Below are 52,962 nucleotides of genomic sequence, written 5' to 3' on the forward strand. Positions count from 1 at the left end.
CTCGGCTACGAGGTGCGCCCGATCGAGGCGTGGGTGCGCTACGAGAACGGCCGTTACCTGGACGGCTGGTACAACCGGCTCCGTGACGCCTACCTCGCCACGATGGCCGACCTCGGCGTCGACGCCGGCCTCGCCCCGGCCGACTTCCTCGCCGCGATGGACGGCTACAAGGAGCGTGACCGGGAGCTGGCGGTCGTGGTCTCGGCCATCAAGGCCACGGTCAAGGGCGGCCTGGGCAAGCTGCGCGAACGCCCGCGCGGCGAGGGCTGGCGGCCGGGCGAGCCGTGGCGCGCCCTGTCCCGGCCCACCTGGCGGCCGGACATCCGCGCGGCCGTCATCTCCCGCACCCGGATCAACCTGCATCGCAAGATCATCAAGCACGCGGCGTTCACCGGGCAGTACCCGGTCGCGATCCTGTCCGACTGCGTCGTCTACGCGGTCAACGGCGAGAGCCCGCTGGACTTCCTGCCCTACCGGGAGGGCAAGCCGCTGCCCGGCGGCTTCAAGCTCGGCATCAACCCCGGCCTGGTCAAGCACGAGGGCACCCAGTCCGTCCTGTGGGGCGAGGAGGTCCGGGACCGGTTCAACGCGCCGGAGCTCAACCTGGCCCGGTACATCAAGGACGGCACCGTCACCGATGTCGACAACGGAGAGTAGGAGAGGGCCACGATGAGCCTGATCGGGGACGGCCTGGAGAAGGCGGTGCAGAAGGCGTTCACCCGCCCGGCGCCCAAGAGCGCGGGCGCGCAGATGCGATACCTGGTCAAGCAGCTCAAGGGCACGAAGGCGGTCGCCCAACTGCTGCGGGTCTCCCAGCGCACCGTCGAACGGTACGTGAAGGACCAGATCAAAAAGCCCCGCCCGGACCTCGCCGCGCGCCTGGAGCGCGAGGTGAAGAAGCGGTGGCAGCCGCAGATCCGGGCGAGGGCCAAGGCGCAGGCGGCGAGCACGGGCGGCATCGTCATCGACGCCCGCGCCCGCATGGGCTACACCGCGCCGATCGGATCGACCGACCAGGACCGCATCCGGCACCTGACCGTCGCCCTGCCGCCCGTCTACGCCGCCCGCCTCTTCGAGGCCCAGGAGGCCGGGGCCGGTGACGCCCGTCTCCAGGAGATCGCGGCCGAAGCGCTCAAGGAGGTGTACTTCCAGGACGGCGGCCGCCGCGCCGGAAGCCTGGAAGAAGTCCGGTTCACGGACATCGAGCACCTGGAGTTCGACCTGTAGCAGCCGCGCCCCGAACAGCCTGCGAGCCCCGTGACTGGGCGCGCGAGTTGGCGAGTGAGCGCGCGAGTTGGCGACTGGAGCGGGCGGCGCCGACGGCTGGGGGTGAGCTGGGTGGCGTAGTCGTCCTTCTCCGTGAGCTGGGCGAGGTTGGCCTCGTCGGCCAGGGCTCGGGCGACCTCGTCGGGAAAGGGGTGCCGGGCGCGCAGCGGCGAGAAGGCTGTGGCCGCGGCCGTCCAGGCTTTGTGCGCGCTGTGGTGGTCCAGCGGCCCGCCGCGACCGTGCCGGGTGCCCGGCCAGGCCGGTGTGAAGGTGCGGGCCTATGTGGACACCCGCCGGGAGCTGGACGGGACAGCCTGCGTCTGACGCCGCGCGCGGTCTACGTCCCGCTGGGTGGGTTGATGCGCAGCGAGGGCGGACAGCGCTCGCTCTGTCCGTCCTCGGTGCCGGGGCCCGGGCACTCTCTGTCGGGCCCCGGGGCATGGTCACATCACCGCGTCGGTCTGCAGCGGGCCCGCGGTGATGCGGAGTGCGCGGACGCGGACCGGCGCTTCCTGGTCGAGATAGAAGATGTGCATGAACGGGGCGCGCACCACCTGGTCCGGCGCGCTCTTCTTGGCCATGGTGGCTTCGCCGCGCAGCAGGCGGACGCCGTTGCCCGCGGCCCAGTACTCCAGGACCTCGTGGTTGATGTGCAGTGGCTCGTCGAGCTTGACGAAGAACGCCTTGATGGCCTCGACGCCGTGGATGTGCTCGGTGCCGAAGAACATGTCGGTGTCCTCGGTCAGCGGCGCGAAACCCTCACCGAACTCCAGGGTGTCGATGGCGTCCATGAACTTCAGGACCCAGTCGGGTACGGCCGTCGCGGTTGTGGTGTCTGCCATGTGGCTGGTCTCCTGATCAGGCTGCTGCGGGCAGGGAAGCGAGGAAGGCGGCGACCTCGGCGTTGACACCTTCGGGGTTCTCGCGAGCGGCGAGGTGGCCGGTGTGCTGGAGCACACGGAAGGTGCTGCCCTCGATGGCGTCCGCCATCTTCCGCACCACGTGGACCGGGAACTGGCTGTCCTCCTCACCGGCGATGATCAGGACGGGCACGTTCCTGATGGTGTTCAGGCGGCGATGCTCGTCCTTGCGTCCTATGAGGATGCTGCGCAGCGCCCATGCGACCGACTTCGGGTCGTTGCGCAGAACGAACTCGGTGAACTCCATGAACTCCGGGTTGGTGGCCTCGGCGGTGGGGCCGGCGAAGGCTGCTTTGGCCGCCTTGGCGGCCAGCGGCGGCATTTTCGCGTGCAGCGCGAGGAAGGTGGACAGCGCGCTGGCCCAGAGGCTCTCGACCGTCGTGGGCAGGGAGGCGGTGCAGTTGATACCGACCGCCGCCGCAGCCCGCTGCGGGTGGTGGGCCGGAAAGACGCCGGCGAGCATGCCGCCCCAACTGTTGCCCACCAGGAGGCACTTGTCGACGCCGAGCGCGTCGAGGATCTCGACGAGCGCGTCGGAGCAGTCCTTGAGGTCGATGATCTTGCGCAGTGCGTCGGACCTGCCGTGTCCAGGGCTGTCGATGAGTATGACGCGGTGGGTCGGGGCGAAGTGCTCGTACTGGTACTGCCACATGGTGCCGTCCATCATCAGGCTCGGCCAGCACACCATGGCGGGGCCGTCCCGACGGCCGCCGACGCGCACGTTGATCAGGCCCAGCGAGGTGGGGATCAGCCGCTCGGTAACTCCTTCAAGCCAATTCGTGGTCATGATCGGTCCTCTCCGTGACCGGGAGACGTTCAGCAACTAGTACCGTAACGCTACTAGTTGCAAAACGCTACTACGAGGTCCCGGGGTGAGGTTCTCAGTCGCTCGGCGCAGTGGGAGCCGGCCCTCCCCGCCGGCCGGCACTGTCCTCCTCGGCGGCCGTCGGGCGCAGGGTCGAGGCCTCGACCGGCTGGTGACAGCTGCTGCACGCTAGGTACGGATTGGTCGGGTTGCCGCACGTCGTGTGCATGAGCGGGTAGTCCGTGGTGTCGGTGTCGGTCGCGTGGGTCTCAGCCCAGCGTGTGACGGCCGCGATGGCGGGGACGACGAGCTCGCGGGCGCTGTCGGTGAGCGCGTACTCGTACCACGGCTTGTCGGGGCGGTAGGTGCGCTTGGTGAGCAGGCCCAGCTCGGTGAGGCTGTTGAGTCGTGCGGTGAGGATGTTTGCCGAGATTCCCAGAGCTCGCTTGAGTTCACCGAAGCGGCCAACGCCGAAGAACACCTCCCTGAGGATCTGATAGTTCCAGCGCTCGGAGATGGCGGCCAGGAACTCCTGCCCGTGCTGGAAGTTGACGCGGCTCCCGTGGTCGGGCACGGCTTCTCCTCTTCGGTGATCCGGTGTGGTTTCAAATCAGAAGTAGTTCCACGATGTTACTACCTGTAGCGTCGGCTCGTCGTTGTCGCCTCCTCCTCCGCCATCGCGCCCGGTGCGCTGCCTGGCGGCGCCATGCACCACCTCTTCACCGGCAGGCAGGTCGCCGACAGGCTGAGCGCGGCCGCGTCCGCGCTGATAGCCGCCGCCGTCGCCGTGGGCGTGCGGGCCGCTGCGGACGCGTCGGCCGCCTATGCCTCCGCCCGACAGGCCCGGAGGTCGGGTTGAGGCAGGAGTTGTGCCGGTAGGGGTGGACGGGTAGCGGCAGGACCACTGTGGGCCCGGTGTCGGCGGAGGCGGTGGCGTCCTGCTCGGTGGCAGTCCGGCCACGCCGGCGGCGACGATGAGCTGGGCGAGCGCGGACAGGAGGGGCCTGGGCCGGCGCAGATGCAGATTCTCGGTCGCCTCCGCCCCTTGCCCCGGCCTGGAGCCGATCGGTGTACGCGGGGCCGGTCGACGCCCCCAGCTCCACCTGAGACGTCGCGGCCAGGAACTGGAGGTCCGCTTCGGTGGAGATTGACAAGCCGCTCAAGGTCGGCGAAACCGTCCGCCTCTGGGACCATCAGCCAGAGGACCACTCACGGCCACCGTGCACCGTGGTCAGAGACAGGGCGCCGGAGCCAAGACACACTTCACGGGAACCGGCCGCGGGTAGTCATGGAGGCGGTGCTGATGGCCGGTCATGCGCCGTACAACATCGGGGTGGCCCTGACCGGGGGCCTGGCACCGGCGCCGTACAACCGCCGTGCGCTGCGGGTGAAGTGGCGGCAGGTCCGGAGGCCGCCCGCCACCTCGCAGGATCTCAACCCCGGCGGAGCGGAAGCACTGCCGCCCAGCCGGGCTGGCCGCTGGACCGCGTGTGCGGCGTTGAGGACGACTGCCCCGTCAACCAGGGCGGCATTGGCCACCACCTCGCACAGTGTCCGGCCTGTGGCAGGGTCGTGCACCGCGAGAGTGGCCTCTACCGTTGCGGGCCGCCACCGGCCGGCGAGGAGCAGCCCCTTCTCCACACGGCCGATGACGTCGTGCGGCGGGACTGTCTCCACGGAACTCACCCACCTGCGGGGCGCTGTGTGGCTCGTTCACCGGAAGCGCACGAAGAGCGGGCCCTCGCACCGAAGGGGAGGGCCCACCCTGCGTGCGTCCGTACGCCGCTGCCGACGGGCCGTGGACAGATGCGCAGGTGTGTCAGCGCAGCGCGGCGATCATGTCTTCGGCCAGCCTGGCACTGGAGGCGGGGTTCTGGCCGGTGAAGAGGTTGCCGTCGGTGATGTTGTGCTGCTGGTATGCCGCCCCTTCGACGTGGTCCGCGCCCAGCTCCCGCAGACGGGAGGCCAGCAGCCACGGAGCCCCCTCGGCGGTGCCGAACAACTGCTCCTCCTCGTCGGTGAACGCCGTCATCCTGCGGCCGGCGAAGAGCCAGTTGCCGTCCTCGTCCTTGGCGCTGAGCAGCGCGGCCGGACCGTGGCAGACCGCACCGATGAGCTTTCCGTCCTTGTCCGCATCGGCCAGCAGACGGCCCAGGTCGGCGTCCTGGAAGAGGTCGACGACCGGGCCGTGGCCGCCGGGCAGCACCACCGCGACGTAGTCGTCCATGCCGACCTCGCCGAGCTTCAGCAGCGGGCCGAACTCCTCCAGCGCCTTCTGGGCGTGCGCCACGTGGCGGCCGCATTCCTTCCCCGCGACCGCCGGGTCGGCGCTGTGCTCGTCCAGTGGCTGCAGCACCCCACCCGGAGAAGCGAAGTCGACCGTGTAACCGGCCTCCACGAACTTCTCGTGCGGAGCAGCCAGCTCCTCCGCCCAGTAACCCGTCGGGTACTGCGATCCGTCGGTGCGTTCCCAGACGCTGGCGGCCGACATGACGATGAGAACCTTGCCCTTGCTCATGAACGAGTTCCTTTTCCGTGAAGAGACATCCGGAGCAGGCGGCAACCTGCTCCGGGAAAATCAGTGGCCAGGCATGACGCAATGGCGACAGGTGCAAAGCAGCGCCGACCGTGATCCCGCTCATCGGCCGCCCGTCCGGGGAACGCCATGACCGCCCCTTGGTGCCGTGCGCGTGCCGCACTCCGTCCTCCGCCACCCACCCGCAGGACGTACCTCCAGCATGGCCTGCCGCCGGCTTCCGCAGACGCCCCTGGCAGGCCCTGCGCAACAGCGGACCCGGCAGACTAGGACTCACAGGCCCACGCGGGAAACACCCACACTTGCGATACTGCGTGGCATGGCCAACAACAACCGTGAGCTGGGGAGCTTTCTGCGGAAGGCGCGCAGTCAAGTGGACCCCGAGCAGGCTGGTCTACCGCCGGACAGTCGTACGCGGCGTGTTCCGGGCCTGCGCCGTGAAGAGGTCGCCCGCCTGGCGGGTGTGTCGACCGATTACTACGCCCGGCTCGAACAAGGACGCCCGATCGCCCCGTCGCCCGGCGTCGTGGACGCGCTCTGCCGCGCCCTGGGCCTCGACGAGGCGGGACGCACCTACCTTCACACCCTCGTCGGAGTGACGACCGCGCCGTCACGGCGTCAAAACCCGAGCGTGCAAAGGCTCCGCCCCGGCCTGCACCAACTCGTCGACGCATTCGACGGCGAACCGGTCCTGGTCCTCGGCCGCCGCAGCGACGTCCTGGCGGCCACCCGGATGGCCAAGGCCCTGTTCACCGACTTCGACCAGATGCCCGTCCGACACCGCAACTACGCACGCTGGATGTTCCTCAGCGAGGAACCCCGGTCCTTGTTCGTCGACTGGGAGGACCAGGCACGGGCCGCCGTGGAAAGCCTGCGCCTGGAGGCGGGACGAGACACGGAGGACCAGGCCACGAGCGACCTCATCGCAGAACTGCGCGGAAAAAGCACGGAATTCGACCACTGGTGGGAAAAGCACCGGGTCCACCAGCGCACCCACGGTTCCAAACGCCTCCGCCATGCCCTGGTCGGTGAACTGACCGTGGAGTACGAGACGCTGACCCTGCCGGGAGACCCCGACACCACCTTCTTCGTCTACACCGCGGAACCCGGCTCGTCGTCCAGACAAGCACTCGACCTCCTGGCCATGTGGTCCCTCACCGGCACTGGTACACCCCGGGCCGGCACAGCCCAAGAGCGCGATTGACACGGGTTTTCGTCCCGTACCCGGCGGCCTCGTCCCAAGTGAGTCCGGTGCCGACGGAAGTGATGCACAGCCTCGTTGGTCCGCGCCCCCGGTCGGCCAGGCAGCCGGTTCGCCGTGGTGGCGGCCTGCTCGTCGCGTCCACGGAGCACCCGTAGGGCAACACCTCCAGTTCCCTCAACCGGGGCATCAGGCGTGGCCTGCCCGGCCTTCACACACGGATCATTGGACAGGGTGCTTCCCCAACCGCCCTGCCCCGCCGGGACCCCGCGCACGAGGCCCGAAATGGTGTGAGGCCGCTTCTCATAGGGTGAGTTGAACAGACAGGCTCGGGAAGCCTGTCGCCGAGGAAAGGACCCTGGAGCCGATGGAGCCGAGCGATCTCGTATGGCATGACGCGGTCGGCCTCGCGAGCCTGATCTCAGCGGGCACGGTGAGCGCCGTCGAGGTGGTGGCCGCCCATCTCGACCGGATCGAGGCGGTGGCAGACCGAGTGAACGCCTTCGTGACCGTGCTCGGTGAGCAGGCTCTGCACGCCGCAGAGCGACCGGCCGGCGGCCCGCTCAGCGGAGTCCCCTTCACGGTCAAGGACTCCTTCGACACCGCAGGGGCCCCCACCACCTGGGGGTCGAGGCTCTTCGCCGACCGGGTGCCCGATACCGATGCCACCCTGGTGGCCCGCCTTCGGCAAGCCGGCGGCGTCCTGCTGGCCAAGACCAACCTGCCGGAGATGTCCTACTGGACCGAGACGGACAACCGCCTGACCGGCAGGACCCTGAATCCCTACGATCCGCAGCGCACTCCCGGCGGCTCCAGCGGCGGAGAGTCGGCAGCCATCGCGAGCGGGCTCTCACCGCTCGGTATCGGGAGCGACGTCGCCATCTCCGTGCGCGGGCCCGCCGCCGACACCGGGATCGCCTCGCTCAAACCCACCCACGGCAGGCTGCCGATGACCAGGCACTTTCCCGCCGTGCCGCGCCGCTGGTGGCACGCCGGCCCCCTGGCCCGCAGCGTGCGCGACCTGCGCCTGGCACTCTCCCTCATGGAAGGGCCCGACGGCAGCGACCCCTACGCCGTGGCGCTGCCCGCCGCGGGCCGTACCCGCGGCCGGGGCCGGCTGCGCATCGGCTGGACCGCCGCGGCGTTCGGCGCGGTCGACCAGCAGGTCGCCGCTACGGTCGCCGCGGCGGCCACGGCGCTGACCGAGTTCGGGCACGACGTCCGGGAGAGCGAGCTTTCATGGCTCGCCGAGCGGGACTGCACCCTGCTGTCGGCGACGCTGTTCCCCGCGGAGATACGGCCCGCCCTGCGCGCCGTCACCGTTGGCCGTGAGACGGAGGTGCACCCGGTCATCGCGGCCACGCTGGAATCCGCCGAGGTTCCCCTGGCCGATTACATCGCCGCCGAACACGAGGTGGAGCAACTGCGCACACGATTCGCCGCATGGTTCGCCGACCACGACGTCCTGCTGTGTCCCGTAACGCCTTTTCCCGCGCCGCCTCATGGCCGCAGCCGCCTCGACGTGGACGGTGTCTCCCTGCCGGCACGCGCGGTGATGCGCGCGACCGTACCGTTCAATCTGACTGGCCTGCCGGCCGTCGTGCTCCCCTTCGGGGCCACGGATGACGGCCTGCCTCTCGGCGTCCAGCTCGTCAGCCGATGGTGGGCCGAGGACCTCCTCCTCGACCTCGCGGAGCGCCTGGAGGAGGTCAGCCCCGTCCGAGGCCGCCGCCCCGCCTTCTGAGAGGTCGTTTCGTCTCAGCGTTTCATCCCGATATCCCGGGATCGCTGCGGTTTGCCGGACCTCGCCAGGAGACGCTGGTCGGCGACTGGCGGTGCAGGCCGGCGGGCGGTTGTGCAGGCGGCCCCAGAGGATGACGAAGACGTAGTCGGAGCCGAGGTCGCCGTACTCGCCGTTCAGGTGGTCGGCAGACGGACGCACCCACTTCGCACCAACGCCGCACCGACTCCGCACCGACTCCGCGCTGAACGGGCCCTGGGCCCCTGGGCCTTTCTTGTGGATCATCCATCCGTGACCCGGCCGCACGCTTATCGCGCTGCGCCGGAGCGAGACGAGCCCGCAGGGCGACGCGCGACACCAGGGCAAGGGCGCAGTCATCGTCCGTCAGAACCGGGGGAGTGCCCTCGGATTCCTTCCAGGAGGTACATGGTGCGGCGGTCGTAGTCGTCCCGGGGAGGCCGCTTGCCGTGCTTGAGGGCGAGGGCGTTGTCGACGACGAGTGCGTGGAGGTCGCCCGCCGTGAACTCCGGCCGCAGCGCACCGGAGGCTCGTGCCGCCACGATGAGCTCTTCGTTGGCCTCGCTTCCGACCCGGCAGATCTTCATGAGCTGCTGCGACTGCGGATAGGTCCGCAGCAGGACGTCGTTGAAGGCAGGCTGGCGGTACTGGAGATCGCGGATCGCGGTGAGGTAGTACGTGATCCGCTCGCCGACGTCGTCGATGCTCCGAGTGCGCTCGATGACGGCGGACAACTCACTCGCCACGACCTCTTCGATGACGGCTTCGATAAGGCCGATCCGCCCGCCGAACCGGTTGAAGATCGTGGCCTTGCTCACCCCCGCGGCCTTGGCGACCTTCTCCAGCGGCACCGTCAGACCCTGCCCCTGGAAGGCGCCGATCGCGGCAGAGCGGATCTGTGCGGAATTGCGCCGCGCGTCGGCGCGCAGCCGGGATTGCGGAGGCGTCGCGCCGACCATGGCCCTCGCGGTCGCTTCCTGTCACTCGCCGTCGTAAATTGACTCGCATGGTCAACTTATGATTCCGCCCACCGCCACGACGGACACCGTGGACGCTCAGGAAGGTCAAGAACATGATCGTTGTCACCGGCGCTACCGGTGGGCTGGGCGGCGCCACCGTCGAGCACCTCCTCAAGCGCATACCCGCCGACCGGATCGCTGTCAGCGTCCGCGACGCCGCCAAGGCGCAGCACTTGGCCGACCGCGGCGTGCGCGTGCGGCAGGGCTCCTACGAGGACCCGGCCGCGCTGCGTGACTCATTCGCCGATGCCGAGCAGGTCCTCCTGGTGTCCGGCAACGACCCGGCCGCCGACATGGTCAGCCTGCACCGCAATGCCGTCGAAGCCGCGGTCGTGGCCGGCGTCCGGCGGATCCTCTACACGAGCCAGCAGGGCGCCCTCCCCGGCAACCCGTACCGGCCGTCGGACATCCACCTCGCCACCGAGGCGATCCTCGGCGACTCCGGAGTGGCCTGGACCGCACTGCGCAATGGCGCCTACGGCCCGCTCGATCAGGTTCTCGGCCTGTGGCAGCGGACCGGCGTGATCGCCCAGCCGGAAGACGGGCCCGTCCCGTACACCGACCGTGCCGACATAGCTGAGGCCACCGCGGTCATCCTCGCCGGTGACCGTTTCTTCGACGGCCCGGTCACCCTCACCGCCCCGACCGCCGTCACCTTTGACGATTTCACCGAGATCGCCTCCGACCTCACCGGTCGCACTGTCAAGCGCATCGTCCTGGACGACGAGCAGTGGGTCGCCGACCAGATCGCGGTCGGTGTGCCGGAGCAGACGGCCCGACTCATCCTCACCTGATACCAGGCGGCCCGCGCGGGCTACTTCGCCGAAGCCGATCCTCTGATGGCCGAACTCCTCGGCCGCGAGCCCCGGACAGCCGCCGAGCGGCTCGCAGCCCACATCGCCGCCTGAAGCTTTTCTCCGGCCACCTGATCGGTGCTCTGGTCTGCCCATGACCGATGTGCAGCGGGGGCGCGGATCGGACCACTGCTCCCGAGCCGAACACCAAAACGTGGCGGCCGGAGGAGAGATCACCGTCAGGTGATCGACTCCAGCGGCCCTGCGCCCGCCCCGGCCACCGCGGCCCAAGCTGCGCGCGCTGGCCCTCCGGGCCCCGGACGCCGGGGGAGCTGTCGCCCGGCGGACATCACCCTATACGTCACGCCTTCGGCCGGAAAGGCGATGCCGCCGTACGGGCACGGACTTCCCCAGCCTATTCGAATCTCCTCGAATTTCCTGTACCAGCCGCTTGCCGCGCACTTGAATTCTGCTTGTCGCAGATCACGCTGCTGCCACCGGACCCGGCCCCTGGGCTGGGTCTGAGTGTCGGCACAGGAATTCGGAGATGGCACAGATGAAACGCAAGCTCTTTCTCCTGCTCGGCACCGCTTCGCTCAGCGCCGTGAGTGTCCTCGGCCTCGGCACGGCACAGGCTGGAGCCGCACCTACCGCCGGTTCCGGGGAGACCGAGGTCGGTATACGGGCAGCCAAGTTCTACCTCTTCAAGGACGACAACCGCCAAAACGGGTACTACCCGTTCCGAAAGAGTGACGGGAACCTCGCGAACAACAAGTGGATCGGCGGTGCCCACGCAGGCCGGACGATCAACAACGGCGCGAGCTCGATGAACAACAACACGGACCGCTGGGTCGACGTGTACGACGGCGCTGAGGACGGGCACGGTTGCGGCGGCCAGAAGTACTCCGCCAGGCCGCACAGCGACGACGACGACTTCACGAACAACGACTTCGACAACAAGGCCAGCTGCGTCCAGTTCAGGTAACAGGGCACGGGGCGGGGCGCTGGCTGAAGCCGGTGCCCCGCTCATGTCGCACGAACGCCGGAGGAATTCCGTGTCATCCCGTTACGCCATGGCCGCTCTCGCCCTCCTGGTGCTGGCCGCCGGATGCTCGTCGGCCCCGCCGAAAGCGCCGGTGCACAAAGAGGCGGGCACCTTTTCGGCTCCTGCCGTCGGGGTAGAGGCACGGCGACTGATCTTGCCCTTCGACGCCTACGCGATGACCACTCCGGATATACATACCATCGAAGCCGCCGAAGACGTCATGATCCGCGACTGCATGGGCGAACGCGGAATGGGCTGGAACGCTCTGCCCAGACCGAGCGGCCTCGACCTGGACCCGCCGAACCGACGGCGTTACGGTCTCATCGAATCCGAAGTCGCCGACCGTTTCGGCTATCACCTTCCCCCGAGACCACCGGAGCTGGCTCGCCGTGAAGCCGCTTGGCAGGCGCGGCAAAGGCTCCCGGACCGGGAACAGTTGGCGGCCTTCGGCAAGGACGGCGCGGGCGGGTGCTGGAAGCGGGCACACGAGGCCCTGCTCCAAAACGTCCCCCAGGCTGACCAGTCCTTGTTCAACCGGCGGGCCCGTGAGGTGTTCGGCGCTTCCCGGCGCGACCGTGCGGTCCTGCGCGTATTCGGTGAGTGGAGTGTGTGCATGAAGAAGAAGGGGTTTCGCTACACCTCCCCCCTCAAGGCCATGGGCGACGCCGGGTGGGGAACCTCGACGCGGCCTTCCCCAAGGGAGATCAGCGTGGCACGGTCAGATGTCCGCTGCAAAGAGGAGACCGGACTCGTGGCCGTCTGGGCCGATGCGGAAACGCGTATGCAACGTGACGTCATCCGGCGCCACCCCGGAGAATTCCGGGCGTGGAAAGCCGAGAAGGAACAGTGGCTCAGAGCTGCCCGGCGGGCCCTGGAGCGCGGGTGACATTCTGCTCGCCGCGGCCGGCCAGCAGCCGCTCTGCCTCGCCGGTGCGGTGATAGAAGACGTTGCCGCCGTCGGGCGTGCGAACCAAGAGACCCGCCTCATACATCCGGGAGAGGTGGTACGAGACGGTCGACGGGCTGAGGCGATGCTGTTCGGCCAGCTCGGTGGTGGTGCGCGGCCGAGCCATACTCGCCAGCAGGGCCAGGCGGGTATGCCCGAGCACGTTGCCCAACGACTCCTGGCTCGGCGCGTGCGTCCGCTGAGAGCCCGTCTCACGTGCGGGATAGATGAGATAAGCCCCTCGCCCCGGGCGGTGATCGCTGCCCAGGAAGCAGCGGTTCGCGGAGACGGAGGGCACAAGGGTGAACCGCTCATACCCCTCCACCACCGTCTCAGCCGCACTGTCGATGCGTATCGCGGCATGCGCGTACGACACCGCGGGATGTAACGAGGAAAGACCGGCCCGCAGCCCTTCGCTGGCGCTGATGGCGGCACGGTGCGAGATGTCCGCCCGAGTCCGCTCCTCTATCACCGGCCAGTACGGAGCCAGGCACAGACGCCAGAACCGGGACACCTCCTCGGCGATGCGCTGCGCACAGGAACGTTCTCCGGAAACGAGGAAGTCGTCGACTGCCCGGTGCACCACTTCGTCAGCCCGAGGCCCGGGTGGCACCGTCAGCCGAAGCAGGCCGTACAACTGCTTGGTGATACGCCCGGCGGGAGCGGTGACCATATGGTGCAATTCCGCGTCGATGTCGGGGTGGGCCGTGATCGGCAGATCCATGCAGAAGAAGTCCGCCGTGCTGAAGCGGGGGGAGGTGAAAATCTGCGACAGCAGCGGAAGGCGGTCCCAGACGGCGGGGTCGCGGGCGGTTCTCGCCCACGGAGGAAGATGATGCGGTGGCTGTGGTGCGTGCCGGTGGTGCATGGTGACGGCGGCCTCCAGCAGAGGCGACAACGCGAACCGGGTGTCGGCGAGCAGGCCGGCGTTTGCGCTGACGTGAATCATCTGCACCCCCGTGAGCCCCATGTCTGCGTAGCCTAACGGCCGGCTCACTGGCTGGTCGACGTACCTGGTGACGCCTGCTGGCCCCCGGGGAACCCTGCGGCATCCGTCTGCGCGGGCTCCTGAAGTCGGCTGGCTGGCTCTGTCGCGGTCTGGTCCCCGGGCCCTGTCTCGTTGTGCGTCCGCGTGTCGTGGTCGTCGTGGTCAGGCACAGGTCCGGGAAGACCGGCCGTCGCCGGCGGGACAGCGTGCCGTGGACGGCTCTTCGCGGGGGCGGCGGTGCCGCTGGCGTGGCAGTGGGCCAGGCGGTGGCGAGCCGGCCGGCTTGTCGACCGGTGAGGCCGGCTTGTCGACCGGTGACCGGAGGAAGCGTGAGCGCACAGCCGGCAGAGCCGCCGCCGGGGCCGCAGCGGCCCCGGAGTGAGGCCGGGATTCGACGAGCCCTGCCCGCCGCGATGCGTGAGGAGTTCGACCAGACGCTCAAGGGTGTGGCGTTGCGTGAGCGGGTGCATGTGCTGGGCCTGTGGCGGGGATCGCGATCGAGGCGGCCGACACCGCGGTGATGAGCAGGTGCGGCAGGCCGCGGGCGGGACGGCGGAGGCGCACACGCTGCAGGAGTGGGAGCGGGGGCACCGCCGGGTGAGCGCGAACGGATCGCGTTCGGCGCGCAGGCCCGCGCCGGCCTCCTGGCCCTCGGCGAGCTGCTTGCGCGGGAGGTGCTGGACGGCATCACCGCGGAAATCGGCACCGGTCCGCCCGGTGGTACTTCGATCGAGCGGCCGCTGGGCGGCAGACCGTGGGACCGGGCTGTTTTCGTCGCCGGCTGGGCGACGGTGCGCTACAGGACCGTCGGCCGCCATTGATATGGACATGTTCAAAGCATGGGGCTAGCCTCGAACTTGGTCTAGACCGCATCGGATGTGCGTCCTCCGGTTGCTTCCGTACTGCCGCCTCGTCCTCACCGTTCGCCCCGGCAGGGCAGTCGGGGTACGCGCCCGTCCCATCCGCAGCCTCGGACCACGGGAGCGCCCATCATGCGCAGAAAGCTCACCTCGTTACTCCTCGGCCTCGGCCTTGCCGGGACAGCCCTGCTGGCCACCAGCGGCAGTGCTCAGGGCCACGGCTACACCGACTCGCCCGTCAGCCGCCAGCAACTGTGCGGCAACGGCACCGTCCGAGGCTGCGGGCAGATTCAGTGGGAGCCGCCGAGCGTGGAGGGGCCCAAGGGGTTCCCCGCGCGCGGACCCGCCGAAGGGCGCATCTGCGCGGGCGGCATCGGACGCTTCTCCGAACTGGACGACCCGCGAGGCGGGACCTGGCCCGCCACCAAGCTGACCGCAGGCCAGAGCCACAATTTCATCTGGCGGATCGCCGCCCGCCACGCCACCACCGACTTCCGCTACTACATCACCAAGGACGGCTGGGACCCCACCAAGCCTTTGACCAGAGCCGACCTGGACCCGCAGCCCTTCCTCACGGTGCCCTTCGGCGGCCGCCTGCCCGGCTCCACGGTCACCCACGCCGGCGTCCTGCCCCAGAAAACCGGCCGGCACCTCATCCTCGGCGTCTGGACCATCGCCGACACCGGAAACGCCTTCTACGCCTGCTCCGACGTGCGCTTCTGACCCGCCCCCGGCCGGGGCACGCACATCGCCCCCGCCTCCGCGCCCTCCCCGGACCAGGAGAAGAACAGCCACAGGCCGGTGGCCGGGCCTTCGGCGCGGGCCCGGGACGGAGCAGGCGCAATCGGGCAGCAGTGGGGCCTCTGCCGGAGTAGCCCGCCGGGAACGTGCCGGGCGTCCGCGGCGGCGAGCTCCGAGCCGTGCGCACCAGGGCGGACGGTGCCGACTTGGCGGGGCCGTTCGTGAGGCCGAAGGCCTGTGCGGCAGCCGGACAGGGCGGTGCGCCGCAGCCTTCCCGGCTGCGGCGCACCTGGAGTCCGGGCCGCTGGGGCGGCCCGGCGGGCTCAGCCGGGCGCCCCGGATGCCGGCCAACGGCGTCGCACTGTCGCTTCCTGCCGCCCGGGCCGCGTCCCCCACGGGGGGCCGAGGCGCCGCAACGGCCGGGCACGCACTCACTGCGATCGCTTTGCCTGGTGCTCACAGGCGGGCCGACTCCCGAGAGACCAGCTGATTGAAAACATCCCCGGCCAGCGCACAGTTCTGCATCGGTGCTTGAACGGCCACCAACCCTGAGCGCGGCGGGGCGGGACAGTAGGGGCGTGGCGGTGTCGCCGGAGGTATGCGGTCGGCGGTGGTACGGGGGAGTGCCGATTACCAGTGCGGCGCAGGCCTTCGGCAGAATGGTGCCATGACCGAGATCCGCACCCCCCGCCTCCTGCTTCGTCGGTGGCACGACGACGACCTCGCGCCCATGGCGGACATCAACGCGGACCCGCGGGTCATGCGCTGGATCGACGACGGTTCGGTGCGCGGCCTGGACGACACGGCTGAGGCCATCGAGCGCTGGGAGGAGGAGTGGGACGAGGAGGGTTTTGGACTCTTCGCCGTTGAGCTGCTGGCCTCGGGCGAACTGGCCGGCTTCACGGGCCTGTCCGTACCCGAGTTCCTGCCGCAGGTGCTGCCCGCCGTGGCGATCAGCTGGCGGCTCGGACCGCAGTTCTGGGGCCAGGGATACGCGTCCGAAGCCGCCCACGCCACGCTGGAGTTCGCGCTCCAGGACCGTGGCCTCGACCGTGTCATCAGCATCAGCCAAGCGGGCGACGACGCCTCCGAAAACGTCCTCCGCAAGCTCGGCATGGAGCTGGAACGCGAGACGGCACATCCGCTCCACGGCCGTCCGCTGCGCGTTCACACCATCGACCTCACCGAGTTCCAGGCATGAACCGGCTCTCGGCCAACGGCTTGGCCGACGATGCCCGGGCCCCGTCCAGGTGGCCGCGGCTCTGTTGCTGCCTGTCTAGTCGGCTCGCCGCCCTGACGGGTGGCGAGCCGTCGCGCATTTCGAGGTCACGATGTGGAGATCCGGTCGCTCAGTCTTCAAGGCTGTCGTCATCGACCGGCCGCCGGCGGCGTCGGGCCTTCTCCAGTTGCACGTCGTAGTCCGGCCCCACCCTTTTGGACAGGCGACTCGACGCTCGACGGCACGACCTACCGATCGCCGGCTCCGCGAGATCGACCCTCCTTCATCGGGACCGGACACGTGCCGTCATCTCTCGGGATGCACGAAGCCACGCCAGGGCCAGCGTCACGCCGCGTAGCAGTGCAGCGATGACGCGCGGGTGTCCGGCGAAGACATCAGCGAGCACGACGGCCGTTCCCGTACAGCCAGAAACCGGCCCCAGGGCTTCGGCGGCCTGCTGGGGGCGGCGGCCGCGCCTGTTCAGGCACTGGGGGAAGCGCCCAAGAGAGATCGGACCCGAGCGAGGCTGTTCGCCCCGTGTCGTTCCCGGTCAATGCCGGTGAAGCCGTCCAGTGGTCATGCCGGCGCGCCTGCGATGCGGGGCGGCGGACCACGGAGGTGTTCGAGGGAGCTGCTGCCCAGACGCTCGCGGAGCCGGCCCACCGGAGGACACTCGCACCGTTGACGGTTGCGGACACGACCGAGAAGAGCATCGACAAGGTCGTGGGCCAGGCCCCGAAGCCGCCGATTGACAACCCCGAACTCGCGCTGGTCTTCGCCGGCGTCCCGGGCTCCCTGGCGCAGACCGGCGGCAGCGCGGCTCCCGCATCTCCAGTCGGGTCCACACCGCACTGCCCGACGCCCACTCAGGAAGCGACGGGTGCGACGGCAGCCGCGGGCCGCCGGGCACGCCTGGCAGGCTCGGATGCGCACCATCACCGAGAGGCAGCCCGACCTCAGCAAGTATCCGACTGTGACGTGTGGGCCTGCGCCGTCAACGACGCGGGTTATGCCGTCACTCGCCGGTGACGTAGCGCGCAGGGAAGGGTGCCTCTGCCACCGGAGGACCTGCGGGCGGTCCTTCCCCGGTTGACCTGGTCTGGGCGCGGCTGAAGCGCTCGGCCGCCCGCCGGGGGAAGGCCGCTGTCCGCAGCGAGCTGGCCGCCCGGTGGTCCGGTCTGTCCGCCGGGCTGTGGCTGCCGACGGTCTGTCCCGCCCTCGTATCGTCGCCGTGCGCGACATCGGCTCCGTGCTGCACGACAGTCGGCTGTACGCCTGCCGGATGGTGCAACTGCTGTCCGGCCGGTCCCTCCGCACCGTCCTTCCTGAAGGCCGGATGTCTGCCTCTGCCGAAGACCCTGTACTCGGCGGCCCGTGTCGCGGACGCCGCGACCGCCGCCCACCGGGCAGGCCTGTCCCACCGGGACCTCAAGCCGTCCGGCATCATCGTGCGCTCCAGCGGCACAGCGACGATCACCGGCGGCTCAGCAGCCGACCGGGCCGTGACATTGCGTTGCCTGCCGTCAACCAGTGCCCTACGGTCCCGAGCATGCTGCCGCGGGTGGAGACGGACGACGAGTGGGATGCTGTCGTCCCCGACGAGAGCGTGATGCGCCCCGGCGCGGCGGACCTGTGTGCGCGCCTCGGTCTCGCCGGTGCGCCCCTGACACGTTTTCCGGACGGGTCGCAGCCGGTCTACGCGGTGGGTGACGAGCACGTGCTCAAGCTCTTTCCCGGAGCCGCAGCCCAGGACGGCATGGCCGAGGGCCGGGTCCTCACCCACCTCCGGGGGCGGCTGCCGGTACCGACGCCGCTGGTGCGCGGCTTCGGCCCGTACGAGAACGGCTGGCACTACGTCCTGATGTCCAGGCTGCGCGGCGAGAACCTCGCCCATGCCTGGCACCGCGTGCCGCGAAGCGATCGTGAACGGCTCGTCTCGGAGATCGGTGAGGCCCTGGCGGTACTGCACCGCCTCAACCCCGATCCGCTCGCGGACGTCCTCGGCCCGGGGGACTGGGGCTCCTTCCTGGACCGCCAAAGTGCCGCCGCGGTGGAGCAGCAGCGACGCCTCGGGCTGCCGGACGTCTGGCTGGAGCAGATCCCGGACTTCCTCACCTCCGTCTCCTTGCCGTGTGCTCCGCGCCGGTCCCTGCTGCACACCGAGGTCATGCGGCAGCACTTCCTGGCGATCCGGACGGGTGGCGCCTGACCGGGCTCTTCGACTTCGAGCCGGCCATGATCGGTGACCGGGCGTACGACTTCGTCGGGGTCGGCCTGTTCGTCACCCGCGGTGAGCCGGACCTGCTGGCCCGGCTCACCGCGGCGTACGGTCACACCTTCGAGCCGTGCGAACTGCTCGCGTACACCTTGCTGCACGTGTACAGCAATCTCCCCTGGTACCTGCGTGAACTGCCCGTACCCGCCGAGGGGACGCTGTGGTCGCTCGCGGAGGCGTGGTTCGGCAGGGCCGCGGCCCGTACGCACGGCGGGTAGGACACGCGCGCCGCTGACATCGGGCGGCTCGCCGGCACTCCTGGAGGTGGCGGGCCGGGGCCCTGTTGTGCACGGAGTTGGTCCACGGACAAGAATCCGTCCCAGGGCATGGAAGACCGCCGTTACCAGCGTTCAGCCACTGGCAGGCGCAGACGTGCTGGTGTTCCGGTCCGGCGCGGCCGGTGGCGGGCTGATACGCCCGCCCAGCGCGCGTCACGCCGCCCGCCGCGATGGTGTCAAGATCTGCGGCAGTGCGGTCTTTCCGCCGGAGGACGGCGGCGGTCGGCCCTGGGCCGGCGCCCAGGGGGTGATGCGCCCCGGCCCGGTGCTGCCTGCGGCTGAGGTAGCAGGTGCGATTCGCCTATATGGGCGAAGGCAGTATTTGTGGCGGTGTTCGTGGGCACTCCGCTCTGGGCGGGGCTGCCCGCGCTTCGCGTGTGGGTGAGGCGGCCTCGCGTTCATGGTGATGGGCGGCGCCGATGTGCAGCCCTGGTCGTTGAACGGCACATCCAGCTCCGGCACTGCGCAGGGGCTATGGGCCGGGGGAGGGGGACGGGCGGCTCATCACTTCTGTGGTCCGTAGCCGGGCCAGCGGCAGGGGTTCCAGAAGGCGGCGTGGCGGCGGCCGTGGCGCAGCAGTTCGTCATGGGGCCTTGTTCCACGATCCGGCCGCCGTCCAGGGGACGACGTGATCGGCGCGTCGGACGGTCCGCATCCGGTGCGTGACCATCCGGTCCACATGCGGTGCGTGACCGTCACCGCCGTCCGGCCCGCTATCAGGCGTTCGATGCTCTTGTGGGCGGCTGCCTCGTTGGCCGTGCCGAACTCCTCCTGCTCCCGCACCCGGGCTGGCGTCGTCATCAGCGGGACCAGCGCCACCGGCATCAGCGTGATCAGTGTGAGTTACCAGTCGACGGCCAGCAGGCAGGCCAGCGACACCAGCGGCGCCCCGAAAGCGGAGACCAGCTCGCCGGGAGCGTAGGCGATGAGCGGGTGCACCGCGCCGACGTCCTCGCCCACCACCGTGGCCAGCTCACCGGTCCGGCGCCGGGACAACCAGCCGACCGGCACCCGCTCCAGCTGCGCGGCCAGCTGCCGGCAACGTCAGCTGGACCCGGTCGTCGAGCAGGTGCCCGAGCGCGGACGACGCGGCTGTGAACCGCAGCCGGACGAGCACGCCGACCGCACCGACCAGCACGGCGGTCCCGACCCGCCGTGCTCGGCCGGCCCGGCGACAGCAGAGCCCGGCCCAGCCCGTCGACCGCCGGCAGCGGCGCCAGACATGCGACAGCGCCGATGGCCTGGAGAGCACCACGGCAGCGAAACGTCCCGCGTACGGGCGCAGCAGCGCCGCCGGGCGCTGTGCTGCCGGGCTTCCTCCCGCCGCCGCTGCGGGATCGGCTTCCGGCGGTGGCCCGTGCTGCTTCGCACTGGTCGGATCCGTGGCGGTCATCGTTGTCCCCTTCTTCCTCACCGCCGGTGGACGGCCGTTCGGCCTCAGGCGGCCAGTGCGCGGCGCAGCACCGCGCCGATCGCGGCGAGCTGCCGCTGTGACACCTCGGCCGTCTGGAGCGCCATCGGCCCGTGGGATGTGCCGACCCACTGGTGCAGTTCGACGGGCACGCCGGCCTGGAGCATACGCAGTGCGTAGCCGATGCCCTCGTCGCGGTCCGGGGCGAATTCCGCGGTGGCGGTGCAGGCCGGCGGGAGGCCGGCCAGGTCGGTGGCGCGCGCCGGTGCGGCGTACGGGGTGGCAGGCCGGGAGCCCAGGTAGTGGCCCAGCGCTACGGCGCGTGCGGTGCGCGTGTTCCAGGGCGTCTCGGTGGAGTTCCGCGCCGGCCGCGTCTGCTGCCGGTCGTCGAGGGTGGCCTCGTTGAGCAGCTGGAAGCGGATCGGCGGGCCCTGCTCGTCACGGGATCGCAGTGGCCGCGAGATTGGCGCCGGCGCTGTGGCCTGCGACCGCGGTCCGGTTCGATGCCGGGTTCCGCCGCGTGCTCGTATGCCCAGGTCAGTACGGTGTAGGAGTCGTCCAGGGCGGCCGGGAGCGGGTTCTCCGGGGCCAGGCGGTTGTCGACGGTGATCACGACCGCGCCGGAGGGGGTGGCTATCGGACGGCCCAGTGACGACAGGGGACCTGGGCGTGGAGGCACGCGCTGATGAGGGACTGGGCGTGTGTGGCAGGACACGCCGGCGCCGCTGTCGGCAGGCGGCCGGTGTGGGCTGGTGCGCGACGGGGACAGGGCCTGGACGGGCAGTGGCCCCGGGCCGGGTGGATGCCGGGGTCGGCCGGATGTCCGTACGGGGTACTGCTGCGGGCGGGATGCCACCGCTCACGGCCCACTGAAGAGGACGGGCGCGCGTTCCGAGGGGGCGGACCCACGGCTCGTTGCTGGATCACCCGCGCCGGCCTCAGCGGCGCAGGCATCACCGAGTACGGGCTGATGCCCCGGCACCTCGGCCGGGCTCGAGTCCTCGCAGCCGGTAGGTCCGGCACGAGGGGAAGCAGGTCATGATGTGTGATGGCACCGAGCAGGCGAGCGGCAGTACCTCCGGGCCGCCCGAGGCTGGGGCGCGCGGCGGCAAGGCCGACTCGATCGCGAAGCTGGCTGTTCTGGAAGAAGTGAGATGCCCTCGCGCCGCACGACAAGAGCGGGGACTGCCACGAGGGCCCCGAAGAGCCGGTCGGGCACGAGGGCATCGAGGGCAAGAAACAGAGGGGCACCTCTACCAGGATGCCTGGTGAGATCATCGCGTTCGACCCGGATGCACACCCTGTGGCCGGGGGAGATCGTCTCCTCGAAGGCGCTGATCGGCCGCGGCAGTCCGGAGGTGGTGGGGGCACGCGCCGAGTACCGCGCTTCCCTTTAGGTCGCCATCGACGCCCTCTCGGCCGGGGATGTCAAGACGGTGGAGGAGCCTGACGGGTGACCGTGCCCGCCGCTATCCGCACGGCCGTGAACGGCAAGCCGAACCAGTCACCCGACATCGTCTTCCGGCAGACCAGCGCCTGCTCGAGTGCGGAACTGTGTCTCGGGCTGGGGCTGTCCGCGAACTACGGAAATATCTCGGCGAACCTCGAGTCGACGTTCAGCAGCAAGGCGGGAATGGACAGCCTCGCGCGGCTGCACCTCGTCGGCGAGCAGCCCGGCAGCGCCGGCTGGAGTCTTACTGGCGCCGAAGCAAGCCGTCCTCGAACTCCGAGCGGGGTCAGCACTGGCGGCTTCGGTGCCTGCTGGGACTACCGCCTCGCCCGCGAGCACCGTACACCGCCCGTACCACCCGGCCAGGGCCCATATGCCCACAGCGCGGGCAGCACCGTCCCTCGCAAAGGGCCGCGCCCGGCAGTGTTCGAGCCCGGTGCCCGCTGGGCGCACCGCTGCTGACGGTTCGGCGGGCAGCCCGCCGGCCGTGGTCGGCGTTTCGCCTTTCGCGGGATACGAGCAGGGCGGCGACGTCGGTGACGTGCCGGAGCGGGCGTGCCGGGGCCGGTTACCGCGAGGACCAGCAGAAGGGTCCGGTGCGGCTTCGGAAGAGTTGACCGCCGGTACTCATTGATCCATATGGTGCATTTTGCGCGGCTTTTTATGTGCGTGCGTTAAGTTATGGCTCTTCACTTGACTAGTAATGACGAAGGGCGGCCGCAGCTCTTCTGGATGAGCGAGAGAAGAATGATGACCTCCCAGATCCCGAACTACGTGGTGGCTGTGGCGAGTGCCGTGACCGCGGCCCGCGCCATGGGGGTGGGTTCGCTGCTCCGCCGCTTCAAAGGGAAAGGGCCGGTACGCATAGAGCCGGTATCTACATGCCGGCAGCAGATGAACAGATGCGAGGCAACGACCGTGTCCCAGTGCCGGCCCGGGCAACTGCCCCAGGGCGCGATGGTCTCCTGTCGCGGCTCACGCGCAGCGGAGGCTGCCGTGCCGCGGACCGCCCCGGCCGAGCATGACCACCGCAACCAGCAAGATTGCAAGCTGTGGTGAACGAGAGCGCTCAGGAACCCGTACCCGGCGCGGAATTCTCCTTCACCGACGAGCGGCACTACCAGAGCACGCGGCGGAGGATCGTTGCCGCCCTGCGCTCTCGCATCCGCAACTGTGACCACTATTTCGGTGAGGCCTGTCTCTACGACTTCGCAGACGATGCGATCGAGGCGAGCGTTCGGAGAGGGCAACTGAACCCGGACAGCAGCCCCCTGGCCTACATGGCGAACCATGCCGTCTGGAAGGCGCAGCGCAGCCTCAGGTCACGGCCCCCCGTCGACCTGATGGAGCCGGCCGCCCTTGACGCGTGCACCTTCGGCCGGCAAGGCACCGGCCACCGGGACGCTGCCTCCGGAGCGTGTGCCGGCGCGCAGGCGGAAGAAGAATCCCGCAGCGTCGTCTTGCAGGTTCTGCGGAATATGCCGAATTCACAGATGCGGACCGTGATGGAACTGATGGGCACGCAGGGACTGATGTCCCAGGTCTATGACGCCCAAGCGGAATCGGGCACCTGGTGACCCCACCCACCCGCCGCACCCCACACACCGACCCGCCTACCGGCAACCGCACCACCGACGCCGGCATCCTCTGGGCCGGCAGCGCCGAGGCGGATACGGAGCAGCCGGGACGCTGTCTGCGGTCCCGTCTGCCGACATGCGTAGGGTCGGGATTTTTCGGCAGGTTCGGCCCCGCCGGCCCAGTCGTCGAGGTCGTCTAGGCTGTCGCGTGTTTTTTGCAGTCGGGTAGCCGGTGTGCTCGGGGCTGTCGGTCGACTGGGGGCGGTGAGGGGTAGGGGGGCGGGTGGGTGCGGTGCGGACCAGGAGACCCTGCGGTGCGGGGGGCGGGCTGGCGGCGGTAGGGGCACAGGACATCGTGGTCGTATGGTCCTGGACCGCGATCCGCAGGGTGGTGGGCCTGGCGGGCCGTCCGGTGCGGCTGCTGTGGCGCAGCCTTCGGGATCAGCGTGCAGCCAGCCCCGCCCCACGCCCCCACTGCCAAGGGCATCGTGTTGCGCACCTTCGGCTCGATCAACGCGCTGTTCTGCCAGCACGTCACGGCGTCGGGGCAGGGCGTGCGCGGTCCACGCGGCCGCATCCAGGCTTGGCCGTAGGCGAGACAGAAGCGCCTGTCGGTGCAGCAGCGCCCCGCCGGAGCCTTCTGGGCGTGCCGGGGCATAAGATTGGATCTCATGTCGAAGCCTGATGCGCTGATCGTCGCTATCGCTGCCCTGGTGGAGTCCGGGCAGAGCAACCAGATGTCCCTGACCGTGGTCACCGGTGGTGCCGTCATCACCGGTCGCCTGGCCCCCGAAGCCGTGTGGAGGCAGAGGGCGGCAGAGGTGCTGACGGACTCCGCCCACCTGGGCAAATTCTCCGCTGTTTTCGACGCCCCCGCCAAGATGGACGGGCCGCCCACCCATCTGCACTTCCATGTCGCCCGGATCCTGCAGGGCACGGTGGGCATCCCGGAGACGGGCGGGATGTACCGCGTGGCCATCGACGACATCAGTGCTTGGAGTGTGGGCGACTTCAGCTACTCCGACCAGTGACCCGCCGCCTCGGCTGGGGAGCAGGGGCAGGGGCCGGGTCAGGCCCCGGAGCAGCCAAAGTCGAGGTGGGTGCACGGCGCGGGCCGGGGCGCGCTGAATGTTTTCTTACCTGGAGGAGGCCGGCCGACCGGCACCCAGTGGGGAATGGGCGCTGACCCTGGCCGGGCCGGAGGGCGGGGCTCGTCTGCCCAGGTGCGCCCGGACGTGCACCGGTCAGTCGACCCGGCCCGCCTCCCGTACCGCCGCTTCCGGCGTTCGCACGGCCTCGGAGCGCTGTCGCCAAGGCCCCAGCACTCCTGTGACGACCATGGCGGAGAGGCAGAGCTGTGCCGCGAGTACGGCGAAGACGGGGAAGAACGTGGTGTCGCCCCGCAGGCCGCGCCGACACCAGCCAGGAGGGGGTGTGATGAGCGCACCGTAGCGAGCAGGTAGGAGAAGCAGCCCCCGAGCGCGGCCCAGACGGCGCCGGGCGCCGATCACGGAGAAGACGAAGCGTCCGCGGATCTCCTTGGGCATGTGCAAACGCGGGGCCCCCAGCGTTGCCGTACCGGCCGAGGAATGCGGTTCGCGCATCACCGCGAGCGGGACGAGCAGGACGAAGGCGGCGAGCGCGTCGGCGAGGCAGAGCAGAGGGGAAGCCGGTCTGGGCGAGGGGCGTGGTGCCGGGGGCGGCGACGGCGATGCCGGCGCTGAAGGCGATGGCGGGGAGGGTGGCGCTGCGCGCCGCGCGTTCCGGGTCCACGTCCAGCAGGGTGGCCCCGCCGACGATCGCGCCGGTGCTGAGCCCGTTGAGCATCCGTGCCACGACGAGGGACGCGGGGCTCGTGGCGAAGACGAAGCCCCGCGAGTGCGGCCAGGAGCAGCGCCACGGCGACGAGGAGTACGGGGCGGCGGCCGTACCGATCGGACAGGGGGCCGGAGAAGGGGGTGGCGACGAACGCCATGGCCCCGTACGCGGCGAAGATCATGGTGGTCAGGAAGGGCGGGCAGTGTCGTCCTGGTCGGCCCCTTGCGGGGCTGCCGCCTGCGGTGCGACACCCTGCGACAGGCGGCGCCGGGGCTGCTGGACGCGCTGATGGAAGCACTGGTCCGAAAAACTGGGCATCGCCGCGTCGTCTGACGATCCCGCGGTCTGTCAGCAGCCGATCTCGCCGGCAGCTTCCCGCGAGGGGGTCATGCGCCGTGCCCGGCGCGCTCCCGTTCGCGTGCGGCGGCTTGCGGAAGGGTGATTCCGGTCCGGCGGGACGGGCGTATGAACAGTGTGACCAGCAGGGCGATCCCGCATACTGCGGCGGCGATGAGCGTCGTCGTGTGCATGGCGCTGAGGAACGCCGGTGCGGCGGCCTGCGTCGCCGCGGGATCGCCCGTGCCCAGGGCCGAGGCGAGCGACTCCGCCGCGGTCCGGCGGATGTCTGCCGGGCTGTCCGCGAGCCGGTCGGTCATCATGCCCGCGTACCGGGACCACAGGGGCGAGCCGAGAACCGCCACCCCGAGCGCGCTGCCCAACTGGCGAAGGGTGTTCAGCAGTGCTGATCCCGCTTCCGCCCGGTCGGTGGGGACGGAGGGGGAGGCCAAGGTCGTGCCGGACGCCGGGACGAGTGCGAAGCCGAGTTGCAGGGCGAACGCGTCCATGACGAACCAGGCGGGGCTGGTGTGAGCGCCCAGCCCGGTCACGCCGGCGAACGCCGCACCCATGAGCGCGATGCCGGCAGCGATCGTCGTCCGGGTACTGAACCGTTGTGTGGCCCGCTGTGACAGCGGGGCTCCGGCCACCAGGCCCGCCGACAGTGAAATGAAGAGCAGTCCTGTCTGCAACGGCGTGTAGCCGCACACCAGTTGTAGGTAGAAGGTGGTGAAGTACAGGTAGCCGAAGACGACGAAGGAGCCGAGCGTCAGGGCCACTGCGGTGGTGGTGAACGAGGCGTGCTTGAAGAGGCGGACGTCCAAGAGCGGCTCCCGGTGCCGTACCTCGGCCAGGACGAGTACGGCCAGCACAGCCAGGCCGATGGCCGCAGGCAGCCAGATCCCGGGTAGCCCCAGCCGTCGTCGGTGGCGTGCACCACTCCGGACACGAGCAGGCCGATACCCGCCAGGGAAGCGGCGACGGGCACCATGCGCAGCTGTCCGGCGCCGCTCGCCGGCGTCTTCGGAACCCACGCCCAGGTCGCGGCGAGACCAAGGAGCGCGAACGGTGCGACGAGTTCGAGGACGGAGCCCCACCACATGCCCGCGCTCAGCAGCGCGCCCCCGAGGAGCGGGCCGAGGGAGATGGACAGACCTGATGCCGCCGCCCACGAGGCGATGGCCCGAGCCCGGTGCTCGGGAGGGAAGATCCGCAGGATCACCGCAAGAGTGGCGGGCATGATGGTGGCCGCGGCCACGCCCATGAGCGCGCGGAGGCCGATGACGCCCGGGGCTGAATCGAGAAATCCGGCCACTGCCGTCGTCACGGCGAAGGCGGCCGTTCCCCAGGCCCAGGAGGCGCTTCAGGGCGAACCTGTCGCCGGCGCTTCCGGCCACGGGCAGGAAGCCGGCGAAGGTGAGGGTGTAGGCGTTCAGGAGCCATTGCTGTTCGGTGTTGCCTGCACCGAGTTTGCTCTGCGTCGTGGGCAGCGCCACGTTGAGGATGGTGCTGCCGAGCAGCACCGCCGAAACCGTGAGCGCGAACGCGAACGCGAACAGCGCGCGGAAGGGACGGGCGGTGCTCTGTTCGGTGCCGGTCATCGCGCGCGTTCCCGCTCTCCGCCGGGCAGGGCGACCACGCACTCGACCTCGACCAGGAACTGCGGGGCGAACAGCTTCGCCACACCCACCAGAGTCGACGAGGGCGGCGGCGAACCGTGCAGGGCCGTCAGAATGCCGGGGGTCAGATGCGGCTCGTGGTTCACGACGTAGATCGTCTCCTTGACGATGTCCTGCCGCTGCGCACCAAGGGCGTCGAGCAGGCGGTCGATACGGCGGGCCACTTGCGTGGCCTGCGCCGCATGATCGCCTTCCCCACGACGCGGCCCTCCTCGTCCCAGGCCACCTGGCCGCTGAGGAACGCCAGTTGGCGGCCGTCCGGGACGGATATCTGGCGGAGCAGGTCCGGAAGGCCGTAGACGCCTTCCGGTTCGATGCGGTGAATCATGCGGGGTCCCCTTCGAGCTGCACAGGTGCGGGCTGCGGATCGTGGAGGGCGGCGACGGCGTTCGCGGCCCCGGCCGTCAGAGCGGCCGCGTCGGTGTCGTCCGAGGCCCACGCCACGTACCCGTCCGGCCGGATCAGGGCGGCGCTGACGCCGGCCCATACCCGACGGGACCGTTCGGCCGGCTGCGGGCACCGGTATGGGGTGCAGGGCGCGGCGGCGCGGTCGGCACAGCGGCCGTCGGCGTCGAAGCCGTCGACGCGCGCGAAATCGATGAGCAGGGGGCGCCCGTCCCGCAGGAGGCCGAACAGGTTCCGCGTGTCCGACAGCTTCAGGTTCGGCGCCCGGCAGCCCGCGAGCGGATGGCGCTGACCGGGCAGGGCGTACTCCACCGACAACCCGGACAGACGCTGCGCCAAGGCGTCGTTGAACTGCGGCTGCTCCGCGATCAGCTTGCCCAGCAGGGACCGCAGCGCGGCTCCCTGCGGCGAGAAGACAGACATGATCGCGGTCTGCGCCTGGGTGTGCTCGATCGTGTCCTCTCCCACCGGGTGCCGCTCGTGGTGCTAGGTGTCCAACAGCGCGTCCCGTCGCCCGCCCGCTCACGGTCGCCGCCAGCTTTCAGCCGAGATTCATCGCGTCCTGCACGCCCACGTTCAGCCCCACGCCGCCCATCGGCATGTGCTGGTGGGCCGTGTCGCCCGCCAGCAGGATGCGGCCCTTGCGGTAGTGGCGGGCAACGCGGCTGGTGTTGCTGTAGCGGGACAGCCAGGAGGGGCTGTGCATGCCGTAGTCCGTGCCGGCGATGCGCCGGACCCGCTCCCGCAGTTCCTCCAGGGTGAGGTCGCCCGGCCAGTCGTCACGAAGGTGCTCGGGCGAGTGCACCACGATCCGGTGCCGGCCGCCGGACAGCGGTACGAGCATGAACGTCCCCCCGCACCGTCCACCTGCTCGTGGCCGGGCCGGGCGGCGGGTCGCCGAGCACCACGTCGCCCAGCGTCCCGAGGGCCGTGAACCGGTCTTCCTCGAACCCGATCCCCGCGCAGCGGCGCGCCGTGCTGCGCGTGCCGTCGCACCCGACCGTGTACGCGGCATCGAGCGCATAGGCACCCCGGACCGTCGACCGACACGGCCACCGTGTCGCCGGTGTCCACGCAGTCCGTCACCCGGTGCCCGCGGCGGATGTCCGCGCCCAGGGAAACGGCCCGGTGCTGGAGCAGTTCCGTGGTGCGCGCCTGCGGGATCGTGAGCGTGTAGGGGAAGTCGGTGTCCAGCCCGGCGAAGTCGAGGCGGTCGTCGAGGACCGCGAAGTGTCCGCTGGGCATCCGGCCGCCCTCGGCCAACAGTTGCTGGTGCGCTCCGCGGAGCGCGAAGGTCTCGATCGTGCGGGCGTGGACCGTCAGCGCCCGGGAGTGCGGATCGATCTCCGCATCCTGTTCCAGGATCACCGTGGGGACGCCGGCCAGTCGCAGTTCGCAGGCGAGCCACAGGCCCGTCGGTCCGCCACCGGCGATGACGACGCTTCCTCCATGCGACACCTCTCTATCACTGACCAAGAGCGTGACCGGAGCCAGATACCCTCGATCAGTGACCAAGAAACAAGCTGCCGCCCCCGCCAAGGTCGGGATCACCCTCGACCACGTGGTCGGCGCGGCGTTCGACGTACTGGACCGAGGCGGTGTCACCAAGCTCTCCACCCGCGCCATCGCGGCCGAGCTCGGGGTCAGCATGAACACCGTCATGTGGCACATCCGCACCAAGGACCGGCTCCTGGACACCATGGCCGAGGCCGTCCTCGGCGAGGTCGGCCTGGAAGACCTGCCCGAGGACTGGCACAACCAGGCGGCCGAACTGCTCGGACGGCTGCGCGAGGCGATGCTCGGTCACCGCGACGGCGCCCTGCTCGTCGCAAACACCTTCCCCGCCGAACCCCGCACTCTCGCCTTCACCGACCGCCTGCTGACCGCCCTCCTGCGCGGCTGCCCCACCCGCAGGACAGCCGCGTGGACGGCCTGGACCCTCTTCTACTTCACCCTGGGCCTCGTCCAGGAGGAACAGGCGGCACCCGCCGATGACCGCGACCGCCTGCGCGCCCACGTGACCGAGCGCCGGCTCCCCGGACTCACCTCGGCGCTGGAGGACTTCATGTCTGTCGACTTCGAGGCCCGCTTCCACTTCGGCATCAGGCAGATCCTCCGCTCCGCCTCGACCGAAGCGGCACCCGAGCACTGAGCTGCGCCGAACCGAGGTCTACGGGGGCACGAGGGCGGGCGCGGACTGCGGTTCGTGGGCAGTGACGTGGCTACGGCGGCTTCCTGGGAGTGCTGTCGCAGTCAGCAGTGACGTGCCCGCCGGGGCCGGAGCGGCTGGTACGCGGGACCGCCAAAGCTGAGCGCGGTCCCTGCCGTCGCGGGTGCTGGTGAGCGTGCCGACGTCAGCACCGGCCGCGCTCGTGAGGTGGGGCGGGGCTTCATTGCTGCTGTCCGGCGACCCCGCCCTGCACCCGGGACATCCCGCTGCCAAGAGCGCTGCGGGCGGACACTGCGGGCGCCCGGCGCCGGGTGAGAAGTCCAGCCGCGAACGCGTGACGACGGTGGCCTGCGTCTTCGTCACCGCACCCGCCCCGCGCCGGCCGCACGGCCTCATCCGCCTGCCCGGCGGCCGCGGCCAGGACAGGCCGCCCAGGCCGGGCCCGGAAGCAGAGCAGAAATGGTGCACCGCCTCGCCGGTCCGCCGACCGGAGCAGCGAGGCGGTGCATTCGCCCAGGCACAGGACCGTGACCCGCAGCATCTGCAGGACATGATCATGCCCGTCGAGGCGCCCGCCGCCAACTTGACCTGAACCAGCCCGAAGCCGCCCACCGCGGCATCCGCCTGCCCATCCTGCTCGCCTTCGCGTACTGCTGGACGGCCGCGCACGCCTGCCCCCGGCCGGTAGCCGCGAGACCGGAACCTGGACCGCGGACGAGCTCACCACGATCCTCGCCGTACACGCCGACCGCGCCCCTGCCGAGATGCCGTCTCCGATGGCGAGTTGTGGATCCATGGACCGGTGGGTGCCCGGGGCGTGGGCGGCGCTGTCAGGGTGCGGGCGCCGCCTGGGCCGGGGCCTGGGCGGTGTACTGCTCGGCCTGTCGGGCCAGGCAGCGGCGGACGGTACAGAGGCTGCGCCTGCGTGCTCCCCTCCGGCGTGCCTGCCGCACCCGGGTCGGTGCGGAACCCGGCCGAGGGCTGCCCGGCTGCCCGACGAAGAGCGCCGGGTCCTCGGGGACTGGTTGCGCGAGCAGAGTGCTGTCGAGGTGGAGGACTTCGTACGGCGTCGTGTGCAGCCTTGCGCGGGGCACGTCTGGCGTCATGAGGTCCGTGCGGTTGCCTGGGAGCGAGAGGAGCGCGAGCGTCCGGGTGCAGACGCCGCCGGGGCGATCCGGCAGGTACCGGCGGGCGTGGACTGCGGGTACCGGCGGGCGGCCGGGCTGTGCGAGGCGACGGGCCAACGGTGTGTGCCTCGCCCCCGCTCTGATTCTCACGTCCGGAAGGCGTCACCGCAGGGATATCAGGACCGATGTGGAAGGCTCCTGCCCGGATGGCCTGGCCAGTGGTTTCCGTGGGGCTGGCCCCGCGGTCCCGCGCCCTGGGCGACGACCGGTGGTTCTGGCGGGCCGCGATGCCGGACATCCAGGCGGGCGTACGGCGCGGGCCTGTCAGGTCAGCCGCCCAGGGCCGCGCCGAAGGACGCCTTGATCACGGGGTCGTGGAGCGAGTCCGGGCCGAAGATGATCGAGTCTGTGCCGGTCAGGCCCGACGCGCTGCCGTAGAGCAGGCCGACTCCGCCGAGTCCGTGTCGCTTGCCCGGCGCACCCACGGCCAGGTCGCAGGTGCCGTCGCCGTTGTAGTCCCCCTGCGCCAGCGTGGAGCCGAACCGGTCGTTCGACTCGGCGTCCCCGGCGACCCCTTCGGTGTCGAGGGAGAGCGTCCGCGTCGTGGCAGGGTCCAGCCAGCGCGCGCTTCCCCGGACGGTCGTGATGGCCCCCGCGTCGTTGTGGACGTCGCTGTTCACGGCGTGGACGTCGCCGACCACCAGGTCGTCGTGGCCGTCGCCGTCGAGGTCGGCCAGCCGCGCGGTGTCGCCCGGGTGGAGCGGGCCCCGCCATGCGACGGCTCCCGCTGTGTCGAGGCCGTCCGCGCTGCCCGGGTACGTAAGCAGCACGGTCTTGTCCGGGCCGTCCTGGAAACCGGTGGCCAGGAGGACGTCGTCCTTCCCGTCGCCGTTGATGTCACCGACCACGGGCGTGTAGCCGGCGAACGGGAGCTCCACCCGATCGCCGAGCCGGGTGTCCTTCAGGCCCGCACGGGAGCCTGGCAGGACACCGAGGGCGCCCCCGTCGGCTGGGTCGTCGTCGTGGGCCACGGTGACGAGGTCGTCGTAGCCGTCCCCGTCGACATCGCCGGTCGCGATGCGGTGCGTGCCCCCGCCGCCGCCCGGTGGGGTGTGCACGGTGATGTCCTCGGCGCCGGCCGAACGCAGGTCCTTCGCCCCCCGGACCACGGCGACCTGCCTGCCGTCCACCACCGCGATGTCGTCGAGCCCGTCATGGTCGAAATCGCCGAGCGCCAGCTGGCCGCCGAAGCGGCCCCCGGGTGTCGGGGCCGGCGCGTGGAAAGCGACGGCGGTACGCGAGAGCCCGGACCGGGAGCCGAAGACCACGGTCACCGCTCCGGCCCCTTTCTCGCCCCCGGCCGTTCGGCCGCTGGCTCCGATGACCAGATCCGCGTGCCCGTCGCCGTCCAGATCGCCGAGCGCGAGCGCCGAACCGAACCGGTCGCCGGGCCGGACGGTGTCGCCGGTGACCGACCCGCTGACGGACTGGTGGCGGCTGACCGTCAGGCCTGTCCTCGAGCCGTGGATCAGGGCCACCTTGCCGGCGCCGGCCTGGTCCTGGACCGGAGCGTCGGGCATTCCGACGGCGAGGTCCTCGAAGCCGTCGCCGTCGACGTCGGCCGCCCGCCCCGAACCCACCGTGGCCACCTGCGGGCTGACGCCGCCCTGGCCCGCCGGCCGGTCGGCCACCCACCAGACGCCGAGCGCGACCGCCGCGAGCACGAGCGTCGCCACACCGGTCCGAAGCGAAGGCCTCCGCATATCCGTCTCCTCCCCGGCCTTGCGGCCACGGTCCACACCCTGCCCCGCCGAAGGCCTCCGGAACGGGGACGGTTGGTCTCGCCGAGTCTTCGGTGACTCCTGTCACTGACACGCCGTCACTGAAACTTTGGCACCAAAGCATTGTTACTGTCCGCGGGGCGCGGACATCACCTGGATCGACCGTTGTCGGCCGACCGGCATCAGTTCCCGCAAGACAGGCCGGTCAAAGAGTGGGCTCACCGCCCGGTTCGGTGTGACGGAGATTTCTCCCCTCTGAAACGGCTGTGCAGGGATACGTGGGTTCTGGCCCGCTTTCCGTGAACCGGTCACGGCAGGTCATGCGAGTTGAGTCCAAAGGCTGTGGTCCTGGTACGTTCTGCGGCGAGAAAGTCGCGCGCCGCGGAGGTGATCCGGTCCCGGATGTGCTGCTGGTCCGGATGCCGAGCGTCCGGCAGGCCGAGTGCTCTCGCCAGATCAACGATGGGTTGTAGCGCATCGGGGCAGTCGAGTTCGGCACGCCACGATCTGGCCGGCCCTCCACCGGGCCGCGGTCCATCGCGCCTTGGCAAGATCATCCGAGGCCGGCGGCCGCAGACCCAACTCTTCCAGCACACGGTCGAACAGCTCGCGGGCCTGGGGTACTCGCCGTGCGAGAGCCCAGCCAGCAGGGGAAGCGAGGGAGCCTCGATGCCAGCCATCAGGGCGTCCAGGCCCAACCGGACCAGATAAGGGTCCGGGGGCGCTGCCAGGGTTCCGTGGTCAAGTCTGCAGCGGCCAGGCGGATCAGGCTGATCGCTACTCCTGCGTCCACGCTGTCGCCCCCTCATCATGCCTCTCGTAGCGGGAAGCCCTGTCACCGGGAGCCGGGCGCTTGATCAGATGGCCGGCAATACGTGCTTGCGCAGCAGGCTGAAGCCGCTCGGCCGAACATCTGGCGCTTGAGCCTCTTGATCCGGTTGGCATGCCCTTCGACGACGCCGGAGTTCCAGGGCAGGGGGAGTCCGGCGATGACCGCGTCGCGTTCTCGGTCGATTCCTGCCGCGAGAGTATGAAGACTGGGCAAGTCGTCCCGGCGGACGGCGTCGAGCCGTTGGGGGAGCCGTTCGCCCTGGCGCTCGGTGAGCATCTGGGCGAAGGACCGGACGCGAGTCGGCCAGAGCGTCGAGTTCGGGCAGTTGGCCAGGACGGCATTGAGCCGGAGCTGTCCGGTCTCGGTCGGCGTCTCGGGGCGGCTGAGAACCCATCTCGTCACCACGCGGGGTGTCGGGCGGCTGCGCAGTGACCGGCCGCGGTGAGGTGCGCTTCTCCCGCAAGTGGGCGCTGCCCCGGCCGTAGCTGCCTCTGTAGCCCAGGGCAACGATCTCCTCCCAGAGCTTCCAGGCGTTGGTGCGGCCCTTGTCCCAGCGCTCGTCCGGGTAGGGCTGGTACTCGTCGGGAACAGAGGTCCTGCTGCGCTGCCACTGGCCGGGGAAGAGGCCTTCCGGCTTGGCCACGGTGTCCGCCTGGGAGTCGGCGAAGAAGCCGACCGAGCCGCGCGGCCCGGAACGTGAGGCGCACGCGCGGCTGCTCAAGCAGCTCGCGGAGCTCTACCCCGCACCGGAGGAACGTGCCGACTCGGTGCCCTACACGTTCGAGCCGGCGGAAGCCGGGATTCTGTCCGCGGCCCCGGCGCCCGAGGCTGCGGCCGTAACTGATCACGAGAACACCCAGGCCCCTACTCCCGTCACCTCCGCTCCGGCGGCCGCGCCGCGTCCGGCGCGCACCCCCGGGCCGGCGTCGACGTCGCGCCGTCCGGGCGCGCGGAAGGCGGCCCCGGCCGCAACCCCGGCAGGCTCCGCCGACCCGCGGTTCGAGGACGGTCCGCTGGCGGTCGTCGATGTCGAGGACGGGAAGGTGGTGGCGTACTGCACCGGCGGCCTGGTCGTGGACGTGCCCGCCAAGTCCCTGCCGTCCCTGGTGGACTGGACGCTCAAGGAGGCCACGCTCGGTCAGCCGAAGCTCTCCGGTCCCGGCAAGGACGTCGACCCGCTGCTCGTGCTCACCGAGGCCGCGCTGGAGCGTTACGGCCTTCCGGCCACGCTCACGGAGCAGGAGCGGGTCGCCGGGCGCATCCCGGAGGGCCACAAGGTCATCAAGCAGCTGTCCCGCGCGCAGTGGCAGCTGACCAAGCGCGGGTTCGGGCCGTGGGCGCGGATCTACCGCCCCGCACAGGGCTCGGAGCGGGCCTGCGTGCAGCTGTGCATCCCGTCGTGGAACGCGCTGGACACCCGGCACTGGGGCCCGGCCGGGCAGCTCCCGCCAGCCGAACTCGCCCGCGTCCTGGGCGTGTACGCCTCAAGGGTGATGACGCCGCGCGGCTCGACGGCCGTGACCGGCCTGGAGTTGATGACCGCGCTGCACCCGCCGACCCGCGCCACCGCGCCGGATGAGCATGGCAAGCGCACCTCGGAGCACAACCCCGGCTCGCTGGGCAAGGACCCGATCGACCCGATGGACTGGCCGCCGTGCGAGGTTCCCGACGGGCACCCGGTCCTCAAGGACCTGCCGCGCTTCCACGTGCGCGGCCCGGCGGAGAAGCTGTTTGAGGAGTCGTTCGACTGGGCGCGGACGATGACGGATGCCGAGTGCACCCTGCGCCATCTGGTCGGCCTGGATGTGAACCTCGCCTTCGGCGCGGGCGCGAACGGCTTGACCGTCGGTCTGGGCGCGCCCACGCACGTCAAGGCTCCGGCGTTCGACCCCAAGCTGCCCGGCTCGTGGCTGGTGGACCTTTCCCACGTGGACCTGTCCCGCGTGAAGGCCGGCAAGGAGTGGGTGGAGCTGGACGGCGGCCTGCTGCCGAGCCCGTTCACGCCGAAGGGTGGGCGGCCCGAGGGACCGGCCTGGTACGCGACGCCGACCGTGGCGTATGCGGTGGAGCTCGGCTACGAGGTACGCCCGCTGGAGGCGTGGGTGCGGTATGAGAACGGCCGCTACCTGGACGGCTGGTACACCCGCCTGCGCGACGCCTACCTCGTGACCATGGCCGACCTCGGCGTCGACGCCGACCTGTCGCCGGCCGACTCCCTCGCGGCGATGGACGGCTACAAGGACCGCGACCCGCAGCTGGCGATCCTCGTCTCCGCGATCAAGGCAACGGTCAAGGGCGGCATCGGCAAGCTCCGCCAGCGGCCCCGGGGCGAGGGCTGGCGGCCCGGCGAGCCGTGGCGCGCCCTGTCCCGCCCGACCTGGCGGCCCGATATCCGCGCGGCGGTCATCTCCCGCACCCGGATCAACCTGCACCGCAAGATCGTCAAGCACGCGGCATTCACCGGCCAGTACCCGGTCGCCGTCAACCACGACTGCGTCGTCTACGCGGTCGACGGCGAGAGCCCGCTGGACTTCCTGCCCTACCGGGAGGGCAAGCCGCTGCCCGGCGGCTTCAAGCTCGGCATCAACCCCGGCCTGGTCAAGCACGAGGGCACCCAGACCGTCCTGTGGGGCGAGGAGGTCCGGGACCGGTTCGACGCGCCGGAGCTCAACTTGGCCCGGTACATCAAGGACGGCACCGTCACCGACGTCGACCATGGAGAGTAGGAGAGGGCCACGATGAGCAGGTTCGGGGACGGCCTGGACGCCGCGGTGCACAAGGCGTTCACGCGTCCGGCGCCCAAGAGCGCGGGCGCGCAGATGCGGTACCTGGTCAAGCAGCTGAAGGGCACCAAGGCGGTCGCCCAGCTGCTGCGGATCTCCCAGCGCACCGTCGAGCGGTACGTCAAGGACCAGATCAAAAAGCCGCGAGCGGACCTGGCCGCGCGCCTGGAGCGCGAGACGAAGGCCCGGTGGCAGCCGCAGATTAGGGCCAAGGCCCGGCAGAAAGCGGCGACGACCGACGGCATCGTCGTCGACTTCCACGCCCGCCTCGGCTACACCGCGCCCATCGGAACGACGGACCAGGACCGCATCCGCCACCTGACCGTCGCCCTCCCGCCCCGGCACGCCGCGCGTCTCTTCGACGCCCAGCAGCAGGGCGCCGGCGACGACCGGCTGCGCGAGCTGACTGACTCACCACCCCCGGCCCCCAGAGCGCGGCGTCCAACAGACACCCGGCCACCCCCGCAGCCACAGCACCGCCGCCCCCGAACGCCCCGGCCCCCATGGCCGGGCCCACCGGTACCGCCAGCGCCCGGCCGGGAGCAGAAGGCCCCTCACGATGACCGCCGCTTCCGCCGCACCGCTGACGCTGCAGGCTCTGGACAACCCCGCCGTCCTGGACAACCCCGCCGTCCTGGACAACCCCTACCCCCTGTACCGGCAACTGCGCGAGACCGCCCCCGTCCTGTGGGACCCGGTACGCCACCACTGGACCGTCACCCGCCACCAGGAAGTCACCCAGGCACTGCGCTCCCCGGCCCTGCACGCCGTACCCCGCCGCCTCGGCCCCCGCACACCCCCACCCTGCGCCTGCTCAACAAGGCCATGCTCGACTCCGACCCACCCGAGCACACCCGCCGACGCCGCGCCTTCACCCAAGCCTTCACCCCGCGCCTGACCGCGGACCTCGCACCCGCCATCACCCACCGCGTCGACGCCCTCCTCGACCGCGTGCACGGAAGCGGCCACATGGACCTCATCGAAGACCTGGCCGCCCCGCTGCCCCTGCACGTCATCGGCCAGCTGCTCGGCATACCCCCGCAGCAACGTCCTCTCCTGCACGCCGGAGCCCGCGGCTACGCCCGCCTGTGGGGCGGCGACGACACCGACCAGATCACCATCGGCCAAGCCGTAACCGACATCACCGGGGCCATCGACTACTGCCGCGAGCTGATCACCCAGCGCCGCAACGCCCCCGCTCCGACCTGATCAGCCGTCTGGCCTCACCAACTGGCCGGGCGGGCTCGCTCAGCGACGGCGAACTGGCCGCCAACCTCTTCATGGTCTTCACCGCAGGCCACTACACGACCACCGACTTCCTGGGAAACTCCGTCCTCGCACTGGCACACCACCCGCACCAGTGGCAACACCTGTGCACGGACCCAGCGCTGGCCCCCGCGGCCGTCGCCGAACTGCTGCGCTACGAAGCCCCCGTCCAGTTCGTCATCCGCCTGGCTGCACAAGATCTCACCCTCGCTGGCCAGCACATCAAAGCTGGCCAGCTCGTCGTCCTTCTGCTCGCCGCAGCGAACCGCGACCCACGGGCCTTCCCCGACCCCGACCGTCTCCACCTCACACGCACTCCCAACCACCACCTCACCCTCGGCTTCGGCATCCACTCCTGCCTGGGCACCGCCCTGGCCCGGCTCCAAGGCGAAATCACCCTGAGCCGCCTGGCCGCCCGCATGCCCCACCTCCGCCCGGCCGGGGACACCATCCGCTGGAAGACCACCGCCGGACTCCGCGGACCTCTCCGTCTGCCCGTCCGCTGGGACTGATCACCCCGCCGCAGCCGAGCGCCCTGCGGAGGCAGACGGTCACTCGCCCACAGCACCAACTCACCTGCGGATGGGAGTAAAAGCGAGCCTGGCGTGCGGGTTCGTGCTCCACGGCGCCCAAGATTCTGCGAACTCGCGCGCTTCGCGCAGTTCCGGCCGGAAGGACCCCGTACGCAGGTCTGGGACGAAGGCGTCCAGGACGACGTGGTGGAAGCGTCGGCGCTGTTCGGGGGTGAGGTGCTGGAGGTCGGCGGTGAAGCGGGGGAGGGTCTCGAACGTGGGCACGGCAGTCTCCTGCGGGCAGCACGACGAAGCCCCCGGCGGTTGCCGGGGGCTGCTGTAGGACGGTGCTTGTCAGTGGTAGGTGTTCTGTGGCACTCAGTGGTGCTCAGCGGTGTTTGCTGGTGTCATCCGGGGCGTGATGCGCGGGCTGCCGGAGAGCGATGACATTCGCTTCCGGCCCTGGGCCGCTTCCCGCCTGACGGGCGCCTGAGAAGAAAATCCGGCCGCTGCTCCCGCCTGCCGGGACATACCGCTGTCCGGCCTCTTACCGCTGGTCAGAGCCGTGTGGCGTGGCTCCATGACAGTCGAGATCAGCATCGTCCGAGCCGGTCAGATGTGCCGCTACTACCTGCGTCAGACCATCGTCGGTGACGGAAGCCGCCCGGCCCGCACGCCCCTGCGCCAGGCCCAGGAACAAGCCGGTGTTCCCGGCCGGGCGCTGGATGGGCCGCGGCCTGGCCGCGCTCGGACTGGCCCCGGGCGAGGAAGTCACCGAAAACCAGCTGCGCAACCTCTTCGGCGAGAGGGGACGGCACCCGTACGCGGACCGGATCGAGGCCGACCGGCTCGCCAAAGGCGAGTCCCCGAAGACGGCGTTCAGAGCCGGCGCCCTCGGGCGCCGGGTGACGGTCACCGGCGTCGACTTCGTCTTCCGGCCGCAGCCGACGATCTACCTCCTGTGGGCGCTGGGAGATGACGAGACTCGGCGGGTGATCGAGGCCGCGCACGAGCGAGCGATCGAGCGGGTACTGGCATGGATTGAGGACGAGGTGGCGGTGGTCCGCTACGGCAAGGACGGCATCCACCGTGACCGGCCGCCCGGCGGGCTGGTCGCCGCCCGCTTCCGCCACTACGCCCTGTACGAGCCCCGGCCGGGAGATGCGGGCCGGTGGGACTGGGACGGCGACATTCCCTGAGAACCGGGTTGCCGCCGGAAGGAGGGCAGCGGCTGCGGCGCGGCTCCATCCGACGCGGACGGCGCGACTCCGGCGTCATGCGGTAGCTGGCTCCGGCACTTCGAGGCATTCGGCGACCTTCCGCGCCAACGCCGCGACATGGGGCGGCGGAAGATCGCTGTCCAGCGAGGCGATATCGTCACTCAGCCGGGCCCGTAGCCCGGGCAGGCACGCCTCGGTGAAAAGCCGCTGCGCGTTGATCTCGGACCCTTCTTCTGCATACATCTGCTGCTGGCGCTCAACGCGGGTTGCGTCGGCTCCGGTAGGCCGCGACGCTGGCCCGGTGTGAGCAGGTTCGGGTGCAGTACTGCTTCGAGCCGTTGCGCGAGAGGTCCACGAAGGTGGCCCGGCAGGTCGGTCCGGCACATACGCCGAGACGAGCGGGGCCGAGCGTGGCGATCACGGAGGCCAGTGCGCTGAGCGTAGTCGCGGCAAGGTGCGCCGCGCAGCGGTCGGTGTCGGAGGTCACCTCGGACCACCAGCGGTCGTCCTCGTGGCGCAGTACCGGGGTGGCGCGGCTGCGACGCAGACCGTCGTTGATCAGAGCCGCGGCTTCGACCGCGTCCGTGTTCGCCTGTTCGAGCACCTCGCGCAGCGTCTCGCGCAACGCGCGGACTTCTGCCAGGTCGGCGCGGGTGAGATGCCGCGGACCGGTACTTCGGTTCGCGGCTGAACTCGGTGGCTCAGCCGCGGGGTGGTCGTCAAGGAAGTCCCGGAGCTGCTCCATGGTCTCCAGCGCGTCCTCTCCCTTGACCGGCCTCAAGGTGTTGGCCAGGTCGACGGCCGTCTGGATCACCAATGGACTGTAATACGCATCCCGCATTTGACGTATCTCCTCACTGCTCCGTAGCGTTACACGCAAAGGAGCTTTCACATGTCACAACATACCCGGCAGGGAACGACGCCGCAGACGAGCCCGCTTGGAGGTGCTCCGGCACCGGGGCGAACGGACGCCCCGGACGGGCGTCGGCTGGGGCTGACTTTGGGGATGCTGGTGCTGCCGATGTACGTGGCACTGGGAGCACCGTCGGTGGCCCTACCGGCCATCGGCCGCGCACTCGCGGTGCCGTTCGGGGCCACCGCATGGATTCTCGCCGCGTGGTCGCTGACCTCCGCGCTCGCGATGCCGGTCGCGGGGCGGCTGCTGGTCCGCTGGAGCCCTCTCCAGGTCTTGGTCGCCGGGGTCATGACGCTCGCCGCGGGCTCCGCGCTCGCCGGAGCCGGGCCGGCACTGTCCGTCGTGATCGTCGGCCGACTGATCGGCGGCGCTGGGGCGGGCGCGACGGTGATCGCCGTCTTCGCCGCGGCCACCGCCCTTCCCGGGCGGCAACGAATCCGCGTCCTGGGAATCATCGCGGCGGCCAGCGCGACGGCGTCGGGGTGCGGGACACTGATAGGCGGGGCGGTGACCGCATGGCTCGGGTGGCGTGCCGTGCTCGCGATCCCGGTCCTCGCGCTGCCCCTTCTGCTGGCCGCATTGCCGAGCAGGCGCGCGCTGACGCGGAGCGGTGGCGGCGAGCGAAACGGCTCGACCGAGCGACTCGACATCGTCGGCGCGGCCGTGCTGTCCGTACTCGTCGGCTCCTTGATCACGTTGCTGCAGGCACACTCGGTCGGCCTGCCCGCTCCGGTCACGCTCGTCGTGGCTGCCGCCGGGGCGCTCGCCGCCGTGGGACTGTGGTGGCGCGTGCGCAGCACGCCCGACGGGTTCGTGCCTCGGCGGGTGATCGCATCCCGCGGCTTCCTGGCGGCCGGGCTCATCGGCGGGACCGTCTTCGCCGGCTACTACGGAGTGCTGTTCCGCGCCCCGCCCCTGATCGAGCAGGCCACGGGCGGTGGCCCCCTGGAAGCCGGCGTGCTCCTGGTCCCCGCTGCCGCCTGCTCGTTGCTGGCCGGGCGGCTGGTCAGCACCTTCACCGACCGGTTCACCGGCTGGCAGGTGTCGGCCGGGCTTGCGGCACTCACCGTCATCGGCGGGTTCGTGGTTGCGGTCGCCACCGCGCCGGTCCCGATCGTCATCGGCACGGCGTTGACCGTGTGCGGGTTCGCCGGCGCCCAAGCCGTACTGGTGAGCCTCGCGCCGGACCTGGTCGCCGCGGACGACCGCCACACCGCACAGGGCCTGCTCAACTTCATGAACGTCCTAGGCGGCGGGATCGGTCCGGCCGCTGTCGCAGGCCTGTCCGGCATCGTGCCGGCGCCGATGGCCCTCGCCGTGCTCGCGGCGCTCCCCCTGTCCGGACTCGTCCTCAGCCTGACCCGGCGCCCTACCGCCGACCGCCGCCCCGAACCCGGTGCCACGCGTGGGAGCCCGCGCTGACAGCCCACCCGCATCTGATCCTACAACGCCTCGACCAGCAAGGAGCCTTGCCATGTCCGCCGAGCCATTCGAGGTCGGCATCACCGAAGCCGAGATCGCGGACCTGCGTGAACGATTGCGAAGGACACGGTGGCCCGAGCGCGAGCCGGTGGACGACTGGTCACAGGGTTTGCCGCTGGCGTATGCGCAGGAGCTGTGCCGCAGCTGGGCCGAGGACTACGACTTCGGGTTCGCCGAGCGGCTGAACGTGTTCCCGCAGTACCGCGACACGATCGACGGGCTGGGCATCCACTTCCTGCATGTCCGCTCGCCGGAGCCGGACGCGTTCCCGCTCGTGCTCACGCACGGGTGGCCGGGTTCGGTGCTCGAATTCCTGGAGGTCCTCGGCCCGCTGACCGACCCCCGGGCCAACGGCGGTGACCCGGCGGACGCGTTCAACGTGGTCGCGCCGTCGTTGCCCGGGTACGGCTGGAGCGACAAACCGTCGACGGCCGGGCGGGGCGTCACTCGCACCGCGCGCGCCTGGGACACCTTGATGGTCTCGCTGGGTTACGCACGGTACGGCGCGCAGGGCGGTGACTGGGGTTCGGCGGTGTCCGCGGCGCTGGGTGAGGTGGCGCCCGAGCGGGTCGCAGGCGTGCACCTGAACCTGGGGTCTGTGGCGGTGGGCACGTTCAACGACCCGACGCCTGCGGAGCTGGCGAACCTCGCGGCGGAGCAGGAGATGCAGCGCACCGGCCGGGGATACTCGGCGATCCAGGCGACCCGGCCCCAGACGCTCGGCTACGGCCTTACCGACTCCCCGGCCGGGCAAGCCGCCTGGATCGCCGAGAAGTTCTGGGCGTGGACGGACAACGACGGCCATCCCGAGGACGCGTTGTCGCGGCAGACGATCCTCGACGAGATCTCGGTCTATTGGTTCACCGCGTCGGCCACATCGTCGGCGCGCCTGTACTGGGAGAGCTTCGCCCACTTCCGGGACAAGGTGACCGCGCCATCCGGGCTGTCGGTCTACCCACGCGACATCACCCGCCCATCGAGGCGGGAGGCCGAGCTGCGCTTCACCGACCTGCGCTGGTTCGAGGAACTGCCGCACGGCGGCCACTTCGCCGCGCTGGAGCAGCCGGAGTCGCTGGTCAAGCAGGTGCGCGGATTCTTCCGCCTGTTCCGCTGACTGTCCGCGACCGGCCCATGAACGAGGCCATGACCACCGTGTGCCTGCCCCTGGTCGCCACCGGCGCACACGACCGCGTCCTGGGCGTCGCGTCCGCCACCGCCCCGGCACCCTCATCGAGATGGCCACCAACTACGGCTTCAGCTGCCGACTCGCGGCTCAGCGTCCGTGGGCTTCTCATCGCGGTGTCCTGACGGCGGGGCCTTTGACGTGCGTATATGTCGGGCCGTGTGGCGCAGTGAGTGCGAGGTGCCCGGAACATGGTTTGCAAAATCGCAGGTTACTTTCATGCGAGTTGGCAATAGGCGAGGGCAGGGTGGCCGTGTAGGTGACCGTGATGTACCGGCCGCGGGGATCGCGGCCGATGGCGTCGTAGGCGCCCCTCTGCGCCAGATCGGTGGCCGGGACCGTGACGCCGGTCTCCTCCTGGAGTTCGCGGGTGGCGGCCGGACTCGTCTCCCCGCCATCCATGTGACCGCCCGGCGAAGCAGGAAGGTTCGCCGGTTTCCGGCCGGAGCATTGCAGGAACTGGCGCGTGAGTGGTTCACCGGCAGCTATGAGTATGGCGGGTTCGCAGCCGAAGGGGTCCTGGACATCTGAGCCCACCGCCGTCGCCGACCGCGTTTCTGACCACCGGCGACCTGTCCGCATCCCTTGGCCGACAACACCCCGCGGAATGAAGCGTCCGGCACTGGCTGTCCGGCGGTTGAGGTCCCCGACGGCCACAGCCGGTATCGATGGGGCGTTACCAGCTGCGTGCGGTGCGGTGCAGATCCTCGAAGCTCGTGTGCAGGTGATGCCCGAGCGTGCCGTACTGCGGATCGGCCAGCCACCGGGCTGCGGCGAGCTGGTATGCGGTGACGGAGACCGCGGCGGTCAGCGTGGCCGCCGGGTCGGGGATGCCCCGTGTGCGCAGCGCGGCGGTGATCGCCTCACCAAGGGCTGCCAGTTTCGCCCATTCGCGTTCTCGCAGATCGGTATGTGCGTCGAGAATGTGCCTGCGGCGCTGTGCTGCCTCCCGGCGCTGGTCGAACCAGTCACTGCCGGCGATGAATGCCGCGCTGACCGCGTCGAGCGGGGACTGCTTGGCGGGTGCCGCGCCCACCGCTTCGCGGACCTCGGCGATGAACGAGTCCTGCTCGGGGAAGAGCACCTCGCGTTTGTCGGCGAAGTGGTTGTAGAAGGTGCGCTCGGTCAGGCCGGCTCGCGTCGCGATCTCGGCGACGGTCGTACGTTCGTAGCCGCGCTCGGTGAACAACTCGATCGCGGCTTCCTGCAGCCGTTCCTGCGTGCCGCCCGGCCATCGTCCCATGACACGCAGAGTAGTGACTACAGAAACTGCAATCAAACTGTACAGTGATTGCAGAGCCTGCAATCACCGTGGTGCTGCGGGCCGAGGGAGGTCGCGGTGGTGAAGACGACGTGAGTCATGGGAAGCGGATCACGAAGGAGCTCATGATGGACACTGCCGGAATGAGGGTCGGAGTGTTTCTGGGAGGCACGTTCGCGCAGGAACCTGGCATGACCAACCTTGTGGACCGGGCTGTGGAGTTCACGCACGAGGTGGCCGACGCCGGGGTGCGCACCGTGTGGTTCGGACAGGCGGCGGATTACGACGCACCCCAGCTCGCCGGGCTGGTGGGCCGGGCGGAACCCAGGGTCTGCGTAGGTACCTCTGTCGTGCCGATGTACCCTCGCCATCCGCTGCTGCTCGCGGCTGCGGCGAAGACGGCGCAGGCGGCTGCCGCAGGGCGCTTCCGGCTCGGCGTCGGACTCGGCGCGCGCACTGTTCTCGAGCCGCAGTTCGGCCTGCCGTATCCGCCGCAGATCCAGCACCTGCGCGAGTACCTCACCGCGCTGCGCCCGCTGCTGGACGGCGACGACGCCGCCTTCGTGGGGGAAACGCTGACATCGCGGCCAGTCGGCTCGACGGCCGTGGCCGGAGCTTCCCCGGCGGTCCCGGTCCTGGTGGCTGCGATGGGGCCGCAGGCCCTCGCGGCCGCAGGCGAGCTGGCCGAGGGAACGATTCCGTTCCTCGCCGGGCCTCGTACCCTCGCCGAACAGATCGTGCCGGCCATCACCGAAGCCGCCACCGCGGCCGGGCGGCCGGCCCCGCAGATCGTGGCCGGGGTGCCCGCGGTGGTCACCGACGACGCCGCAGCCGCCCGCGACCGCGTCTCGGCCGCCCTCAACTTCTACGACAGCATCCCGTCCTACCAGAAGGTCATCGCGACCGAGGGGCTGTCGAGCGCGGCGGACCTGCTGATCGCCGGCGACGAGGGCACTGTCACTGCCGGTCTGCGCCGCTACTTCGACGCCGGGGCCACCGAAGTCATGATCACCCACACCGACCTCTTCGACGCGCAAGACCGCGCTCGGACCTGGGCTGTCGCCCGGCTTCTGTGACTCGGGACCGAACCGGCCGCACCGCCCCTCCGGCTTCCCCCGCCGTGATCGCTGTGCGGTTCTCGACCGCCCGGTCTACCGCTCCCGCGGAGAGGCAGGACCACCGACCAAGCTCCGGCGGGGCCGGGTGCCGATTCGCGGCTCAGCGTCCGTGGGCCTCTCGCGGTGTCCTGACGGTGGGGCCTTTGACGTGCGTATATGTCGGGCCGTGTGGCGCAGCGAGTGCGAGGTGCCCGGAACATGGATTGCAAAATCGCAGGTCACTTTCATGCGAGTCGGCAGCAGGCTCGCATGCGTATCCACGGCAGGGGGCGGATGCTCATGCACGAGATGCCCACGTCCTACTCCGGAGGCGGCGTCACCAGCTTTGTAGCGCTCAGGTCGACGTCCGCCGCACAGGCCAGGGTCGGCAGGTCGCGGTCGAGCAGGCCGTTCATTTCGATGGCCGCCCGGCTGAGCAGGTGGGCGGCTTGGACGGACTGGCCGTCGGCGACGGCGGCGTAGAACCGGGCGGCGTAGGTGATGGCGTCGACATCGCCGATGCTGTCGGACATGCCGATGGCGAACGGCACGGTGTCGACCAGCTTCCCGGTCTGGGCTGCGGAGGGGCAGGAATTGAGCAGGACCAGCAGCGGCTTGTCGTCCACGGCGGCGATGGCCCGGGCGAAGGCGCCGGTCAGTGCGTCCAGGAAGACATCCGCCGTCGCGGCCGGGTGGAGATCCAGGTCGACAAGGTCCCGATGGGTGGCACTCTGCACGGCCGCGCGAATCCTCTGCTGTTCCTGGCCGACTCGCAGGTCACCGGCGGAGGCGGCTGCCAGCAGCAGCACCCGCAGTTTCTCCGGCTTCGGGGCCCGCAGTTCCCTCATCACCGTGCGCACCTGACCCTCCGCCGTCGACAGGCGACTCTCGAGCTTCTGCTGCTCAGCCGCGGCACGCCGCTCCCTCTTCTGCTGTTCGCGCTGGCGAGCCTTCTCCGCAGCCGCCCGCTCAGCCTGTTCCGCCTTCGCCAGCTTGGCCGACAGGTCAGCTGCCTCCTTGGAGAGCTTGCCGACCTTGGCGCTCCACGTGCTGGCGTCCTGGCCAGCTTTGTTGGCCTCATTCTCGTACCGCTGGGCAGCACGCTGCTTGCTGTTGACGGTGCCCTGGCTGCTCGCCTTGGCGGCTGCGGCTTTCTCCTTCGTGGCCTTCGCGCGCTTGTCGGCTTCCTTCTTGCGGAACTCGCCGACCTTCTTTTCCGCGTCAGCGCGAGCCTTGTTCTTTCTGTCCAGCTGGCTCCGGTAGTAACTGGCATTCATGGGCGTGCCTCTCTGCGGTTCCCGTCTCGCCAGGCTATGGCCACCCACTGACAACGCCTCTCGCCGCTTCCCGCAGCGTTCCTGCAGGTGTGGCGGCAAAGCGGGCAGTCCTGTGCGGGACCGCTGACGATCGTGGCGGACGGGTCACGTTCCCTGCCCCGAAGGCCATCTGAGCGCTGGTAGATAATGGCCGCCATGGCAGAAGGCTCCGATCCGCAGCAGGACGTCACCTACCGGGCGCCGGTCGGCTCCGTCGATCTCAAGGCGTTCGATGAAGACGGCAACTCGTACGAGATCCGTGCGTGCCACGACTGCCTGCCGTGGTACGCGGAGGTCGTGGTCGTTGCCGGGGAAGTCCTCGTCAGGGAGTGGCATGCGGTGGGATGTCCGCAGTTCCAGGAGCTCATCCGGGACTGAGACGGGAATTCATCGCACAGCGTCGGGACACATCTCCTATGGGTGATGATGTTGTGGTGAGTCTGGACCTGAGCAATTACGAACTCCTCTGGCCCGCATCGCTGTTCATATCCGAGGGCGAGCGCGTGCTCCGGTCCGCAGGAGCCTGGCAGGACCGGGCTATCTGGCTCATGACGGAGGCCCTGGTCGGCACAACCGCAGTCGCCGACTTCGAGGACCTGCCCAACCACACCGCGCCAACATCCGATCCCTGGGCGACCACCGCCACCGGCTGGGGCACCAAACGGGCCGTGATGGACCAGCACGACTGGTTCACCGAACTCATCCGCCGGGCGCCCGAGCTCAGGCATGCGGCCGCGCCCCGGCCGTACTGGCCGCAGCGCCGCGGCAATGGGCTCGCTCACGATGGCAGTACTGTGCGGGACACCCGACGGGACTTCGCGCGGCTTATCGGTGAGTTCGCCGACAACGGCTACCTGGTCGAAGTCTTTGGCGAGGAATGCATCGACGATCACAGCGAGCTGCCTGACCCCTCCGACGTGATCGACAGGCGACTTGGCATCCCCGATCTGTGGCCGCTGGCGCCGGAGGCGTGGGGCGAAGACACCTTCTACGGGCTGATCGAGGTGTTCCACGACCTGGTGAGCCGCCCCCCGCATGCGGCGCTTCCACTCCTACAGCGGCTGCGGATGGCACCACTCGGAGTTCCACAACGGCCCGGCACGCATCCTGTACCGGTGGAAACTCAACCAGCTGCTGCGCGAGGCCGACATCGATTACGAACTGGCCGCCGAGGGTGAGGACCTTGGGCGCCTGGTCGCCGTCACCGACGACGCCCGAAGCCAACTGGTGCACCGCGCCCTCAACGACAGCCCACCCGACACCACCGCCGGTGTCCGCCACGCCATCGCCCTCTTCCGAGGGCGTGACACGTCAGCCGAGAGCAAGCGATCGGCCATCTTCAACCTCGCCCGCATCCTTGAGGAACGCCGTGCCCTGATCAAGCAGCACCTCGGGAAGGACGAAGGCGCGCTGTTCGAGATCGCCAACCGCTTCGACCTGCGCCACCGCCGGGCCGACCAGCGCGGCGAGTACGACGAAGCATTCCTCGACTGGATCTTCTGGTGGTATCTCGCCACGGTAGAGCTGACCAACCGGCTGATCGCGTCGCGGAGCCTCGCCTGAGCCGTGGCGCCGAACGTGCCTCCCCGATCGGGTGCCTATCTCAGTAGTCGTCCCGTTCGGAGGGGTTCCGTACTGCTCGATGAAGCCGCAGGTGCAGATGCGTCTTCGTACTCAGTCTTGTCGCACTCGTCGTTGTGGCGTTGATTCCGCTGCGGCAGACGCTCCGGCCGCGGAGGGCTGTTCGGCGGTGCCACCAGTAGGCCGCCCGGAGCAAGATGGGCAGTGGCCCGGAGCTCGATGTCCGCGACTGTGGAGGCGATCTCGTCCTTACGCCACTTCTCGGGGGTGGCGCACCAGGCCGGCCGCGTAGGCCATACGAAGCAGCTCCGTCTTGGTGTGCTTGCGCATCAACTCGTTCGTCGCGCCCTGCTCTGCGCTGCCGGGGACTCGCGCTCCTTCGCCGGGCCAGGGCCGCTGGCCTGACCCGGCGCCGGTGTTGCCTTCGCCCAGTCAACGCCCAGTTCGGCGAGCGTTGCCCGCTGTTCGGGGGTGAGCTTGCCCCGTCGGGTCTTGGTGTTCGATACCCACACGCCCAGCTTCACGGTCACCGGCTCCTCCTGGCCACCGATGGTGAGTTCCTCTGTGTGTTTTCTGGGGACGCGGTGGTGGCCTTCGCGGGTGATGTACTGGGCGAGGGCCGCGGCGCCGCGTTGGAAGGCCGCTGTCGCCTTCCCGGCAGTCTTCCCGGTGCCCTTGGCCGCGGGGGCCGGAGCGGGCTGTTCGGCGGGTTTCACGCCCAGCTCGGCCAGTCGCCGCTGCTGTTTCTCCGACAGTTCCGCCCATGCGTTGGTCTGCCGCTGGAGCCATCGTCCGAGGTCGTCGCCGTCGAAGGTCACGCCGGGCTGGATCTCGGTGAGGACGGTGGGGCCGTCGGTGTCGACGAGGTCGGCGAGCACCTTGTAGTGGCGTTGCCAGTCGAGCGGCCAAGGGCAGTTCCAGCCCGGGTCGATCGCGGTCAGCTGCTTCGCGCGCTCCGCTGCCCGTTCCGCGTCCTTGCCCAGGCCGCCCTTCCTGCGGAGGTTGGCCATGTGCTGCCCGATGGGCACCATCGCCTCGCCCTCGCCCCACACCGCGTCTTGCCGGGGTGCGAGGTGCCCGTGCGCGCGCCGATAGGAGCGGAACGCGGCGAGTTTGTTCTCCCAGGCTTCGTCGCCGGGTTCCCACACCATTCCGGCGTCGTCGAGGAGTTCTTTGCGGTGGGGGTCGAGTTCACCTGCGCGGTGCGCGCGGCGTTGCTGGTGGACCCACCGGCCCAGGGGATAGCCCTTCGTCGTGCCGGCCTCGGTCTCGGTGTCGTAGGGCACGGCGTACAGGCCGGTGATCTCGGTCTCCTTCCGCCACCGGATGAGGGCCTGGTAGCCCTCGAGCCAGACGAGGGACTGGGGCCGGATGACACGGCAGCGGGTCAGGGCGGCGATGTCGGCGGCGTCGCGGGGGGAGGCGAAGTTGACCACGACCGAGGTGACCCGGTCGACCTCCTGCTGCGCCTCGCTGCTCTCCTCAGGCATGTCCCCTTTCTCCGGGCCGGCCGTGCCGACGGGCCGGACGTGGATGCGCCGCCGTTCGGTACCGCGGGTCAGGGCGCGGGAGGCGAGCTGGTCGACCATGCGTTCCGAGTGCGAGCGCAAGGCCTGGAGGATGTCGACCAGGGGCTGGTAGCTGGCCGAGGCGACCATGTCCTTCGGGTCCTCACCGGGCTGTAGGAAGACGGGGATGATGATCCGCGCTGTCTTCACGCTGCCGTCGGGGTTGGGGCGCAGGGCGCGTCCGATGTTCTGGACGATGTCGACCTGGGAGCTGCGGGAGCCGACGATGCACACGGCTTCGACCCCGCGCAGTCCGGTGATGTCGACCCCGACCCCGAGAGCCCGCACCGAGGACAGAAACGCCCGGTGCACCCGCCGGTTGTCCGCGTTGATGCCGTTGGCGAACCGGTGGATCACCGCACGCCGGTGCGCGATGGGGTGGTCCCCGCACAGCCAGTCGGCCCACACCCGGTCTGGGGGCACGTGGCGGCTGTTCTCGAGCTCGTACAGCTCGGCGTCGATCGATGAGGCGGGCAGCTCCTCCGCCCCGGCCAGCGCCGCGGCGGAGGCCTCGGCGGTGTACAGCTCGGCGGCTGTGCGCGGCATCTGCTCGGCGAACGCGGCCGCCTCCTCGACCCGGTGGTGGAACACCATGGTGGTGTGCAGATTCTGCTGCGCCGCGTGCTCCAGCAGCGCCGCCTGGAGCAGGGCCATGCGCCGGCCACGCAGCGCGTCTTCCGACAGGCCCAGGATCGGGTCCGGGTCGCGGATCTCCAGCACGTCGATCTCGAACCCGGCAAGGATCGAGCGTTCCACCGCCTCCGCCAGCCCGAGATCGAAAATCCGGGTGCCGTAGGTGCTGGAGTCGTCCTCCATCGACGCGATCACCAGCTCCTTGCCGTCCCGGCCCCGCTGCGGCCGGGGCGCGGCGAGGATCCGCGGGGTCGCGGTCAGGTAGAGCCGGAAGTCGATGGGGATCCGGCTGTTGTCGTGGATCGCCGCCCACGGCCGGCCCATGTCCCCCGCGGTCATGTGCCCCTCGTCCAGAATGGCCAGGTCGAACGGAGCCATCCGCTGCCCGTACAGCCGCTCCCCGCCCGCCAGAGCCGACTCCAACGGCCCAGGAACAGTCCGACGGCCAGTGACGTCGGCGGGGTCCTCGCGGTCCACCAAGGAGGCGTACGTGGCGAACACGACCACCGGACCGCTCCCGGCCCACAGAGCGAGCCGGATCGGGTTGGTAGTGGTGCGCACTCCGAGCTGCTCCAGGACCTCGTCCTTGTCCACCGAGCAGACCGCGACCATCGGCGCCCGGTGCCCGACCCGCCGCCAGGACTGGGCACTCTGCACGATCAGGTCCAGCGTGGGCACCATGACGAGGATCCGCCCGCCCGGGAAGTACTCCAGAGCGCATGCAGCGGTGGTGATCGTCTTACCGGACCCGGTCGCTGACACTCCCATGGCACGAGCCCCCTCCGGGGGCACAGATGATCTTGCAGGAAACCCAACCCAATTACGAAAGCTCAACTTCTGGTCGACCTGGTGTTCCTTGAGTGGAATCAAAAACATTTCTACGCCCTCCCGGTTCCTATTCCTTTGGCCTGTCAGAGGGCCGCGTGCGGAATGCAGGCCGCGCCGGAGTCGTTCCAGATCGACGCACCGGCCTTGTGCCAGCCGCCGGGCTTTCCGTCCTTGAAGGGCGGCTTGTCGTCCTCGTCGTAGTGCCCGGCATTGAGCGTGCAGACGATGACGTCCCCGTCTGCGTTCCGCGTTCGCGCGGTGCACAGGCCGCTGGCCTCGCCCAGTGCGTCCAGCACCCGGCGCCGCGCGGTGGTGTGCGGGTGGGTGCGCGGCAGGACCATCTTCCGGACGTACGCTTGCAGGCGCTCCAGGTCGGCCCGTTCACGCTGCCGTGCGTACGCGAGATGTACGGTCAGTTCAGCGGCCCCGGCCGACCGGCCGCCGCGCCGCGCCCAGTCCCGGTCCGCGATGCCCACCACGGCCTCGCTCACCGCCGCCACACCGTCGTCCCAGCCGTCCGCGAACCGCGCACCCTGCAAGGCCGGCGCCATCCCGTCGAGCTCGACGACCTCGCTGTGCGCCCCGGCGACCGCCCCGGCCTCCAGCGCGGCCACCAGGTCGTCCGCCTCGCTCGCGGGCACGCCCTGCGCTTCCAGGAGTGCGAACAGCCGCAGCCGGGCGTTGGTGCCCGCCGTCTGGTACTGCGTCACCCGGTGCACGGGATCCTGGCTCAGCTCCGCGGCGGGCACTGGGGCGTCCTGACGCCCGTTCACTGCTCGCTCCCCGGGTGCGTGATGGCCCGGCCGTGGTGGTCCAGGTAGGCCAGGAGGAACAGGGCCAGGGCCCGGCCGGGGTCGCTGGCGTGCGTGATGCCGGGCGGCTCGCTGGTCCAGCCGAACGTGGCCTGGTGGGGCTGCGGGCGTACGCGGCCGGTGTGCGGGTCGGGGAAGACAACGGCGCGGGTGAAGAAGTCGTCCAGGAGGCCCAGCAGGTCCGCGTCCGGGTTCTCCGGCTCACGGCCCACCACACTCGTCCGGGCCGCCTCCAGGATCGTGGTCAGGTACCGCCGGCGCGCATCCTCCCGCTGCCGCTGCTCGCTGGACGGGCTCTCCTCGACCACCTCCACCACCCGGTACAGGCCCTCGTCCCCGTACCGGCCGCCAGGCTTCTCCAGCGCCTCACGGGCCCTGGCGACCGCCTCCTCGACCGACCGCCCGTAGGCATAGTTCGTCACGGTGGAGGCACTCCGGTGCTCCGGATGCACGCGCTGCGCCACGATCCGGTAGCGGATCTCCCCCCGATCCAGCTCCACGGCCGCGCCGGTCTCGCGCTCCTGCCGCTCCTGGTGCGCGCGATGCCAGCGGGCCACGTCCGGGTCGTTCTCGGGGGAGTAGGTGTCCCACCCCGTGTTGCTCATCAGGTTCCAGATCCGGTTCAGCTCGGTCCGCCGGACCGTCGCCAGCCGCTCCTCCGTGCTGAGGGGCCGCGGCTGGTCCTCCCGGCTCTCCAGGCCGCCAGCGGCCACCCAGAGCTCGTGAATCTGTTCCGCTGTCAGTCCGGTAACCTCACGGTGGATTTCCTTCCGCGCTTCAAAGCGCCTTTCGAAGCCCAACGGATTCAAAGCATCCTCGCTTCTCGCGCCCCGTCTAACCGCTCCGGGGGTGCCCCGTGTTTTCGCCAACGCTACATGCTGCATCACCCTGATGCACGCGCTATACTGAAACCCGACCCGAGCGAGCGACGCCCCCACCTCTCGTAGCTAGCCCGGACCCGCGGAGCGGGTCTTCGGGAAGTGAAGGCGCAGCCGTAACGGACCGTCAGGGCGGGGGAGCGCAGCGGACCCGGCCCGGAGTGCACAGCACTCCGCAATATCCGCACAGGAGGCCCCACAAGCCGCACCAGGCACACCCGACCATCCGGGCCGCGCACCGCGCGGCCGCCGGGCGCGCAGCGGCCGGCCCCACCGATCCCCGAAGCGCAGCGCAGGGGATCCACCCGCTGCTCCGCAGCGGGTGCGGTGAGCGCAGCGAACCGCTTCGCTTGCACATCGCGCAGCGATGTGGTACCCGCTCCGCGGG

51 protein-coding genes and 9 pseudogenes (1 of these 60 only partly in view) are annotated in these 52,962 nt (G+C 70.3%); 30 read left to right on the forward strand and 30 right to left on the reverse strand.

The window, feature by feature from the left end:
• From tap (ACZ4QV_RS26415) to ACZ4QV_RS26425, 3 genes are all read left to right on the forward strand, one after another.
• Window positions 1–657: the 3' portion of a telomere-associated protein Tap gene (gene tap / locus ACZ4QV_RS26415; RefSeq protein WP_467763481.1), read on the forward strand. The gene continues 1,590 nt to the left of window position 1, outside the view; only the last 657 of its 2,247 coding nucleotides appear in the window; its start codon lies beyond the left edge, outside the window; it ends in the stop codon at window positions 655–657.
• Window positions 658–669: 12 nt separating this feature from the next.
• Window positions 670–1,227: a telomere-protecting terminal protein Tpg gene (gene tpg / locus ACZ4QV_RS26420; protein ID WP_361591651.1), complete on the forward strand. Its 558-nt coding sequence runs from the start codon at window positions 670–672 to the stop codon at window positions 1,225–1,227.
• A gap of 219 nt (window positions 1,228–1,446) precedes the next feature.
• On the forward strand, window positions 1,447–1,590 hold the full coding sequence (locus ACZ4QV_RS26425; RefSeq protein ID WP_361591653.1) for a DUF6207 family protein: 144 nt from the start codon (window positions 1,447–1,449) through the stop codon (window positions 1,588–1,590).
• Window positions 1,591–1,709: 119 nt separating this feature from the next.
• Here ACZ4QV_RS26425 and ACZ4QV_RS26430 read toward each other — a convergent pair whose 3' ends face one another.
• The 3 genes from ACZ4QV_RS26430 to ACZ4QV_RS26440 all read right to left on the reverse strand — a co-directional run bounded on the left by ACZ4QV_RS26430 (window position 1,710) and on the right by ACZ4QV_RS26440 (window position 3,565).
• The gene (locus ACZ4QV_RS26430; RefSeq protein WP_361615638.1) at window positions 1,710–2,108 is read right to left on the reverse strand and encodes a nuclear transport factor 2-like protein; all 399 of its coding nucleotides are present in this window, start codon (window positions 2,106–2,108) and stop codon (window positions 1,710–1,712) included.
• A 16-nt stretch (window positions 2,109–2,124) separates the two neighbouring features.
• Window positions 2,125–2,973, reverse strand: coding sequence for an alpha/beta fold hydrolase (locus tag ACZ4QV_RS26435; RefSeq protein WP_361591656.1), 849 nt, complete (start codon window positions 2,971–2,973; stop codon window positions 2,125–2,127).
• Window positions 2,974–3,067: 94 nt separating this feature from the next.
• Complete coding sequence (locus tag ACZ4QV_RS26440) at window positions 3,068–3,565, reverse strand: winged helix-turn-helix transcriptional regulator (protein WP_467763482.1); 498 nt, start codon at window positions 3,563–3,565, stop codon at window positions 3,068–3,070.
• 132 nt (window positions 3,566–3,697) lie between these two features.
• Here ACZ4QV_RS26440 and ACZ4QV_RS26445 point away from each other — a divergent pair, with 132 nt between their 5' ends.
• Window positions 3,698–3,850 carry a hypothetical protein gene (locus ACZ4QV_RS26445; RefSeq protein WP_361153430.1) on the forward strand — a complete coding sequence of 51 codons (153 nt, stop codon included), beginning with the start codon at window positions 3,698–3,700 and terminating at the stop codon, window positions 3,848–3,850.
• A 960-nt stretch (window positions 3,851–4,810) separates the two neighbouring features.
• Here the strand turns inward: ACZ4QV_RS26445 and ACZ4QV_RS26450 are convergent.
• Window positions 4,811–5,509, reverse strand: a complete 699-nt coding sequence (locus ACZ4QV_RS26450) for a type 1 glutamine amidotransferase domain-containing protein (RefSeq protein ID WP_467763483.1) — start codon at window positions 5,507–5,509, stop codon at window positions 4,811–4,813.
• Between the two features lie 337 nt (window positions 5,510–5,846).
• On the opposite strand from ACZ4QV_RS26450, the gene ACZ4QV_RS26455 reads away from it, so the two are divergent.
• Window positions 5,847–6,731 (forward strand): helix-turn-helix transcriptional regulator, encoded by an 885-nt coding sequence (locus ACZ4QV_RS26455; protein WP_361591660.1) that lies wholly within the window; start codon window positions 5,847–5,849, stop codon window positions 6,729–6,731.
• Between the two features lie 364 nt (window positions 6,732–7,095).
• A complete protein-coding gene (locus ACZ4QV_RS26460; protein WP_467763484.1) occupies window positions 7,096–8,472 on the forward strand; it encodes an amidase in 1,377 nt (458 codons plus the stop codon).
• Window positions 8,473–8,843: 371 nt separating this feature from the next.
• Here the strand turns inward: ACZ4QV_RS26460 and ACZ4QV_RS26465 are convergent, their stop codons facing one another.
• The gene (locus ACZ4QV_RS26465) at window positions 8,844–9,446 is read right to left on the reverse strand and encodes a TetR/AcrR family transcriptional regulator (protein WP_467763485.1); all 603 of its coding nucleotides are present in this window, start codon (window positions 9,444–9,446) and stop codon (window positions 8,844–8,846) included.
• A gap of 113 nt (window positions 9,447–9,559) precedes the next feature.
• Between ACZ4QV_RS26465 and ACZ4QV_RS26470 the strand changes: the two are divergent.
• The 3 genes and pseudogenes from ACZ4QV_RS26470 (at window position 9,560) to ACZ4QV_RS26480 (ending at window position 12,231) form a co-directional block, all read left to right on the forward strand.
• Window positions 9,560–10,414, forward strand: a pseudogene (locus ACZ4QV_RS26470) (NAD(P)H-binding protein).
• Window positions 10,415–10,847: 433 nt separating this feature from the next.
• Window positions 10,848–11,285 (forward strand): hypothetical protein, encoded by a 438-nt coding sequence (locus tag ACZ4QV_RS26475; protein WP_361153417.1) that lies wholly within the window; start codon window positions 10,848–10,850, stop codon window positions 11,283–11,285.
• Between the two features lie 88 nt (window positions 11,286–11,373).
• Complete coding sequence (locus ACZ4QV_RS26480) at window positions 11,374–12,231, forward strand: hypothetical protein (RefSeq protein WP_361636980.1); 858 nt, start codon at window positions 11,374–11,376, stop codon at window positions 12,229–12,231.
• Here the strand turns inward: ACZ4QV_RS26480 and ACZ4QV_RS26485 are convergent.
• Window positions 12,197–13,261 (reverse strand): ArsR/SmtB family transcription factor, encoded by a 1,065-nt coding sequence (locus tag ACZ4QV_RS26485; RefSeq protein WP_361636977.1) that lies wholly within the window; start codon window positions 13,259–13,261, stop codon window positions 12,197–12,199. The two genes, ACZ4QV_RS26480 and ACZ4QV_RS26485, sit on opposite strands and share 35 nt — an antisense overlap.
• A 593-nt stretch (window positions 13,262–13,854) precedes the next feature.
• Between ACZ4QV_RS26485 and ACZ4QV_RS26490 the strand changes: the two genes are divergently transcribed.
• From ACZ4QV_RS26490 to ACZ4QV_RS26505, 4 genes and pseudogenes are all read left to right on the forward strand, one after another.
• Window positions 13,855–14,100 (forward strand): hypothetical protein, encoded by a 246-nt coding sequence (locus ACZ4QV_RS26490; protein WP_361153410.1) that lies wholly within the window; start codon window positions 13,855–13,857, stop codon window positions 14,098–14,100.
• A gap of 171 nt (window positions 14,101–14,271) precedes the next feature.
• Entirely contained in the window at window positions 14,272–14,862 is a 591-nt protein-coding gene (locus ACZ4QV_RS26495; RefSeq protein WP_361636974.1) for a lytic polysaccharide monooxygenase auxiliary activity family 9 protein, read from the forward strand.
• A 685-nt stretch (window positions 14,863–15,547) separates the two neighbouring features.
• Window positions 15,548–16,081, forward strand: a complete 534-nt coding sequence (locus tag ACZ4QV_RS26500; RefSeq protein WP_361592756.1) for a GNAT family N-acetyltransferase — start codon at window positions 15,548–15,550, stop codon at window positions 16,079–16,081.
• A gap of 1,567 nt (window positions 16,082–17,648) precedes the next feature.
• Window positions 17,649–18,592: pseudogene (locus ACZ4QV_RS26505) on the forward strand (aminoglycoside phosphotransferase family protein).
• Between the two features lie 564 nt (window positions 18,593–19,156).
• Here the strand turns inward: ACZ4QV_RS26505 and ACZ4QV_RS26510 are convergent.
• From ACZ4QV_RS26510 to ACZ4QV_RS26530, 5 genes and pseudogenes are all read right to left on the reverse strand, one after another.
• Entirely contained in the window at window positions 19,157–19,477 is a 321-nt protein-coding gene (locus tag ACZ4QV_RS26510; RefSeq protein WP_467763486.1) for a hypothetical protein, read from the reverse strand.
• An 18-nt stretch (window positions 19,478–19,495) separates the two neighbouring features.
• Complete coding sequence (locus ACZ4QV_RS26515) at window positions 19,496–19,648, reverse strand: hypothetical protein (RefSeq protein ID WP_361639283.1); 153 nt, start codon at window positions 19,646–19,648, stop codon at window positions 19,496–19,498.
• Between the two features lie 441 nt (window positions 19,649–20,089).
• Window positions 20,090–20,230 carry an alpha/beta hydrolase family protein gene (locus ACZ4QV_RS26520; RefSeq protein ID WP_361639366.1) on the reverse strand — a complete coding sequence of 47 codons (141 nt, stop codon included), beginning with the start codon at window positions 20,228–20,230 and terminating at the stop codon, window positions 20,090–20,092.
• A gap of 3 nt (window positions 20,231–20,233) precedes the next feature.
• Window positions 20,234–20,485, reverse strand: a pseudogene (locus ACZ4QV_RS26525) (alpha/beta hydrolase fold domain-containing protein); the annotation flags it as partial.
• Window positions 20,377–20,919: an alpha/beta hydrolase fold domain-containing protein gene (locus tag ACZ4QV_RS26530; protein ID WP_467763503.1), complete on the reverse strand. Its 543-nt coding sequence runs from the start codon at window positions 20,917–20,919 to the stop codon at window positions 20,377–20,379. The pseudogene ACZ4QV_RS26525 and the gene ACZ4QV_RS26530, both read right to left, overlap by 109 nt.
• 412 nt (window positions 20,920–21,331) lie before the next feature.
• On the opposite strand from ACZ4QV_RS26530, the gene ACZ4QV_RS26535 reads away from it, so the two are divergent.
• The 4 genes from ACZ4QV_RS26535 to ACZ4QV_RS26550 all read left to right on the forward strand — a co-directional run bounded on the left by ACZ4QV_RS26535 (window position 21,332) and on the right by ACZ4QV_RS26550 (window position 24,121).
• Window positions 21,332–21,460, forward strand: a complete 129-nt coding sequence (locus ACZ4QV_RS26535) for a hypothetical protein (RefSeq protein ID WP_361639285.1) — start codon at window positions 21,332–21,334, stop codon at window positions 21,458–21,460.
• 62 nt (window positions 21,461–21,522) lie between these two features.
• The gene (locus ACZ4QV_RS26540) at window positions 21,523–21,975 is read left to right on the forward strand and encodes a hypothetical protein (RefSeq protein ID WP_361639288.1); all 453 of its coding nucleotides are present in this window, start codon (window positions 21,523–21,525) and stop codon (window positions 21,973–21,975) included.
• A gap of 590 nt (window positions 21,976–22,565) precedes the next feature.
• Window positions 22,566–23,090, forward strand: a complete 525-nt coding sequence (locus ACZ4QV_RS26545) for a hypothetical protein (protein ID WP_467763487.1) — start codon at window positions 22,566–22,568, stop codon at window positions 23,088–23,090.
• Between the two features lie 671 nt (window positions 23,091–23,761).
• Complete coding sequence (locus ACZ4QV_RS26550) at window positions 23,762–24,121, forward strand: hypothetical protein (RefSeq protein ID WP_361639299.1); 360 nt, start codon at window positions 23,762–23,764, stop codon at window positions 24,119–24,121.
• 213 nt (window positions 24,122–24,334) lie between these two features.
• Here ACZ4QV_RS26550 and ACZ4QV_RS26555 read toward each other — a convergent pair whose 3' ends face one another.
• The 9 genes and pseudogenes from ACZ4QV_RS26555 to ACZ4QV_RS26595 all read right to left on the reverse strand — a co-directional run.
• The gene (locus tag ACZ4QV_RS26555; protein ID WP_361639302.1) at window positions 24,335–24,637 is read right to left on the reverse strand and encodes a hypothetical protein; all 303 of its coding nucleotides are present in this window, start codon (window positions 24,635–24,637) and stop codon (window positions 24,335–24,337) included.
• A gap of 56 nt (window positions 24,638–24,693) precedes the next feature.
• Window positions 24,694–25,089 (reverse strand): hypothetical protein, encoded by a 396-nt coding sequence (locus ACZ4QV_RS26560; RefSeq protein WP_361639305.1) that lies wholly within the window; start codon window positions 25,087–25,089, stop codon window positions 24,694–24,696.
• Window positions 25,090–25,294: 205 nt separating this feature from the next.
• Complete coding sequence (locus ACZ4QV_RS26565) at window positions 25,295–26,068, reverse strand: MFS transporter (RefSeq protein ID WP_467763488.1); 774 nt, start codon at window positions 26,066–26,068, stop codon at window positions 25,295–25,297.
• Window positions 26,014–26,583, reverse strand: a pseudogene (locus tag ACZ4QV_RS26570) (MFS transporter); the annotation flags it as partial. The gene ACZ4QV_RS26565 and the pseudogene ACZ4QV_RS26570, both read right to left, overlap by 55 nt.
• A gap of 258 nt (window positions 26,584–26,841) precedes the next feature.
• Entirely contained in the window at window positions 26,842–27,291 is a 450-nt protein-coding gene (locus ACZ4QV_RS26575; RefSeq protein ID WP_361639360.1) for a RidA family protein, read from the reverse strand.
• The gene (locus ACZ4QV_RS26580; RefSeq protein ID WP_361639311.1) at window positions 27,248–27,796 is read right to left on the reverse strand and encodes an aromatic-ring hydroxylase C-terminal domain-containing protein; all 549 of its coding nucleotides are present in this window, start codon (window positions 27,794–27,796) and stop codon (window positions 27,248–27,250) included. Before ACZ4QV_RS26580 ends, ACZ4QV_RS26575 begins: the two co-directional genes overlap by 44 nt.
• 73 nt (window positions 27,797–27,869) lie before the next feature.
• The gene (locus ACZ4QV_RS26585) at window positions 27,870–28,172 is read right to left on the reverse strand and encodes an FAD-dependent monooxygenase (protein WP_361639314.1); all 303 of its coding nucleotides are present in this window, start codon (window positions 28,170–28,172) and stop codon (window positions 27,870–27,872) included.
• Window positions 28,108–28,296, reverse strand: a pseudogene (locus ACZ4QV_RS26590) (hypothetical protein); the annotation flags it as partial. The gene ACZ4QV_RS26585 and the pseudogene ACZ4QV_RS26590, both read right to left, overlap by 65 nt.
• An 85-nt stretch (window positions 28,297–28,381) precedes the next feature.
• Window positions 28,382–28,954 (reverse strand): annotated as a pseudogene (locus tag ACZ4QV_RS26595) (FAD-dependent monooxygenase); the annotation flags it as partial.
• Between ACZ4QV_RS26595 and ACZ4QV_RS26600 the strand changes: the two are divergent.
• Both ACZ4QV_RS26600 and ACZ4QV_RS26605 read left to right on the forward strand, forming a co-directional pair.
• Window positions 28,836–29,480 (forward strand): TetR/AcrR family transcriptional regulator C-terminal domain-containing protein, encoded by a 645-nt coding sequence (locus ACZ4QV_RS26600; protein ID WP_467763489.1) that lies wholly within the window; start codon window positions 28,836–28,838, stop codon window positions 29,478–29,480. The pseudogene ACZ4QV_RS26595 and the gene ACZ4QV_RS26600 overlap by 119 nt on opposite strands.
• Before the next feature lie 283 nt (window positions 29,481–29,763).
• Window positions 29,764–30,283, forward strand: a pseudogene (locus tag ACZ4QV_RS26605) (ISKra4 family transposase); the annotation flags it as partial.
• 671 nt (window positions 30,284–30,954) lie between these two features.
• Here the strand turns inward: ACZ4QV_RS26605 and ACZ4QV_RS26610 are convergent.
• Window positions 30,955–32,388 (reverse strand): VCBS repeat-containing protein, encoded by a 1,434-nt coding sequence (locus tag ACZ4QV_RS26610; protein WP_361639320.1) that lies wholly within the window; start codon window positions 32,386–32,388, stop codon window positions 30,955–30,957.
• A 1,485-nt stretch (window positions 32,389–33,873) separates the two neighbouring features.
• Between ACZ4QV_RS26610 and tap (ACZ4QV_RS26615) the strand changes: the two genes are divergently transcribed.
• The 5 genes and pseudogenes from tap (ACZ4QV_RS26615) to ACZ4QV_RS26635 all read left to right on the forward strand — a co-directional run bounded on the left by tap (ACZ4QV_RS26615) (window position 33,874) and on the right by ACZ4QV_RS26635 (window position 37,799).
• A complete protein-coding gene (gene tap / locus ACZ4QV_RS26615) occupies window positions 33,874–35,964 on the forward strand; it encodes a telomere-associated protein Tap (RefSeq protein ID WP_467763490.1) in 2,091 nt (696 codons plus the stop codon).
• Between the two features lie 12 nt (window positions 35,965–35,976).
• Window positions 35,977–36,426, forward strand: a pseudogene (tpg, locus tag ACZ4QV_RS26620) (telomere-protecting terminal protein Tpg); the annotation flags it as partial.
• Window positions 36,427–36,580: 154 nt separating this feature from the next.
• Window positions 36,581–36,919: a hypothetical protein gene (locus tag ACZ4QV_RS26625; RefSeq protein WP_467763505.1), complete on the forward strand. Its 339-nt coding sequence runs from the start codon at window positions 36,581–36,583 to the stop codon at window positions 36,917–36,919.
• A complete protein-coding gene (locus ACZ4QV_RS26630) occupies window positions 36,847–37,230 on the forward strand; it encodes a cytochrome P450 family protein (RefSeq protein ID WP_361639372.1) in 384 nt (127 codons plus the stop codon). The genes ACZ4QV_RS26625 and ACZ4QV_RS26630 overlap by 73 nt, the downstream gene beginning before the upstream one ends.
• 71 nt (window positions 37,231–37,301) lie before the next feature.
• On the forward strand, window positions 37,302–37,799 hold the full coding sequence (locus ACZ4QV_RS26635; protein WP_361639323.1) for a cytochrome P450: 498 nt from the start codon (window positions 37,302–37,304) through the stop codon (window positions 37,797–37,799).
• A gap of 60 nt (window positions 37,800–37,859) precedes the next feature.
• Here ACZ4QV_RS26635 and ACZ4QV_RS26640 read toward each other — a convergent pair whose 3' ends face one another.
• Window positions 37,860–38,084 (reverse strand): hypothetical protein, encoded by a 225-nt coding sequence (locus ACZ4QV_RS26640; RefSeq protein WP_361639326.1) that lies wholly within the window; start codon window positions 38,082–38,084, stop codon window positions 37,860–37,862.
• A gap of 365 nt (window positions 38,085–38,449) precedes the next feature.
• Here ACZ4QV_RS26640 and ACZ4QV_RS26645 point away from each other — a divergent pair, with 365 nt between their 5' ends.
• Window positions 38,450–38,998 carry a relaxase domain-containing protein gene (locus ACZ4QV_RS26645; RefSeq protein WP_361639329.1) on the forward strand — a complete coding sequence of 183 codons (549 nt, stop codon included), beginning with the start codon at window positions 38,450–38,452 and terminating at the stop codon, window positions 38,996–38,998.
• A 75-nt stretch (window positions 38,999–39,073) separates the two neighbouring features.
• Here the strand turns inward: ACZ4QV_RS26645 and ACZ4QV_RS26650 are convergent, their stop codons facing one another.
• On the reverse strand, window positions 39,074–39,262 hold the full coding sequence (locus tag ACZ4QV_RS26650) for a hypothetical protein (protein ID WP_361639332.1): 189 nt from the start codon (window positions 39,260–39,262) through the stop codon (window positions 39,074–39,076).
• 13 nt (window positions 39,263–39,275) lie between these two features.
• A complete protein-coding gene (locus ACZ4QV_RS26655; RefSeq protein WP_361639335.1) occupies window positions 39,276–39,833 on the reverse strand; it encodes a CGNR zinc finger domain-containing protein in 558 nt (185 codons plus the stop codon).
• 192 nt (window positions 39,834–40,025) lie between these two features.
• Here ACZ4QV_RS26655 and ACZ4QV_RS26660 point away from each other — a divergent pair, with 192 nt between their 5' ends.
• Window positions 40,026–41,357 carry an MFS transporter gene (locus ACZ4QV_RS26660; protein WP_361639338.1) on the forward strand — a complete coding sequence of 444 codons (1,332 nt, stop codon included), beginning with the start codon at window positions 40,026–40,028 and terminating at the stop codon, window positions 41,355–41,357.
• A 52-nt stretch (window positions 41,358–41,409) separates the two neighbouring features.
• Entirely contained in the window at window positions 41,410–42,531 is a 1,122-nt protein-coding gene (locus ACZ4QV_RS26665; RefSeq protein WP_361639341.1) for an epoxide hydrolase family protein, read from the forward strand.
• A 177-nt stretch (window positions 42,532–42,708) separates the two neighbouring features.
• Here the strand turns inward: ACZ4QV_RS26665 and ACZ4QV_RS26670 are convergent, their stop codons facing one another.
• Together ACZ4QV_RS26670 and ACZ4QV_RS26675 are read right to left on the reverse strand one after the other, a co-directional pair.
• Window positions 42,709–43,182 carry an NUDIX hydrolase gene (locus tag ACZ4QV_RS26670; protein ID WP_361639363.1) on the reverse strand — a complete coding sequence of 158 codons (474 nt, stop codon included), beginning with the start codon at window positions 43,180–43,182 and terminating at the stop codon, window positions 42,709–42,711.
• Between the two features lie 94 nt (window positions 43,183–43,276).
• Window positions 43,277–43,843: a TetR/AcrR family transcriptional regulator gene (locus ACZ4QV_RS26675; protein WP_361592255.1), complete on the reverse strand. Its 567-nt coding sequence runs from the start codon at window positions 43,841–43,843 to the stop codon at window positions 43,277–43,279.
• Between the two features lie 161 nt (window positions 43,844–44,004).
• Here ACZ4QV_RS26675 and ACZ4QV_RS26680 point away from each other — a divergent pair, with 161 nt between their 5' ends.
• Entirely contained in the window at window positions 44,005–44,937 is a 933-nt protein-coding gene (locus tag ACZ4QV_RS26680; protein WP_467763504.1) for a TIGR03564 family F420-dependent LLM class oxidoreductase, read from the forward strand.
• A 341-nt stretch (window positions 44,938–45,278) separates the two neighbouring features.
• Here ACZ4QV_RS26680 and ACZ4QV_RS26685 read toward each other — a convergent pair whose 3' ends face one another.
• Entirely contained in the window at window positions 45,279–46,235 is a 957-nt protein-coding gene (locus tag ACZ4QV_RS26685) for a hypothetical protein (protein ID WP_361639345.1), read from the reverse strand.
• A 195-nt stretch (window positions 46,236–46,430) separates the two neighbouring features.
• Here ACZ4QV_RS26685 and ACZ4QV_RS26690 point away from each other — a divergent pair, with 195 nt between their 5' ends.
• Window positions 46,431–46,652 (forward strand): hypothetical protein, encoded by a 222-nt coding sequence (locus ACZ4QV_RS26690; protein ID WP_006139020.1) that lies wholly within the window; start codon window positions 46,431–46,433, stop codon window positions 46,650–46,652.
• A 38-nt stretch (window positions 46,653–46,690) separates the two neighbouring features.
• Window positions 46,691–47,837 (forward strand): annotated as a pseudogene (locus ACZ4QV_RS26695) (hypothetical protein).
• A gap of 347 nt (window positions 47,838–48,184) precedes the next feature.
• On the opposite strand, the gene ACZ4QV_RS26700 reads toward ACZ4QV_RS26695, so the two are convergent.
• Genes ACZ4QV_RS26700 through ACZ4QV_RS26710 form a run of 3 tightly spaced genes read right to left on the reverse strand, consistent with a single transcriptional unit; the run spans window position 48,185 to window position 52,409 of the window.
• Window positions 48,185–50,932 carry a helicase associated domain-containing protein gene (locus tag ACZ4QV_RS26700; RefSeq protein WP_467763491.1) on the reverse strand — a complete coding sequence of 916 codons (2,748 nt, stop codon included), beginning with the start codon at window positions 50,930–50,932 and terminating at the stop codon, window positions 48,185–48,187.
• Between the two features lie 35 nt (window positions 50,933–50,967).
• On the reverse strand, window positions 50,968–51,657 hold the full coding sequence (locus tag ACZ4QV_RS26705) for a hypothetical protein (RefSeq protein ID WP_467763492.1): 690 nt from the start codon (window positions 51,655–51,657) through the stop codon (window positions 50,968–50,970).
• Entirely contained in the window at window positions 51,654–52,409 is a 756-nt protein-coding gene (locus tag ACZ4QV_RS26710; protein WP_467763493.1) for a hypothetical protein, read from the reverse strand. The genes ACZ4QV_RS26705 and ACZ4QV_RS26710 overlap by 4 nt, the downstream gene beginning before the upstream one ends.
• Between the last annotated feature and the right edge of the window lie 553 nt (window positions 52,410–52,962).

The sequence above is a fragment of the Streptomyces sp. NPDC026394 genome (assembly GCF_055567735.1).

Coding starts and splice junctions, on each gene's coding strand:
- ACZ4QV_RS26465 (WP_467763485.1), bottom strand. CDS start 9,446: ATGGTCGGCGCGACGCCTCCGCAATCCCGGCTGCGCGCCGACGCGCGG.
- ACZ4QV_RS26520 (WP_361639366.1), bottom strand. CDS start 20,230: ATGCTCCAGGCCGGCGTGCCCGTCGAACTGCACCAGTGGGTCGGCACA.
- ACZ4QV_RS26650 (WP_361639332.1), bottom strand. CDS start 39,262: ATGTATGCAGAAGAAGGGTCCGAGATCAACGCGCAGCGGCTTTTCACC.
- ACZ4QV_RS26635 (WP_361639323.1), top strand. CDS start 37,302: ATGGTCTTCACCGCAGGCCACTACACGACCACCGACTTCCTGGGAAAC.
- ACZ4QV_RS26485 (WP_361636977.1), bottom strand. CDS start 13,261: ATGGGGCTCACGGGGGTGCAGATGATTCACGTCAGCGCAAACGCCGGC.
- ACZ4QV_RS26560 (WP_361639305.1), bottom strand. CDS start 25,089: ATGATCTTCGCCGCGTACGGGGCCATGGCGTTCGTCGCCACCCCCTTC.
- ACZ4QV_RS26495 (WP_361636974.1), top strand. CDS start 14,272: ATGCGCAGAAAGCTCACCTCGTTACTCCTCGGCCTCGGCCTTGCCGGG.
- ACZ4QV_RS26700 (WP_467763491.1), bottom strand. CDS start 50,932: ATGTTTTTGATTCCACTCAAGGAACACCAGGTCGACCAGAAGTTGAGC.
- ACZ4QV_RS26660 (WP_361639338.1), top strand. CDS start 40,026: ATGCTGGTGCTGCCGATGTACGTGGCACTGGGAGCACCGTCGGTGGCC.
- ACZ4QV_RS26675 (WP_361592255.1), bottom strand. CDS start 43,843: ATGGGACGATGGCCGGGCGGCACGCAGGAACGGCTGCAGGAAGCCGCG.
- ACZ4QV_RS26610 (WP_361639320.1), bottom strand. CDS start 32,388: ATGCGGAGGCCTTCGCTTCGGACCGGTGTGGCGACGCTCGTGCTCGCG.
- ACZ4QV_RS26455 (WP_361591660.1), top strand. CDS start 5,847: ATGGCCAACAACAACCGTGAGCTGGGGAGCTTTCTGCGGAAGGCGCGC.
- ACZ4QV_RS26665 (WP_361639341.1), top strand. CDS start 41,410: ATGTCCGCCGAGCCATTCGAGGTCGGCATCACCGAAGCCGAGATCGCG.
- ACZ4QV_RS26475 (WP_361153417.1), top strand. CDS start 10,848: ATGGCACAGATGAAACGCAAGCTCTTTCTCCTGCTCGGCACCGCTTCG.
- ACZ4QV_RS26500 (WP_361592756.1), top strand. CDS start 15,548: ATGACCGAGATCCGCACCCCCCGCCTCCTGCTTCGTCGGTGGCACGAC.
- ACZ4QV_RS26460 (WP_467763484.1), top strand. CDS start 7,096: ATGGAGCCGAGCGATCTCGTATGGCATGACGCGGTCGGCCTCGCGAGC.
- ACZ4QV_RS26630 (WP_361639372.1), top strand. CDS start 36,847: ATGCTCGACTCCGACCCACCCGAGCACACCCGCCGACGCCGCGCCTTC.
- ACZ4QV_RS26625 (WP_467763505.1), top strand. CDS start 36,581: ATGACCGCCGCTTCCGCCGCACCGCTGACGCTGCAGGCTCTGGACAAC.
- ACZ4QV_RS26430 (WP_361615638.1), bottom strand. CDS start 2,108: ATGGCAGACACCACAACCGCGACGGCCGTACCCGACTGGGTCCTGAAG.
- ACZ4QV_RS26435 (WP_361591656.1), bottom strand. CDS start 2,973: ATGACCACGAATTGGCTTGAAGGAGTTACCGAGCGGCTGATCCCCACC.
- ACZ4QV_RS26690 (WP_006139020.1), top strand. CDS start 46,431: ATGGCAGAAGGCTCCGATCCGCAGCAGGACGTCACCTACCGGGCGCCG.
- ACZ4QV_RS26685 (WP_361639345.1), bottom strand. CDS start 46,235: ATGAATGCCAGTTACTACCGGAGCCAGCTGGACAGAAAGAACAAGGCT.
- ACZ4QV_RS26450 (WP_467763483.1), bottom strand. CDS start 5,509: ATGAGCAAGGGCAAGGTTCTCATCGTCATGTCGGCCGCCAGCGTCTGG.
- ACZ4QV_RS26555 (WP_361639302.1), bottom strand. CDS start 24,637: ATGCCCAAGGAGATCCGCGGACGCTTCGTCTTCTCCGTGATCGGCGCC.
- ACZ4QV_RS26670 (WP_361639363.1), bottom strand. CDS start 43,182: ATGCGGACAGGTCGCCGGTGGTCAGAAACGCGGTCGGCGACGGCGGTG.
- tpg (WP_361591651.1), top strand. CDS start 670: ATGAGCCTGATCGGGGACGGCCTGGAGAAGGCGGTGCAGAAGGCGTTC.
- ACZ4QV_RS26585 (WP_361639314.1), bottom strand. CDS start 28,172: ATGCTCGTACCGCTGTCCGGCGGCCGGCACCGGATCGTGGTGCACTCG.
- ACZ4QV_RS26510 (WP_467763486.1), bottom strand. CDS start 19,477: ATGCCGGTGGCGCTGGTCCCGCTGATGACGACGCCAGCCCGGGTGCGG.
- ACZ4QV_RS26480 (WP_361636980.1), top strand. CDS start 11,374: ATGGCCGCTCTCGCCCTCCTGGTGCTGGCCGCCGGATGCTCGTCGGCC.
- ACZ4QV_RS26445 (WP_361153430.1), top strand. CDS start 3,698: ATGCACCACCTCTTCACCGGCAGGCAGGTCGCCGACAGGCTGAGCGCG.
- ACZ4QV_RS26680 (WP_467763504.1), top strand. CDS start 44,005: ATGAGGGTCGGAGTGTTTCTGGGAGGCACGTTCGCGCAGGAACCTGGC.
- ACZ4QV_RS26550 (WP_361639299.1), top strand. CDS start 23,762: ATGTCGAAGCCTGATGCGCTGATCGTCGCTATCGCTGCCCTGGTGGAG.